At 71.2% G+C, this 56,289-nt stretch carries 55 protein-coding genes and 2 tRNA genes (1 of these 57 only partly in view); 20 read left to right on the plus strand and 37 right to left on the minus strand.

The window, feature by feature from the left end; genetic code table 11:
- Window positions 1-534 precede the first annotated feature (534 nt).
- Window positions 535-759: a hypothetical protein gene (locus ACFQGL_RS21955; RefSeq protein WP_377514152.1), complete on the plus strand. Its 225-nt coding sequence runs from the start codon at window positions 535-537 to the stop codon at window positions 757-759.
- A gap of 5 nt (window positions 760-764) precedes the next feature.
- Here ACFQGL_RS21955 and ACFQGL_RS21960 read toward each other — a convergent pair whose 3' ends face one another.
- Window positions 765-1,562, minus strand: a complete 798-nt coding sequence (locus ACFQGL_RS21960; protein WP_377514153.1) for a carbon-nitrogen hydrolase family protein — start codon at window positions 1,560-1,562, stop codon at window positions 765-767.
- 38 nt (window positions 1,563-1,600) lie between these two features.
- On the minus strand, window positions 1,601-2,434 hold the full coding sequence (locus ACFQGL_RS21965) for an EamA family transporter (protein WP_377514154.1): 834 nt from the start codon (window positions 2,432-2,434) through the stop codon (window positions 1,601-1,603).
- Window positions 2,435-2,475: 41 nt separating this feature from the next.
- Between ACFQGL_RS21965 and ACFQGL_RS21970 the strand changes: the two genes are divergently transcribed.
- Window positions 2,476-3,102: a helix-turn-helix domain-containing protein gene (locus tag ACFQGL_RS21970; protein WP_377514155.1), complete on the plus strand. Its 627-nt coding sequence runs from the start codon at window positions 2,476-2,478 to the stop codon at window positions 3,100-3,102.
- Window positions 3,103-3,126: 24 nt separating this feature from the next.
- Here the strand turns inward: ACFQGL_RS21970 and clpX are convergent, their stop codons facing one another.
- The 5 genes from clpX to ACFQGL_RS21995 all read right to left on the minus strand — a co-directional run bounded on the left by clpX (window position 3,127) and on the right by ACFQGL_RS21995 (window position 7,703).
- Window positions 3,127-4,422, minus strand: a complete 1,296-nt coding sequence (gene clpX, locus ACFQGL_RS21975) for an ATP-dependent Clp protease ATP-binding subunit ClpX (RefSeq protein WP_377514156.1) — start codon at window positions 4,420-4,422, stop codon at window positions 3,127-3,129.
- Window positions 4,423-4,632: 210 nt separating this feature from the next.
- Window positions 4,633-5,295, minus strand: a complete 663-nt coding sequence (locus ACFQGL_RS21980; RefSeq protein ID WP_130339200.1) for an ATP-dependent Clp protease proteolytic subunit — start codon at window positions 5,293-5,295, stop codon at window positions 4,633-4,635.
- 10 nt (window positions 5,296-5,305) lie between these two features.
- Window positions 5,306-5,947, minus strand: a complete 642-nt coding sequence (locus ACFQGL_RS21985; RefSeq protein ID WP_363760907.1) for an ATP-dependent Clp protease proteolytic subunit — start codon at window positions 5,945-5,947, stop codon at window positions 5,306-5,308.
- A 203-nt stretch (window positions 5,948-6,150) separates the two neighbouring features.
- Complete coding sequence (gene tig / locus ACFQGL_RS21990; RefSeq protein WP_377514158.1) at window positions 6,151-7,497, minus strand: trigger factor; 1,347 nt, start codon at window positions 7,495-7,497, stop codon at window positions 6,151-6,153.
- A 132-nt stretch (window positions 7,498-7,629) separates the two neighbouring features.
- Window positions 7,630-7,703, minus strand: a tRNA-Pro gene (locus ACFQGL_RS21995).
- 364 nt (window positions 7,704-8,067) lie between these two features.
- Between ACFQGL_RS21995 and ACFQGL_RS22000 the strand changes: the two genes are divergently transcribed.
- Window positions 8,068-8,138, plus strand: a tRNA-Gly gene (locus tag ACFQGL_RS22000).
- Between the two features lie 346 nt (window positions 8,139-8,484).
- Entirely contained in the window at window positions 8,485-10,638 is a 2,154-nt protein-coding gene (locus tag ACFQGL_RS22005; RefSeq protein ID WP_377514159.1) for a M14 family zinc carboxypeptidase, read from the plus strand.
- A gap of 99 nt (window positions 10,639-10,737) precedes the next feature.
- Here the strand turns inward: ACFQGL_RS22005 and ACFQGL_RS22010 are convergent, their stop codons facing one another.
- Entirely contained in the window at window positions 10,738-11,283 is a 546-nt protein-coding gene (locus tag ACFQGL_RS22010; protein WP_377514160.1) for a hypothetical protein, read from the minus strand.
- Window positions 11,284-11,409: 126 nt separating this feature from the next.
- Here ACFQGL_RS22010 and ACFQGL_RS22015 point away from each other — a divergent pair, with 126 nt between their 5' ends.
- Window positions 11,410-11,751 (plus strand): hypothetical protein, encoded by a 342-nt coding sequence (locus tag ACFQGL_RS22015; protein WP_377514162.1) that lies wholly within the window; start codon window positions 11,410-11,412, stop codon window positions 11,749-11,751.
- Between the two features lie 18 nt (window positions 11,752-11,769).
- Here ACFQGL_RS22015 and ACFQGL_RS22020 read toward each other — a convergent pair whose 3' ends face one another.
- The 4 genes from ACFQGL_RS22020 to ACFQGL_RS22035 form a co-directional block, all read right to left on the minus strand.
- The gene (locus tag ACFQGL_RS22020; protein WP_377514163.1) at window positions 11,770-12,237 is read right to left on the minus strand and encodes a ribose-5-phosphate isomerase; all 468 of its coding nucleotides are present in this window, start codon (window positions 12,235-12,237) and stop codon (window positions 11,770-11,772) included.
- 87 nt (window positions 12,238-12,324) lie between these two features.
- On the minus strand, window positions 12,325-13,524 hold the full coding sequence (locus tag ACFQGL_RS22025; protein ID WP_377514164.1) for a DUF1015 family protein: 1,200 nt from the start codon (window positions 13,522-13,524) through the stop codon (window positions 12,325-12,327).
- A gap of 89 nt (window positions 13,525-13,613) precedes the next feature.
- Entirely contained in the window at window positions 13,614-14,204 is a 591-nt protein-coding gene (locus ACFQGL_RS22030) for a hypothetical protein (protein WP_377514166.1), read from the minus strand.
- Between the two features lie 193 nt (window positions 14,205-14,397).
- Window positions 14,398-15,024 carry a mycothiol-dependent nitroreductase Rv2466c family protein gene (locus tag ACFQGL_RS22035; RefSeq protein ID WP_377514167.1) on the minus strand — a complete coding sequence of 209 codons (627 nt, stop codon included), beginning with the start codon at window positions 15,022-15,024 and terminating at the stop codon, window positions 14,398-14,400.
- Window positions 15,025-15,246: 222 nt separating this feature from the next.
- Between ACFQGL_RS22035 and pepN the strand changes: the two genes are divergently transcribed.
- Both pepN and ACFQGL_RS22045 read left to right on the plus strand, forming a co-directional pair.
- Entirely contained in the window at window positions 15,247-17,796 is a 2,550-nt protein-coding gene (pepN, locus tag ACFQGL_RS22040) for an aminopeptidase N (protein WP_377514168.1), read from the plus strand.
- Between the two features lie 84 nt (window positions 17,797-17,880).
- A complete protein-coding gene (locus tag ACFQGL_RS22045) occupies window positions 17,881-18,444 on the plus strand; it encodes a Uma2 family endonuclease (protein WP_377514170.1) in 564 nt (187 codons plus the stop codon).
- Window positions 18,445-18,511: 67 nt separating this feature from the next.
- Here ACFQGL_RS22045 and ACFQGL_RS22050 read toward each other — a convergent pair whose 3' ends face one another.
- The 14 genes from ACFQGL_RS22050 to ACFQGL_RS22115 form a co-directional block, all read right to left on the minus strand.
- A complete protein-coding gene (locus tag ACFQGL_RS22050; protein WP_377514171.1) occupies window positions 18,512-18,919 on the minus strand; it encodes a DUF5130 family protein in 408 nt (135 codons plus the stop codon).
- Entirely contained in the window at window positions 18,906-19,223 is a 318-nt protein-coding gene (gene ctaJ / locus ACFQGL_RS22055) for an aa3-type cytochrome oxidase subunit CtaJ (RefSeq protein WP_465263536.1), read from the minus strand. The genes ACFQGL_RS22050 and ctaJ overlap by 14 nt, the downstream gene beginning before the upstream one ends.
- 54 nt (window positions 19,224-19,277) lie before the next feature.
- Window positions 19,278-20,741: an amidase gene (locus tag ACFQGL_RS22060; RefSeq protein ID WP_377514173.1), complete on the minus strand. Its 1,464-nt coding sequence runs from the start codon at window positions 20,739-20,741 to the stop codon at window positions 19,278-19,280.
- A gap of 116 nt (window positions 20,742-20,857) precedes the next feature.
- Window positions 20,858-21,862, minus strand: coding sequence for an amidohydrolase family protein (locus ACFQGL_RS22065; RefSeq protein WP_377514174.1), 1,005 nt, complete (start codon window positions 21,860-21,862; stop codon window positions 20,858-20,860).
- Entirely contained in the window at window positions 21,862-22,386 is a 525-nt protein-coding gene (locus ACFQGL_RS22070) for a 3-hydroxyanthranilate 3,4-dioxygenase (RefSeq protein WP_377514175.1), read from the minus strand. The genes ACFQGL_RS22065 and ACFQGL_RS22070 overlap by 1 nt, the downstream gene beginning before the upstream one ends.
- The gene (locus tag ACFQGL_RS22075) at window positions 22,383-22,811 is read right to left on the minus strand and encodes a RidA family protein (protein WP_377514177.1); all 429 of its coding nucleotides are present in this window, start codon (window positions 22,809-22,811) and stop codon (window positions 22,383-22,385) included. The genes ACFQGL_RS22070 and ACFQGL_RS22075 overlap by 4 nt, the downstream gene beginning before the upstream one ends.
- Window positions 22,808-23,599 (minus strand): 2-keto-4-pentenoate hydratase, encoded by a 792-nt coding sequence (locus tag ACFQGL_RS22080; protein WP_377514178.1) that lies wholly within the window; start codon window positions 23,597-23,599, stop codon window positions 22,808-22,810. Before ACFQGL_RS22080 ends, ACFQGL_RS22075 begins: the two co-directional genes overlap by 4 nt.
- Window positions 23,596-24,663 carry a 4-hydroxy-2-oxovalerate aldolase gene (gene dmpG / locus ACFQGL_RS22085; RefSeq protein WP_377514179.1) on the minus strand — a complete coding sequence of 356 codons (1,068 nt, stop codon included), beginning with the start codon at window positions 24,661-24,663 and terminating at the stop codon, window positions 23,596-23,598. Before dmpG ends, ACFQGL_RS22080 begins: the two co-directional genes overlap by 4 nt.
- Window positions 24,660-25,616 carry an acetaldehyde dehydrogenase (acetylating) gene (locus ACFQGL_RS22090; RefSeq protein ID WP_377514181.1) on the minus strand — a complete coding sequence of 319 codons (957 nt, stop codon included), beginning with the start codon at window positions 25,614-25,616 and terminating at the stop codon, window positions 24,660-24,662. Before ACFQGL_RS22090 ends, dmpG begins: the two co-directional genes overlap by 4 nt.
- Entirely contained in the window at window positions 25,613-26,410 is a 798-nt protein-coding gene (locus ACFQGL_RS22095) for a 2-keto-4-pentenoate hydratase (RefSeq protein WP_377514182.1), read from the minus strand. The genes ACFQGL_RS22090 and ACFQGL_RS22095 overlap by 4 nt, the downstream gene beginning before the upstream one ends.
- Window positions 26,411-26,432: 22 nt before the next feature.
- Entirely contained in the window at window positions 26,433-27,914 is a 1,482-nt protein-coding gene (locus ACFQGL_RS22100) for a 2-hydroxymuconic semialdehyde dehydrogenase (protein WP_377514340.1), read from the minus strand.
- 23 nt (window positions 27,915-27,937) lie between these two features.
- A complete protein-coding gene (locus ACFQGL_RS22105; RefSeq protein WP_377514184.1) occupies window positions 27,938-29,275 on the minus strand; it encodes an FAD-dependent oxidoreductase in 1,338 nt (445 codons plus the stop codon).
- On the minus strand, window positions 29,272-30,594 hold the full coding sequence (kynU, locus tag ACFQGL_RS22110) for a kynureninase (protein ID WP_377514186.1): 1,323 nt from the start codon (window positions 30,592-30,594) through the stop codon (window positions 29,272-29,274). The genes ACFQGL_RS22105 and kynU overlap by 4 nt, the downstream gene beginning before the upstream one ends.
- A 20-nt stretch (window positions 30,595-30,614) precedes the next feature.
- Window positions 30,615-31,517 (minus strand): tryptophan 2,3-dioxygenase, encoded by a 903-nt coding sequence (locus ACFQGL_RS22115; RefSeq protein WP_377514342.1) that lies wholly within the window; start codon window positions 31,515-31,517, stop codon window positions 30,615-30,617.
- 147 nt (window positions 31,518-31,664) lie between these two features.
- Between ACFQGL_RS22115 and ACFQGL_RS22120 the strand changes: the two genes are divergently transcribed.
- The 3 genes from ACFQGL_RS22120 (at window position 31,665) to ACFQGL_RS22130 (ending at window position 33,608) form a co-directional block, all read left to right on the plus strand.
- Window positions 31,665-32,129 (plus strand): Lrp/AsnC family transcriptional regulator, encoded by a 465-nt coding sequence (locus ACFQGL_RS22120; protein ID WP_377514187.1) that lies wholly within the window; start codon window positions 31,665-31,667, stop codon window positions 32,127-32,129.
- 105 nt (window positions 32,130-32,234) lie between these two features.
- Complete coding sequence (locus ACFQGL_RS22125; protein WP_377514188.1) at window positions 32,235-32,756, plus strand: cupredoxin domain-containing protein; 522 nt, start codon at window positions 32,235-32,237, stop codon at window positions 32,754-32,756.
- A 12-nt stretch (window positions 32,757-32,768) separates the two neighbouring features.
- The gene (locus ACFQGL_RS22130) at window positions 32,769-33,608 is read left to right on the plus strand and encodes a class F sortase (RefSeq protein ID WP_377514189.1); all 840 of its coding nucleotides are present in this window, start codon (window positions 32,769-32,771) and stop codon (window positions 33,606-33,608) included.
- Between the two features lie 86 nt (window positions 33,609-33,694).
- On the opposite strand, the gene ACFQGL_RS22135 is transcribed toward ACFQGL_RS22130, so the two are convergent.
- Window positions 33,695-34,231: an HNH endonuclease gene (locus ACFQGL_RS22135; RefSeq protein WP_377514190.1), complete on the minus strand. Its 537-nt coding sequence runs from the start codon at window positions 34,229-34,231 to the stop codon at window positions 33,695-33,697.
- A 604-nt stretch (window positions 34,232-34,835) separates the two neighbouring features.
- Between ACFQGL_RS22135 and ACFQGL_RS22140 the strand changes: the two genes are divergently transcribed.
- Both ACFQGL_RS22140 and ACFQGL_RS22145 read left to right on the plus strand, forming a co-directional pair.
- Entirely contained in the window at window positions 34,836-35,597 is a 762-nt protein-coding gene (locus tag ACFQGL_RS22140) for a hypothetical protein (RefSeq protein WP_377514192.1), read from the plus strand.
- A 490-nt stretch (window positions 35,598-36,087) separates the two neighbouring features.
- Entirely contained in the window at window positions 36,088-36,576 is a 489-nt protein-coding gene (locus ACFQGL_RS22145) for a hypothetical protein (RefSeq protein ID WP_377514193.1), read from the plus strand.
- Between the two features lie 375 nt (window positions 36,577-36,951).
- On the opposite strand, the gene ACFQGL_RS22150 is transcribed toward ACFQGL_RS22145, so the two are convergent.
- The gene (locus ACFQGL_RS22150) at window positions 36,952-37,323 is read right to left on the minus strand and encodes a hypothetical protein (RefSeq protein ID WP_377514195.1); all 372 of its coding nucleotides are present in this window, start codon (window positions 37,321-37,323) and stop codon (window positions 36,952-36,954) included.
- A 206-nt stretch (window positions 37,324-37,529) separates the two neighbouring features.
- Between ACFQGL_RS22150 and ACFQGL_RS22155 the strand changes: the two genes are divergently transcribed.
- The 3 genes from ACFQGL_RS22155 to ACFQGL_RS22165 all read left to right on the plus strand — a co-directional run bounded on the left by ACFQGL_RS22155 (window position 37,530) and on the right by ACFQGL_RS22165 (window position 40,723).
- Window positions 37,530-38,591 (plus strand): mechanosensitive ion channel family protein, encoded by a 1,062-nt coding sequence (locus tag ACFQGL_RS22155; RefSeq protein ID WP_377514197.1) that lies wholly within the window; start codon window positions 37,530-37,532, stop codon window positions 38,589-38,591.
- A 236-nt stretch (window positions 38,592-38,827) separates the two neighbouring features.
- Entirely contained in the window at window positions 38,828-40,201 is a 1,374-nt protein-coding gene (locus ACFQGL_RS22160; protein ID WP_377514198.1) for an MFS transporter, read from the plus strand.
- Window positions 40,202-40,297: 96 nt separating this feature from the next.
- Entirely contained in the window at window positions 40,298-40,723 is a 426-nt protein-coding gene (locus ACFQGL_RS22165; protein WP_377514201.1) for a globin, read from the plus strand.
- Window positions 40,724-40,757: 34 nt separating this feature from the next.
- Here ACFQGL_RS22165 and ACFQGL_RS22170 read toward each other — a convergent pair whose 3' ends face one another.
- The 4 genes from ACFQGL_RS22170 to ettA all read right to left on the minus strand — a co-directional run bounded on the left by ACFQGL_RS22170 (window position 40,758) and on the right by ettA (window position 44,334).
- Window positions 40,758-41,342 (minus strand): type III secretion system chaperone family protein, encoded by a 585-nt coding sequence (locus tag ACFQGL_RS22170; protein WP_377514203.1) that lies wholly within the window; start codon window positions 41,340-41,342, stop codon window positions 40,758-40,760.
- Between the two features lie 131 nt (window positions 41,343-41,473).
- Complete coding sequence (locus tag ACFQGL_RS22175) at window positions 41,474-42,202, minus strand: DUF8185 domain-containing protein (RefSeq protein WP_377514205.1); 729 nt, start codon at window positions 42,200-42,202, stop codon at window positions 41,474-41,476.
- Window positions 42,199-42,645, minus strand: a complete 447-nt coding sequence (locus ACFQGL_RS22180; protein ID WP_377514206.1) for an acyl-CoA thioesterase — start codon at window positions 42,643-42,645, stop codon at window positions 42,199-42,201. The genes ACFQGL_RS22175 and ACFQGL_RS22180 overlap by 4 nt, the downstream gene beginning before the upstream one ends.
- Before the next feature lie 12 nt (window positions 42,646-42,657).
- A complete protein-coding gene (gene ettA, locus ACFQGL_RS22185) occupies window positions 42,658-44,334 on the minus strand; it encodes an energy-dependent translational throttle protein EttA (RefSeq protein WP_377514207.1) in 1,677 nt (558 codons plus the stop codon).
- A 211-nt stretch (window positions 44,335-44,545) separates the two neighbouring features.
- Between ettA and ACFQGL_RS22190 the strand changes: the two genes are divergently transcribed.
- From ACFQGL_RS22190 to otsB, 4 genes are all read left to right on the plus strand, one after another.
- A complete protein-coding gene (locus ACFQGL_RS22190; protein WP_377514208.1) occupies window positions 44,546-44,830 on the plus strand; it encodes a hypothetical protein in 285 nt (94 codons plus the stop codon).
- The gene (locus ACFQGL_RS22195) at window positions 44,823-45,209 is read left to right on the plus strand and encodes a hypothetical protein (protein ID WP_377514210.1); all 387 of its coding nucleotides are present in this window, start codon (window positions 44,823-44,825) and stop codon (window positions 45,207-45,209) included. The genes ACFQGL_RS22190 and ACFQGL_RS22195 overlap by 8 nt, the downstream gene beginning before the upstream one ends.
- A 142-nt stretch (window positions 45,210-45,351) precedes the next feature.
- The gene (locus ACFQGL_RS22200) at window positions 45,352-46,752 is read left to right on the plus strand and encodes an alpha,alpha-trehalose-phosphate synthase (UDP-forming) (protein ID WP_377514212.1); all 1,401 of its coding nucleotides are present in this window, start codon (window positions 45,352-45,354) and stop codon (window positions 46,750-46,752) included.
- A 41-nt stretch (window positions 46,753-46,793) separates the two neighbouring features.
- Window positions 46,794-49,355: a trehalose-phosphatase gene (gene otsB / locus ACFQGL_RS22205; protein ID WP_377514344.1), complete on the plus strand. Its 2,562-nt coding sequence runs from the start codon at window positions 46,794-46,796 to the stop codon at window positions 49,353-49,355.
- A gap of 191 nt (window positions 49,356-49,546) precedes the next feature.
- Here otsB and cobA read toward each other — a convergent pair whose 3' ends face one another.
- From cobA to cobC, 3 genes are read right to left on the minus strand one after another with little or no spacing between them, the layout of a single operon-like run.
- Complete coding sequence (gene cobA / locus ACFQGL_RS22210) at window positions 49,547-50,779, minus strand: uroporphyrinogen-III C-methyltransferase (RefSeq protein WP_377514213.1); 1,233 nt, start codon at window positions 50,777-50,779, stop codon at window positions 49,547-49,549.
- Window positions 50,780-50,819: 40 nt separating this feature from the next.
- Entirely contained in the window at window positions 50,820-51,914 is a 1,095-nt protein-coding gene (gene cobT, locus ACFQGL_RS22215; protein WP_377514214.1) for a nicotinate-nucleotide--dimethylbenzimidazole phosphoribosyltransferase, read from the minus strand.
- Window positions 51,911-53,014: an Rv2231c family pyridoxal phosphate-dependent protein CobC gene (gene cobC, locus ACFQGL_RS22220; protein WP_377514216.1), complete on the minus strand. Its 1,104-nt coding sequence runs from the start codon at window positions 53,012-53,014 to the stop codon at window positions 51,911-51,913. Before cobC ends, cobT begins: the two co-directional genes overlap by 4 nt.
- 121 nt (window positions 53,015-53,135) lie before the next feature.
- Here cobC and ACFQGL_RS22225 point away from each other — a divergent pair, with 121 nt between their 5' ends.
- Entirely contained in the window at window positions 53,136-55,268 is a 2,133-nt protein-coding gene (locus ACFQGL_RS22225) for a transglycosylase domain-containing protein (protein ID WP_377514217.1), read from the plus strand.
- A gap of 5 nt (window positions 55,269-55,273) precedes the next feature.
- Here ACFQGL_RS22225 and ACFQGL_RS22230 read toward each other — a convergent pair whose 3' ends face one another.
- Window positions 55,274-55,843 carry a GNAT family N-acetyltransferase gene (locus tag ACFQGL_RS22230; protein WP_377514218.1) on the minus strand — a complete coding sequence of 190 codons (570 nt, stop codon included), beginning with the start codon at window positions 55,841-55,843 and terminating at the stop codon, window positions 55,274-55,276.
- A protein-coding gene (locus ACFQGL_RS22235) for a cobyrinate a,c-diamide synthase (RefSeq protein WP_377514219.1) crosses the window boundary here: on the minus strand, window positions 55,840-56,289 show its end. 954 nt of this gene lie beyond the right edge of the window; 450 of the gene's 1,404 nt are visible here — the last part of the coding sequence; the start codon falls outside the window, past its right edge; it ends in the stop codon at window positions 55,840-55,842. Before ACFQGL_RS22235 ends, ACFQGL_RS22230 begins: the two co-directional genes overlap by 4 nt.

Here is a 56,289-nt window from a genome sequence, read left to right on the forward strand (position 1 = left end):
TGGCTTTACAAGCACCCTGTTGAGTTCTCAAAGAACAACCACACACCGACCAGAAGCCCCACACTCAGTGGAACCCCGTTTCGGGGCAACCGCTCAAACCTACTTGGTCGAACTTTCATTGTCAACCTCGTATCCGAGGTGATCAATGTTGTTCGTCCGAACCCCGCGATGACGCACGCCGTATCCGGCGGTCGTTACTGTCGTGGGAATCCCGCAGACCGGCCGATCGCCGCTCTGCGGCTCTCTGCCCGGCTCCTGCCGGCTTCAGAACTCTACCCGGTCGGCTTCGCGTCCGCAACCCCGTTTCCGGAGTGTTCCGCACCGCCCGAATCCTCAGTCTCGCTCGGCGTTCCCGCCACGAGCCTGGTGCTCGTTCTCGGCCGGTTTGTCCGGCCTCCCCCGTGCAGAGAGAAAGTTACGCGGACGGTCCGGAGAAGGCAAATCAGGGTTCATCACTGGTTCGGCTGGCCCCAGATCCGACGGTCCCGACGCAGGCGGCGACGCGGGACGCACCGGCGTGCCAGAGTGTCAGACATGGATGAATCCGGGCTCGGCGTCACGGTGTACGCCGAGGAGGCGCTACTCGGCCTCCTCCTGCCCATCTGGCAGCTGGTGATCGGCGCGTTCGTGCTGCTCGTCCTGGTGCTCTCGGTGGGTCGCCTGGCCCGGCGGGGCAGGTCCCGGATGACCACCGCTCTGCTCGTCACCGCCGCGGTCATCGTCGGCTTCACGGCGGTCGGCGTCCTGCTGCAGGGGTGAGCCCCTCAGAGTCGGCGGTTGGCCAGGCTGGGCAGCTCCGCCCGGATGGCAGCGAGGCGGTCGAGGTCCAGGTCGGCGATGGACACTCCCGGGCCGTCCGGCAACTGGGTCAGCACCGTCCCCCAGGGGTCGACCACCATGCTGCGCCCGAAGCAGGTGCGGCCGGGGTCGTGGTCGCCGGTCTGGGCTGCGGCTACCACGAAGCACTGGTTCTCGATCGCGCGGGCCCGCAGCAGGACCTCCCAGTGATCGCGCCCGGTGTGCAGCATGAACGCCGCTGGGACCACCAGCAGTTGGGCGCCGCCATCGGTGGCGAGCCGACGGTACAGCTCGGGAAAGCGCAGGTCGTAACAGATCGACAGGCCGACCCGCAGCCCTTCGACGTCCACCACCACCGGCTGGACACCCGGAGCGACGGTCGCCGACTCCAGATATGAGACCTTGCCGGGGATCTCCACGTCGTACAGATGAATCTTGCGGTAGCTCGCGGCCAGGCTGCCGGACCGGTCGAAGACCAGGGACGTGTTCCAGGTGTGCTCCGGGTCCGGGCCGGCCTCGTGGAACGAGCCGGCCACCAGCCAGATGCCGAGCCGCCGGGCGATCCCGGCGAAGAAGCCGCCCACCTCCCCGTCGACCGGCTCCGGCTCGGGAAGCCCGGCGGCGGGACCGAGGTAGTCGACGTACTCCGGCAGGACGGCGAGGTCCGCGCCGCCGGCGGCGGCGCGTTCCAGCAGGGCCTCCGCGGCGGCCAGGTTGGCCTTGCGGTCATCCCGGGCGTTGAGCTGGCAGACGGCGACACGCATGAGCCCAGGGTACGGCCGCAGCGCCGGCACGGACAGCGTCAGATGCTGGCCAGCACCAGGGCCCCGGCCGCGAAGCCGAGGCCGGCGACCTGGACCGGACGCAGACGCTCCCGGTCGACGACGAGCGCGAGCAGCACGGTGCTGGCCGGGTAGAGCGCGGCGATGGCCGCGATGATGCTCAGGTGGCCACGGGCCGCCGCCGCGAGGAAGAGCGCGTTGGCCGCGCTGTCCAGCAGACCGGCCGCCGCTGCCCAGCCCAGCACACGCGGACCGAGCCGGAGCCGTACGCCGGTGCCGGCGGCGAGCGCGAGGCCGAACGCGATCGAGCTGGCCCGTACCGCTGCCACCGGCCACATGCCCGCGCTCTCGTCGGCCTGGCCGAGCAGCGTGAAGAAGACGCCGAAGAGCGCCCCGGCGGCGAGGGCGAGCCCCACCAGTCGCGCGGGGACGCCCCGTCGGCCGCCGCCCTCGCCCAGGCTGACCAGTGCGATCGCCAGCACGGCGAGGCCGGCGCCGGTGAGTGCCAGGGCACCCGGGAAGGTCGCGGTGACCAGTCCGGCGACGATCGGCACCACCGCGGCGGTGATCGCGGTGATCGGCGCCACGACGGCCATCATGCCGCTGGCGAGCGCCCGGTAGAGCAACATGACCCCGGCCGCGCCGGCCACGCCGGCAACGAGTCCCCAGGCGATGTCGCCGGCGGTCGGGGTGCCGGGCACGACCAGCACCAGCACGACCAGCAGCGGGACGCTGAGCAGCTGGGAGACCACGGTCACCGCGATCGGGTCGGCCCGGCGGGACGCCTTCCCACCGGAGAAGTCGGCCGTACCGAAGGCGACCGCGGACACCGCTGCAAGGACAATGGGGAACATGCGACTGTCGTACCATAATAGTGACCGTGAAGGATAGTTTGATGACCGAGACCGGAGCCGGCCGGGTGGGTGCGGTCACCGCCGCGGTGGCCCGTCAGGTACGCGAGCTACGCGCCGCCCGGGGCTGGTCCTTCGAGGAACTCGCCGGCCGGTCCGGGGTGAGCAAGGGGATGCTCGTGCAGATCGAGGGCGCGCGCACCAACCCGAGCGTCGGCACGCTGTGCCGGGTCGCCGACGCGTTCGGCGTCAACATCGCCCGGCTGCTGGAGCCCGCCGAGGAACAGACCGTGAAGATCACCTCGGCCACCGAGGCGCCGGTGCTCTGGCACGGCGAGCACGGCGGCACCGCTCGTCTGCTGAGCGGGCTGGGCGAGCCAGACCTGGTCGAGCTGTGGGACTGGCGGCTGGAGGCCGGGGAGTCGCACCCCTCCCCCGATCACCCGCGCGGCACCCGGGAGGTGCTGCACGTGCTGACCGGGACGGTGCTGGTCCGGGTCGACGGGCAGGACCACCCCGTCCGGGCCGGGGAGACGATCGAGTTCCACGCCGACCGGGAGCACGGCTACCGCAACGACGGTACGGAGCCGGCCCGGCTGATGATGGTGGCGGTCACCCCGTCGGGCGAGTGGGACCGGCGGACCCGCTCACGCCGGCCGCGTCAGGACTGAGCGGCCGGCGCGTGCGCGATCGGATCAGGCCGACTTCTCCTCGCGGTCCCGCCGGGCCCGACGGCCGGTGAACTCGCGCGGCACGATGGTCGGGTTGACGTTCTCCAGGACCACCTCGCGGGTGATCAGCACCCGGGCGGCGTCGGGGTTGCTCGGCACCTCGTACATCGCGGAGAGCAGAACCTCCTCGATGATGGCCCGGAGGCCACGGGCACCGGTGCCGCGCAGCATGGCCTGGTCGGCGATCGCCTCCAGCGCCGGCTGGTCGAACTCCAACTCGACCCCGTCCAGCTCGAACAGGCGCTGGTATTGCCGGACCAGGGCGTTGCGCGGCTCGGTGAGGATCCGCACCAGGGCGCTGCGGTCCAGGCTGCGCACGTTGGTGATCACCGGCAGCCGGCCGACGAACTCGGGGATGAGCCCGAACTTGAGCATGTCTTCCGGCATGACCTGGCTGAAGATGTCGTCGGTCGACCGCTCGGAGACCGACCGGAGCCGGGCACCGAAGCCGGTGCCGCCCTGCCCGGTGCGGGACTCGATGATCTGATCCAGCCCGGCGAAGGCACCACCACAGATGAACAGCACGTTGGTGGTGTCGATCTGGATGAACTCCTGGTGCGGGTGCTTGCGGCCGCCCTGCGGCGGCACGTTGGCAACCGTGCCTTCGAGCATCTTGAGCAACGCCTGCTGGACGCCCTCGCCGGAGACGTCCCGCGTGATCGACGGATTCTCCGACTTGCGGGCGATCTTGTCGACCTCGTCGATGTAGATGATGCCGGTCTCGGCGCGCTTGATGTCGTAGTCGGCGGCCTGAATCAGCTTGAGGAGGATGTTCTCCACGTCCTCGCCGACGTAGCCCGCCTCGGTCAGCGCGGTGGCGTCGGCGATGGCGAACGGGACGTTGAGCATCCGGGCGAGGGTCTGCGCCAGGTGGGTCTTGCCGCACCCGGTCGGGCCGAGCAGCAGGATGTTGGACTTGGCCAGCTCGACGGCGTCACTGCCGGAGCCCGGCGCACCGGCCGCCTCGGCCTGGATCCGCTTGTAGTGGTTGTAGACCGCGACGGCGAGCGCCTTCTTGGCCTGGTCCTGCCCCACGACGTAGTTGTCGAGGAACTGGCAGATCTCCATCGGCTTGGGAAGCTCTTCCCACTTCACCTCGCCGGACTCGGCCAGCTCCTCTTCGATGATCTCGTTGCAGAGATCGATGCACTCGTCGCAGATGTAGACCCCAGGGCCCGCGATGAGTTTCTTGACCTGCTTCTGCGACTTGCCGCAGAAGGAGCATTTCAGTAGGTCGCCGCCGTCACCGATCCGTGCCACCTACGTTCTCCCTGCACTCATCGGCCGGAGACCCGGCCCTGACCTGCGGACGCTGCGCTTCGCCCGGCTCCGTTCACTGCGCCGGGTCAACCGGCGAAGCGGTACGGACCCGACGTTACCCGCTGGCGGGGCATTCTCCGACCCCCAAAACGGGTGTGTCAGAGGTCGGCCGGGAACGGAAAGCCCGGCCAACCTCTGACCCGGTAGTGCTCAGCTGGCGGCGTTGGCGGCCAGCAGACCCTTCTTGCGGCTGGTCAGGATCGTGTCGACCAGCCCGTACTCCTTGGACTCCTCGGCCGTCATGATCTTGTCACGGTCGATGTCCTTGCGAACCTGCTCGATCGGGCGGTTGCAGTGCCGGGAGAGCATGTCCTCCAGCTGCGTCCGCATCCGGAGGATCTCCCGGGCCTGGATCTCGATGTCCGAGCCCTGCCCGTAGCCGCCCTCGGTGGCCGGCTGGTGAATGATGATCCGCGAGTTCGGCAGGGCCATCCGCTTACCCGGGGTGCCCGCCGACAGCAGCACCGCCGCCGCACTGGCGGCCTGCCCGAGGCAGACCGTCTGGATGTCCGGGCGGACGTACTGCATGGTGTCGTAGATCGCCGTCATCGCGGTGAACGAGCCACCCGGCGAGTTGATGTACATGATGATGTCGCGGTCCGGGTCGGTGCCCTCGAGCGTCAGCAGCTGGGCCATCACGTCGTTGGCCGACGCGTCGTCCACCTGGACGCCGAGGAAGATGATCCGGTCCTCGAAGAGCTTGTTGTACGGGTTCGACTCCTTGACCCCGTACGACGTGCGCTCGACGAACGACGGCAGAACGTAGCGGTTGTGCACGGCCGCGAACTGGGGCGGCAGGCTCAGGTCGGTCATCGTCAGCTCCTCAGCTCAGGGTCCCGGCGCCATCCGGAACCTGGGCGGCCCCGATGATCACCTTGTCGATGAAGCCGTAGTCCATGGCCTCCTGGGCGGTGAACCAACGGTCCCGGTCCGAGTCCGCCTCGATCTGCCCCTGACTCTGGCCGGTGTGGTGCGCGACCCGCTCCTGGAACATCCGCTTCGTGTAGAGCATCTGCTCCGCCTGGATGGCGATGTCGGACGCCGTGCCGCCCAGACCACCGGACGGCTGGTGCATCATGATCCGGGCGTGCGGCAGGGCGTACCGCTTGCCCTTGGTGCCCGCGCAGAGCAGCAGCTGGCCCATGGAGGCCGCCATGCCCATCGCCACGGTCGACACGTCGTTGTCGATGAACTGCATGGTGTCGTAGATCGCCATGCCGGAGTAGACCGAGCCACCCGGCGAGTTGATCCACAGGTTGATGTCGCGGTCCGGGTCCTCCGCGGCGAGCAGCAGCAGCTGCGCGCAGATGCGGTTGGCGACCTGGTCGGTCACCTCACTGCCCAGGAAGATGATGCGTTCCTTGAGCAACCGGTTGTAGACCGAGTCGTCGAGGTTGCCAATGGAGTCGCCACCGCGCGCGTCAATCGCCCGGAGCGACTTCTTGGGGATGTGCATGTCGGTCATGGCAGCCCTTCGCTCTCCGTACCGTCTTTCCCGACACTAACCGCTGTGCGGGGCGGCAGAGTCCCGGTCGGGGCACTGTTCGCTCTCAGCGCAGCTGCGTCGGGCACACCCGCGGCGCGGGCTTCCGGGCGTACCGGCGTACCCCGGAAATGGATTCGGCCGCCGTCCACCGCACAGCGGCGGACGGCGGCCGCACCCGACGATCAGTGTTCGTGGTTGTGCTCGGCCTCGTTGGCGGCACGCAGCGCGTCGAGGGTGACCTCGTTGCCGGCGGAGTCCTTGATCGTGATCCGCTCCATCACGGCCGCGAGCGCCTTGCCGCGCCGCACGTCGCCGAAGACCGCGGCCGCCGCGCCGGAGCGCACCAGCTGGTCGTAGTACTGCTGCGGGGCCATCCCGGCGCGCTGCGCCCGGTGCACGATCTCGTGACCGAACTCGTCGTCCGAGACCTGCACGTCCTCGGCGTCGGCCAGGGTGTCGAGCAGCAGCTGCACCTTGACCCCCTCGGTCGCCGCCTCGGCCAGCTCGGCGTCGATCTGCTCCTCGGTCTTCTCCTCGGCGGCGAGGTATTCCTCCAGGGAGGCGCCGATCCGCTCGAGCTGGTCGACCATCGCCTGCTTGCGGCTCTCGACCTCCTCGCGGACGACACCCTCCGGCGCCGGCACCTCGGCGGCCTCGACCAGCTGGGCGAGCGCCTTGTCCCGGGCGGCGTAGATCTGCTCGACCTGCTTGCCCTGGGTGACCCGCCCCCGCAGGTCGCCGCGCAGCTCCTCGATCGTGTCGAACTCGCTCGCCATCTGGGCGAACTCGTCGTTCAGCTCGGGCAGCTCCTTCTCCTTGACCGTACGCACGGTCACCGCCACCTCGGCGTCCCGACCGGCGAAGTCGCCGCCGACCAGCTGGGTGGTGAAGGTGGTGCTCTCACCGGCGGCGAGGCCGACCACGGCCTCGTCCAGGCCCGGCAGGAGCTGCTTGCTGCCCACCTCGTGGGAGATGTTGCTCGCCGAGCCGCCCGGCACGTCCTCGCCGTCGACGGTGGCGTTCAGGTCGATCTGGACGTAGTCGCCCTCGGCGGCAGCCCGCTCCACGGTCTTGAGGGTGGCGAACCGCTCGCGCAGGTTCTTCACCTGCTCGTCGATCTCGCTGTCGTCGATCTGCAGCTCGTCGACGGTGACCTCGATGGTCGTCGCGTCGGGCAGGGTGATCTCCGGCCGGACGTCGACCTCGGCGGTGAAGTTCAGCGAGTCACCGTCGTTGAACTCGGTGATCTCGACCTCGGGACGGCCCAACGTCTTCAGGTCGTGCTCGCGCACCGCGGCGAGGATGTTCTCCGGGATGGCGTCCTGGACCGCCTCGTTGAGGACGGTGCCCCGGCCCACCCGCTGGTCGATCACCGCGGTCGGCACCTTGCCCCGGCGGAAGCCCGGGACCTGGACCTGCGAACCGATCTCCCGGTACGCCTTCTTGAGGCTCGGCTCGAGCTCGACGAACGGCACCTCGATGGCGAGCCGCACGCGCGTCGGGCTCAGAGTCTCGACGGTGCTCTTCACAGGCGTACTCCTTGACGGATCTCAGTTGAGTCTGGGCGTGATTCAGCCCATCGAGTGTAGGCGAGCCGGACTGACACTCCGGCAGCGCCCGGGGACCGCGCGCTGCCGGGACGACCCGGCGGCGGACGACAGTCGGGGTGGCGGGATTTGAACCCACGGCCCCTCGCTCCCAAAGCGAGTGCGCTACCAAGCTGCGCCACACCCCGTGGCGACGAGCAGTCTATGCCGTCGGCGCAGCCGGGACGTGCCGGGGCCGCCCCCACCCGGACAGATTCCCTCGAAAACCCCACTCGGGCACGCGCTCCGCCGCACGACGAGCGCTTGGCGCGCTCGGTGGCGCGCTCGGTGGCGCGCTCGGTGGCGCGCTCGGTGGCGCGCTCGGTGGCGCGCTCGGTGGCGCAAGATCCGCGCAACATCGGGGAAAGAGTGGCCTCCCGGCGCGCGCAGGCCACTACATCCCTGAAGTTGCGCGGAGCTTGCCGGGGCGGCGCCCACGACGGGTGGCTCGGCTGGAGGTTCGGCAGCGGCATTGGGTACGCTGTCTGCGCGTCCCGTTTCGGCGGGGTGCACGCGGGCGTAGCTCAATGGTAGAGCTTCAGTCTTCCAAACTGACTACGCGAGTTCGATTCTCGTCGCCCGCTCAGTGACAGTGGCCCAGGTCAGGGATGGTTTCCGACCTGGGCCATCTTGATGTCCACCTCTTGATCTCGCCGAGCGGGCCGCTGCGTGCCCGATCGCGGTCCTTGGTGACGCGGCGTACTGACAGCTCGCCCCTGGCCATGATGCTCCCATGATCGACAGTGCTGGCGGGTCAATCTAGCTGCCAGGGCCGGCCTCGACGGCGCGCGGGGACCCCACGCTCGAGTGCCGCCGCCGCCCGGACGAGTGCGGACCTTCCGGGCAGAAGCCACGCCACCATTCCTTGACAGTTGTCGATCTGTGCACTGGTGTGAGGACCAGTCACATCGACGTCCGTCAGGAGGGCACATGATCGTCCGACGACGGTGGACAGCTGCCGCCACCACAGCGATCCTGATCAGCGCAGTGCTGTCCCATCCCGGTCCCGGTGCCGCGGCACCCGCCGACCCGATCACCCTGGCCACCACCGCGACCGCCCTGGTCCGGGTGCAGCTCCGCGATCAGGCACAGCTCGACCGGCTGGTCGCCACCGGTGCGGACCTGGCCAACCGACCCCGGGCCCGGAACGGCCGGATCCTCGCCGACCTGGTGCTCACCGGCACCCAGCTCGCCGAGCTGACCGCGCAGGGCGCGCGAGCCGTACAGATCGTGCAGCGCGAGGGGGACGGCAGCCGGCGTTACGCCGACAGCGTGCGCGCGGCCCAGGAGCGCACCGCCGCCGGACTGCGCGCCCCGGATGCCGGCCGGTCCACGACCGCGGCACCGACGGCCGTGGACACCCTCCAGGTCCAGCAGGCGTACTGGTGGACGACGGGTGGGCAGACGTTCCTGCAGACTCAGGTCGCCACCACCGCAACCGACGACCCGGATGTGGAGATCACCGTCAGCTGGCGGGCGGCGGACGGGGCCACCGGGTCCTTCCCGCTGTACCGGTTCGAGGACTCCGGCGAGTACCAGTACCACTACGCACTCCCCCAGCCGGTGCCGAGCCGGCCGGTCCAGGTGACCGCCACCTCCAGCCTCGGCGGGGTCAGCCGGGTGATCACCCCGACGCTCTGGCCGAACGTCACCCCGCCGCCCCTGCCGGTCGGCTACCAGAGGGACTTCATCGACGCGTACCTGACACCGGTGGACATCCGGGCGCGGATCAAGCGGCTGGCGCGGCAGTACGACGACCTGGTGGACGTGATCGACCTGCCGAACCGGACCCAGGGATACCGGCGTACCGCCGCCGGATATCTGGGCGACCCCACCGTGGCGGCCGTGGTGGTCGAGACGGTGCGCTTCGGTGACCAGGGCATGAACGGCGTGCAGGTGCGGACGGTCGACCCAGGTCGGCCGAACCGGCCGCTGACCGTGGGCTACCGCGACCGCGTCCTGGTGGTCTCGCTGGCCACCGGCACCGCTGGCAAGACGGTGAGCACCACCGACGAGGTCGCCGCGGCCATCAACGCCCGCCAGCCGGACCGCTTCCGGGCCACCGTCGAGGAGGGCTCGGCGGAACTGCCGATGCCGATCGCCGGCCCCACCCGGCTCGACGACGGCCTGCAGGGCACCGAGGTGCCGGCACGGCCGTGGACGGTGCAGGCGTTGCGCCTCGGCGTACACCGGGACGGCTCCCGGGTCGGGGTGCTCGCCTACTCCCAGGAGCACGCCCGGGAATGGGCGACGCCGCTGGTGACGCTGGAGTTCGCCGAGCGGATGCTGGCCAACGCACGGACCGACCCGGCCACCCGTGAGCTGCTCGAGCAGGTCGACATCTTCGTCATCCCGACGGTCAACCCGGACGGGGCGAACTACTCGTTCAACGACTACAACATGCAGCGCAAGAACATGGTCAACCACTGCACCGGCACGTCCCGGGACCCGCGGTACCGCTCCTCGTGGGGCGTCGACCTCAACCGCAACTACACCGTCGGGTCCTACTTCGACGGGTACGTGGGCGCCAGCGCCAACTGCCTCTCCGGCACGTACGCGGGCACGGCCGAGCTGTCCGAGGCGGAGAGCGGCAACGTCGTCGCGCTCGCCCAGGCCCACCCGAACATCCGGTTCGCCATGAACGTGCACTCCTTCGGCGGGTACTTCATGTGGCCGCCCGGGGCGTACCGGGCCGACGGCAGGGTCACCCTGCCCCGACCGTCGATCGACGAATCGACGCTGTTCCTCACCAGCGCCCGGCGGATCGTCGGCGCCATCGCGCAGGAGCGCGGCACCGTCACCTGGCCGTCGCAGACCGGTCCGGTCGCCGACGTGCTCTATTCCGCCGCCGGGAACTCGGCCGACCAGCTCTACTACGAGCTGGGCATCTTCGCGTGGGACTTCGAGGTCGGCAACGACCGGTGGAACCCGGCCACCGGCGAGTGGGAGGGGGTCGGCTTCCAGCCGCCGTACGACGAGGCGCACGGCGAGTCCCAGGAGTACGCCGGCGGGCTGGTGGAACTCGTCCGGGTGGCCCGCGACTACGCCGCCGCGGCCACGGATGAACCGCAGCCTGCCGGGTAAGCAGCCGCCGGCCTGGTGGGGAGACGACCGGCGTCGCGGCGTACCGCGACCGGGCGCACGGGCGGGCGGCGCTGGCCGGCCCGCCCGGGCGTACCCGGATCAGTTCGAGGAGATCCAGTTCCAGGCCGAGACGACCCACTCGGTCTGCTGGAGCCAGGCGACACCGAGGCCGACGAGGAAGACCGCGGTCGCCAGGTGCGCACCCCACGCGCTACGCCGAACCCGTCCCATCTGCCGCTCCAGCACGACCCGGCCGACCAGCCGGGACAGCGCGAACAGACCGACCGCCACCAGCAGACTCAGCACCAGCACGAGGAGCGGGCCGGTCAGGTCACCTCCGCCGGAGAGCGCCCAGATCCCCCAGCAGACGAACGCGAACAGGCCCGCCCCCGTGCTCCACTCGCCGCCGCGCCGCAGTTGCGCCAGGTGCCAGCTCAGCGGCCGGCGCGGCACCGGCTCGTCCGGCCAGCCGGTGCCGGTCGGCTCCTGCTCGACGACCGGGAACGGCTCGGTGCGCGGAGCGCGCGGCTGACCCACCGGAGCCACGCCGCGGCGGAACCCGTCCCGCTGCGGCGGCACCCCGACGCCGGCCTGCGGCGGTACCTCCACGGTTCGTTCCGCCCACGGCTGCGACTGGTCTGCCATCTCGTCCTCCCCCTGACCGACGGCACCACCACCGCCTCGATCCGAGGGTAGCCAGCCGGCAAATCGGTCGCCGAGCCCGTCCGGCGCGGCCCGGCACGACGGAGCCGGGCAGGGTACCGTCGGCTGATGGGTGACCCGGATCGACGACGGCGGCGGCTGCGCCACCACACCGACCCGGACCCGGGCGTTCGCGGCGTCGACACCCCGACGGCCAGCACGGCCGGCGTGCACGACGCCGCTGAGCAGCCGTCCCGCCGGCGCGGCCCGACCGGCGACGAGCGCGACGGCGAGCGCGGGCTGCGCGGCCTAGTCGGCTCCGGTTCGTCGCAGGTGGGGCTGAGCGCCGCCCTGCGAGCCCGCGACGCGGCCCGGCCGACCGACGACGACCTCGCCGAGGCGGAGGCCCGGGTGGTGGTCGTCCGGCGCAACTGGGTGCCCCGCGAGGAGCTGCCCCGCTCGCCGCGCTGACCGTCGGCGCCGGCCGGGTCAGGGCAGGTCGGGCAACTGCCGGGTCTGCTCGTACTCGGCCACCTGCACGATCCGGCGGGCGTGCCGCTCGTTGCCGGAGAACGGCGTGTTCAGGAACGCCTCGACGATGGCGGTGGCCTCGTCCAGGGTGTGCTGGCGGGCGCCGACCGCGACCACGTTCGCGTCGTTGTGCTGGCGGGCCAGTTGGGCGGTCTCGATGCTCCAGGCCAACGCGGCGCGGACACCGGCGACCTTGTTCGCCGCGATCTGCTCACCGTTGCCGGAGCCGCCGATGACCACGCCGAGGCCGGTACCGTCGGCCACCACCTGGTCGCCGGTGTGCAGGCAGAACGCCGGGTAGTCGTCGTCCGGGTCGTAGCTGTGCGGGCCGACGTCGACCACTTCGTACCCCTGCTTGGCCAGGTGATTGGCCAGGTGCACCTTCAACTCGAAACCGGCGTGGTCGGATCCCAGGTAGACGCGCATACCGGGCAGTCTGTCAGGCCACGGTCGGGGACGCCGCAGGGGCGGCGTCCCCGAGCCGGGTTCGTCACACGGCCGTGTCCGCGGCGCTCAGCGCAGCAGCTCGGCGACCACCAGGCCGCCGCGCGCCTTCGGGGTGAACCAGGTGCTCTTGCGCGGCATCTTCTCCCGGGCCAGGTTCACCGCGACGAAGTCCGCCACGGTCACCGGCGCGATCAGGATCGCCAACTCGGCCCGGCCGGCGTCGACCTCGCCGGTGAGCCAGCTCGCCGGGTAGTCACCGCCGACGTAGGTGATCCGCTTGTCGCCCGGGTCCAGGCCCAGCGCGTCACGCAGCAGCAGCCGCTCCACCAGGGCGTGGTCCAGGTTCTCCAGGCGGTCCGCGGCGGTGGCGGGCAGGCGCACCGCGTACCCCTGGCCGGCCAACCGCAGGTGGACGGTGCCGCCCGTCGCCGGGACCTCGACCGGGCCGTCGATCGGGTCGACCTCCGCGCCCGCCGCGCGCAGCCGGTCGAGCAGCTCGGCCGGCGTGGTGGTCAGTTCGCTCACCAGCCGGTTGTACGGCTGAATCGCCACCGAGGCGGGGGTCGTCACGACGGCCAGGAAGCGCGGCAGCCGGCCGGTCTGGGCGGCCAGGCTGCGGTGGTTGCCGTCGGCGACGACCAGATCGCCGCCGCCGGCGAGGGCGGTCAGCGTGTCCTGCTCCGGCCCGGGGCCGAGCAGCCAGATGGCGTGCGTGCGCCCCGCCTGGTCGGTGTCGGTGGCGGCGGGAGCACCGGCCGCGTCGGTCGCCGCCGCGAGTGCGCCGTGCAGCTCGTCACCACGCCCGGTCTGCAGCAGGAGTACGGGCGAGAGCAGGTGGTTGAGCGCGTCGGCCAATCCCACCCGCTCGCGCACCTTGGCGATGAAGACGTCCTCGTTGCGGATGACCAGCCCCGGCTCGTCGGCCCGGGTGGAGATCTGGTCGGTGTCCACCATCGCGAACAGCCCGTACGCCGGCTCGTCGCCCGGCGCGCTGATCCGGTAGAGCACCACCACCTGCTCGGCGGGGGTGTAACTGCCGTCGGCCTTCGCCTCGGCGAGGCGGGCCACCGCGTCCGGCAGCGCGTCGAGGAAGGACTTCCCCAGGCTCTCCGGCGCCCGGTGCGGCATCTCGATGCCGAGGGCACTGTGCGGGTTCGCCTCGATGATCGCGGTGATCTCCGCGTCGTCGGCGAACTCGTCATAGTTCTGCGCGCCGGTGCCGCCAGTGGTGATCCAGGCCCGGGCGATCGGATGCACAACCGTCATGCCTGCTGACGCTACCGGCGACGGCGCCGGCACCGACGGGGACCCGCGCGGCGTCCACCAGATGAAAGTGCCGAGGTCGGACCGGCCGGTCAGCCGGCGCGGCCCGAGGTGCCGTTGGGCCGGCGGTGCCGACCGGTCGCGGCGTGCCCGCCGTTGCCCCGCCGGCCGGTCGTGCCCGGCCCGGTCGAGACGTTGCGGCGCGGCGACGACGGCGGCCCCGGCACGGGACGCGGCTCGGGTGGCGGCCCCGGCACGGGACGCGGGCTCAGCGGCGGTGTCGGCACCGGTCGCGGGGCGGTGGGCGCCGGCGGCGGCGGGGCGGGCTCGGCCGGCGCGGCCCCGGAGGGCGCGGCCGCGTCCGGCGGTACGACAGCTGGCGGTACGGCGTCCGGGGGTACGACAGCCGGCGGTACGACCGGCGCGGGGTCCGCGGCTGGCGTCCGGAGTTCGACCGGCACGGTGTCCTCGGACAGCATGGGCGGGGTCAGCCGCGAGGTGACCGGTACCCGGGCAACGCCGACCACGATGGGCGGGGCGAGCAGATTCACCAGGTCGGCCGGAAGATCGGGACGGACCACCGGCCAGCGGGAATCGTCGACCGACCAGTAGGCCGCGCCGGGAGTCTCGATCACCCCCTGCACGGTCAGCTGATCGTCACCGGACGCACGGTGCTTGGCCATCGGGATTGCCTCCACGAACTGTGGGTTGCGGCCCTGCGGGTCGCTCGGCGGACACCGGGGCCAACGAGGCCGCCCGCCCACCGGTGACGCGGAGATCGCGTTCGACCTCGGACGGGTTACCACCACCGCCCGACGCGACGCGCCCCCGCCCGGACAGCCGAGAGTGTCCGGACGGGGGCGCGGGTGGCGTGCATCAGTCGAAGATCGGGCCCAGCTCGCGGGAGCGCTTCAGCTCGTAGAAGCCGGGCGTGCCGGCGACCAGCAGCACGCCGTCCCAGAGCCGGGCGGCCGCCTCGCCCTTCGGTGCCGGCGTGATGACCGGCCCGAAGAACGCGACCGTGCTGCCGTCCGGGCCGGGCGCGTGGATCACCGGGGTGCCCACGTCCTGGCCGACCGGCCGCATGCCGGCCTCGTGGCTGGCCCGCAGAGCCTCGTCGTACTCGGTGCTCTCGGCCGCCTCGGCCAGGGCCGGGTCCAGGCCGGCGTCGGTCAGCGCGGCGACGTAGAGCTCCGGACCCCGCTCCTCCTTGCCGAGGTGGATGCGGGTGCCGAGCGCGGTGTAGAGCTTGCGCAGGACGTCCGAGCCGTAGCGCTGCTCGGCGGCGATGCAGATCCGTACCGGACCCCAGGCGGTGCTCAGGAACGACTTGTACTCCTCGGGCAGGTTCTCCCGGCCCTCGTTGAGCACCGCGAGGCTCATCACGTGGAAGCGGACGTCCACGTCCCGGACCTGCTCGACCTCCAGCAGCCAACGGGAGGTGAGCCACGCCCACGGGCAGGCCGGGTCGAACCACATGTCCACGGCGACGCGTTCGGTCACGGTGAGATCCCTTCGAGACAGGTGGCGCCGGCAGTCCGGCGTCTCACTCGAATCCTCACCCCGAAAGGCGTCGGCCGGCACCCAAAGGCGAGCGTGACCTCGGCCACCGCTGGCTACCGGTACATGGAAGACTCGGGTATGGGCCGACCGCCACGAGCGGTTGGCGGACGGGCGCCGCCGGGCGTACGGCGAAAAGTGGGATGGAGACGAACAGTGCCGGGAGTGCGTAACCTGACGCAGGTCGAGGCGACCGAGCGGGCCCGCCTGCTCGACGTGACCGGATACGACATCAGTCTGGACCTGTCGACCGCCGTGCTTGCGGCCGACGGCCGCACGTTCCGGTCGACGACCGAGGTCCGGTTCCGCTGCGCCGAGCCCGGCGCGAGCACCTTCATCGAGGTGGCCGCCGACTCGGTGCGCTCCGCCACGCTGAACGGTGAGCCGGTCGACCTGTCGACCTGGTCGGCCGAGAACGGCCTGACCCTCACCGGGCTGGGCAGCGACAACGTCCTGGTGGTGGACGCCGACTTCGGCTACTCCAACAGCGGGCAGGGGCTGCACCGCACGGTCGACCCGGTGGACGGCGAGACCTATCTCTACAGCCAGTTCGAGACGGCCGACGCGCAGCGGGTGTTCGCCTGCTTCGACCAGCCCGACCTGAAGAGCGTCTACACGTGGCACGCGCAGGTGCCGGCGCACTGGCGAGTGGTGTCCAACATGCCGGTGCAGCGCGAGGAGCCGGCGGGTGAGGGGCTCAAGACCCTCCACTTCGCCGAGTCGCCCCGGATGAGCACCTACATCACGGCACTCTGCGCCGGGCCGTACCACGAGGTGCGCGACACCCACGACGGCATCGACCTGGGTGCGTTCTGCCGGGCGTCGATGGCTCAGTACCTCGACTCGGACGACCTGTTCCTGATCACCAAGCAGGGCTTCGACTTCTTCCACGAGAAGTTCGGTGTGCGGTACCCGCTGCCCAAGTACGACCAGCTCTGGGTGCCCGACTTCAACGCCGGCGCGATGGAGAACTTCGGCTGCGTGACGCACGCCGAGTCGCACTACCTGTTCCGCTCGCAGGTCACCGACTTCGAGTACGAGCAGCGGGCCAACACGATCCTGCACGAGCTGGCCCACATGTGGTTCGGCGACCTGGTCACCATGCGCTGGTGGAACGACCTGTGGCTGAACGAGTCGTTCGCCGAGTGGGCCAGCCACTGGTGCAACACCAACGCCACCCGGTTCACCGAGGCCTGGACGACGTTCCTGTCCATCCGCAAGAACTGGGGTTACCGGCAGGACCAGCTCTCCTCCACCCACCCGGTCTACACCGAGATGCCGGACATGGAGGCCGTCGAGGTCAACTTCGACGGCATCACCTACGCCAAGGGCGCGAGCGTGCTCAAGCAGCTCGTCGCGTACGTGGGTGAGGAGCCGTTCGTGGCCGGCCTGCGGGCATACTTCGGCAAGCACGCCTGGGGCAACGCCACCTTCGACGACCTGCTCACCGAGCTGGAGGCGGCCTCCGGCCGGGAGCTGCGCAAGTTCGCCGCGCAGTGGCTGGAGACCGCGCAGGTCAACACGCTGCGTCCGGAGGTGACGATCGGCGCGGACGGCACCTACCAGCAGGTGGTGGTCCGGCAGGAGGCGCCGGCGGCGTACCCGACGCTGCGGACGCACCGGATCGGCGTGGGCCTGTACGACCTGACCGACGGGCGGCTCGTGCGCCGCGAGCGGTACGAGGTGGACGTGACCGGCGAGCGGACCGACCTCGCCGAGCTGCGCGGCGTCCGGGCGGCGGACGTGCTGCTGCTCAACGACGACGACCTGAGCTACACCAAGCTGCGCCTCGACGAGCGGTCGATGGCCACGGTGGTGCAGCACATCGGTGGCTTCGACTCGTCGCTGGCCCGGGCGCTGTGCTGGACCGCGGCGTGGGACATGATCCGCGACGCCGAACTGTCGGCCCGTGACTACGTGGCGCTGGTGCTGACCGGGCTGCCCGCCGAGACCGACATCAACCTGGTCACCGCGACCCTGCGTCAGGCGACCACGGCGATCACCCTCTACGCCGACCCGGCCTGGGCGCCGACCGGCTGGGCCGACCTGGCCCGTACGGCACGCGACGCGCTCGCCGCCGCCGAGCCGGGCAGCGGGTTCCAGCTGGCCTGGGCCCGGGCGTACACCTCGGCGACCCGCTCCGAGGAGGATCTGGCGATCCTGCGCGGCTGGCTGGACGGCTCCGGCGCACCGGCCGGGCTCACCGTGGACACCGAGCTGCGCTGGGCGGTGCTCGGCGCGCTGGTGGCCAACGGCGCGGCCGGAGCGGCCGAGGTCGAGGCGGAGCTGGCCAGCGACCGCACCGCCAGCGGCGAGCGGGAGGCCGCGTACGTGCACGCCCTGGTGCCGACCGCGGAGAACAAGGCGGCCGTGTGGGCGCTGCTGACCGGCCCGGACGCGCTGCCCAACTGGCGGCACCGGGCACTGCTGCAGGGCTTCACCCACCCGGCGCAGGTGGAGCTGGTCGCCCCGTACCGGGAGCGGTACTTCGAGGCGGTCGGTCAGGTGTGGGCCACCCGGGACAGCGAGCCGGCGCAGGAGTTCGCCCAGCTGGCGTACCCGGCCTACCTGGTGCAGGACGACACGGTGGCGGCCACCGACGCGTGGCTGGCCGGCGACGGGCACCCCGGCCCGCTGCGCCGGCTGGTCGCCGAGGGCCGCGACGGCGTGGTGCGGGCGCTCAAGGCCCGCGCGAAGGACGCCCAGAGCGCCTGATCGACAGCATTCGGCCCGGGGCCGGGCGTGGACGACAGTCCATGCCCGGCCCCGGGCGTTATCGTTCGGAAGGAGGTGGACGTGATGGCACAGCCGACGTACGAGTGGCGGCCACCCGAGCGGAGCTGGCGCGAGCAGGATCTGCTCGACCTTCCGGAGGACGGGAACCGCTACGAGATCATCGACGGGAGCCTGCACGTGACCCCACCGGCCGGGCCTGACCACCACGAGCTGGCGGACGACATCCGGATGACGGTTCGACAGGCGGCACCACCGGGCTGGCGGGTCATCCGTGAGATCGGGGTACGGGTGCCCGGTGGCAACCTGCTCCCGGATATCACCGTGCTGAAGCCCGGCGCCCCCCGAAGCCGCATGTGGGCCGAGCCGACGGACATCGCGCTCGTCGTCGAGGTGGAGTCACCAAACAGCCGGCGGCACGACCGGTTCACCAAGCCCGCGTTGTACGCCGAGGCTGGTATCCGGTCGTATTGGCGGGTGGAGCACGGTGACTTCGGCCCGGTGGCGTATCGCTACCAGCTCGGCAAGGGCGACCATTACGAGCTGTTGGGCACCGTGGGCCCGGATGACCCGGTTAGCGTGGATGAGCCCTGGCCGAGGCGGCTGGACCCGAGCGCCTGGCCGCGCTGAAGCAGCCCCAGACAGACCGAAGCCCGGCCCACACACGTGGGCCGGGCTTCGTCGTACGAGGAGGGGCTCAGCCCTTGCCGGCGTGGCTGGCCAGTTGGTCGAGGCCGTTGATGATGCCGCCGGCCAGGTCGCCGCCGCTGAACGCGCCGGCCATGGAGAGGGCGGCCAGCTTGGCGTACGTGTCGGGGATGCGCTTACGGGCGTGCCGCCCGGTGACGACCTCCAGCCGACGCTGGTTGGGGGACACCGCGATCAGCACCGACCTGTCGGGGTCGGCGAGCTGGCGGTGCAGCCGCTGGGCGTGCTCCCGGATCGGCTCGTCGAGGCCGCCGACGAAGACCGAGAAGACCAGGCCGGTGCCCTGGTCGGCCAGGCGCAGCGCCTCGTCGATGCGCAGCAGCTGGCGGGTCGAGAACGGCCCGTCCAGCACCTCGGGCGGATTGCCCTGCCCAGTCTGCTTCTCACCAACGGTCACTTGCGCCTCCGGTTCCACCGGCCGGCGCCTCGACGCTGGCCTGCTCAAGCTTGTGGCTGGTCAAGGCCGGCGCCTGCGCCCCTGCGGTCAGCGCGGTGCCGGCCGAGTCGGCCAGCTGCTCCGGGCGGCCCAGGAACCAGACCGGAGTGAAGTCAAAGGGTCGGCCCGGGCGGTACCGCTTGGTGCCACCGCCGTGGCCGGCACCAGCACTGCCGCGGCTACCGGCGTACGACAGGCCGGCGATCACCAGCACCGCGGCCGCCGGGATGCCGACGAAGACCAGCAACGTCTCGGTAACAGACAATCCCAACGCCCCCAGGCGGAAGAAGGACCTCGAACAATCGGGTCGGATGGACGATCATGATGCCGACCGCCCGGCTCCGTCGCCATTCACGTTAGCGGAGTCGACGGCCCGCCAGATTGCGGGGTGGCGATCCCATCCGTCACTGCAGTCTTCCAGTTGCGCAGCGGTCTCGATGAGCCGCGCGTCTTCGCCGTACCGGCCGGTGAGCAGCACCCCGACGGGCAGGCCCTCGGTGGTCACACCCACCGGCAGGGAGACCGAAGGATCGCCGGTGACGTTGAAGATGGCGCAGTAGGGCGAAAAGCGGCGTTGCCGGTCGAAGTCGGCCTCCGGATCGCCGTCGGCGGTGAACCAACCGACCGGCGCCTGCGGGGTCGCCAGCGTGGGACAGAGCAGCAGGTCGCAGTCGGCGGTGCGCCGAGCGCCGAGGCGGACCTGTGCCTGCAACTCGCCGAGGGTGGCGGCCAGGGTGCCGGCGGAGACCTCCGCGCCCCGGGCCCGCAGCAGCCGGGTCAGCGGCAGCAACTCGGCCTCCCGCTGCGCCGGTACCGGGGACAGCGCCAGCACGTACCAGAGGATCTCGAACAGCGGCCACGCCTGCGGCCCGAGCGGCGGTCGCACCTCGACCACCTCGTGGCCGGCGGCGGTGAGCAGCGCGGTGGCCCGGTCCACGGCGGCCACGCAGTCCGGGTGCACCAGTTCGTCGGCGAGCATCGGCGTGGTGAACCGGCCGATCCGCAATCGACCGGGCGCGCCCTGGCGGGCCACGGCCAGGTAGCCGCCGGGCGGCGCGGGTGGCGGCAGGTAGGGCTCGCCGGGCACCGGCACGGCCATGACGTCGAGCAGCGCGGCAACGTCGGTGACCGTCCGCCCGAGCGGCCCGCTGGTGGGCAGGCCGAACGCGCCCGAGCCGAGCGGGCCGCCGGAGACCACGCCACGACTGGGCTTGTAGCCGACCAGGCCGCAGAGCGATGCCGGGATGCGCAGCGAGCCGCCGCCGTCGGAGCCCTGGGCGACCGGGACCAGCCCGGCCGACACCGCCGCCGCCGCGCCGCCGCTGGAACCGCCGGCGGTGTACGCCGGCTGCCACGGATTGCGGGCCGGTGGCGCGACCCGACCCTCCGAATAGAGCGAACAGCCCAGCTCCGAGGTGGTCGTCTTGCCCAGGCTGACCAGGCCGGCGGCCTTGATGAACCGGACCACGTCGGCGTCGACCGGCGGGACGAAGTCCGCGAAGGCGGCCGAGCCGAAGGTGGTACGGACCCCGGCGGTGAGGGTGAGGTCCTTGATCGCGGTCGGCACGCCGTGCAGTGGGCCGCGTCGCTCGACGGGTACGGCGTCGGCGGCGCGGGCGGCCTCGCGGGCGAGCTCGGCGGTGACCGTGACGAACGCGCCCACGGTGTCGCCGAGCGCGTCCACCCGACGCAGGTGGTGCTCGACCAGCTCGGCGCTGGACAGCTCGCCGCGCGCGATGGCGGCGGCCTGCTCCAACGCGGTCAGGTCGTGCATTTCGGCCATGGTGTCATCCTGCCCGCTTCGGAGGGCCGTCGCCGCTCGACACGACCGGTCGCGGGCTCAGAGCAGTGTGCCGACCGGGGCCACCCGATCGCACCGCGGCCCACCGACCTCCCTGATCAACTCGAACCGAGGAAGCGCAGGGCGTTGGCGCGGAGCAGCTTGTCGCGCTGGTCGGCGGTGAGGAAGTCGGCCGCGTGCACCACCGCGCCGGCCGGGCGTTCACCCAGCGGGTACGGGTAGTCGCTGCCGACCAGCACCCGGTCCTCCCCCATGGTGTCGACCAGCAGCCGCAGCGCGGGTGGCGCGAAGACCACCGAGTCGACCAGGAACCGGTCGACGTAGCTGCTGGGCGGGCCGGAGGACGCGCCCCGGATCAGGTCGCCGCGGCGGTGCCAGGCGTTGTCGGCGCGGCCGAGCCAGAACGGGAAGCTCCCGCCGCCGTGCGCGAAGCAGATCCGCAGCGTCTCCGGAACCTGGTCGAAGACACCGCCCAGGATCATCGCCAAGACCGACAGGTGCGTCTCGGCCGGCATCCCGGTCAGCCAGCGGGCCATCCACCGGTCCAACCGGGGGCCGCCCGGCATGTCCCAGGGGTGGACGAACACCGGGGCGCCCACCTCGGCACAGTGCTGCAGGAAGGTGACCACGCCGGCGTCGTCCAGGTCACGGTCGCCGACGTGGTTACCGATCTCCACGCCGACGTGCCCGGCGGCCAGGCAGCGGTCCAGTTCGGCGCAGGCCGCGTCCGGGTCCTGGAGCGGCACCTGGCAGAACGGCACGAGCCGGTCACCACCGGCCGCCGTGACCTCCAGAGTCAGGTCGTTGAAGATCCGGGCAACCTTGACCGCCTGGTCGGCCGGCCGGTCGTAGCTGAAGAAGACCGGGGTCGGCGAGACCACCTGCACGTCCACGCCGTCGGCGTCCATGTCGGAGAGTCGGGTCGACGCGTCCCAACACTCGGCGCCGACCGGGCGGAACTCCGTCTCCCCCACCATGATCATGGCGGCCCGTTCGGAGTCGACCCGCAGCCAGGGCCAGCCGGACCCGCCGCACGCCGCGCCGAGGTCCGGCCATCCCTTCGGTACGACGTGCGTGTGCACGTCGACGACTCCTGCGGGCATCAGCCCTTGCCCGGGTGCAGCGTGCCGCAGTTGGCGCAGGTACGGGCGGCCTCGTCGGCGTAGAACGCCTGGAACACCGGGGGCAGGTCGGCGGCGATGTCCCGGACCTGCAACTCCACCTCGTGCACCTTGTGCCCGCACCCCGGGCAGTACCACTGGAACGTCTCCAGGGTGCCCTCCTCGCGGACCCGCTCGACCACCACACCGATCGAGCCGGCCTCGGGCCGCTGCGGCGAGTGCGGGGTGTCGCGCGGCAGCATCCACATCTGACCCTCGCGCACGTGCACCGTACGCGGCCCCTCGGGCGTCATCAGGTTGATGTGCATGTTGCCCTTGACCTGGTAGAAGAACTCCTCGTACGGGTCCACGTGGAAGTCGGTGCGCTGGTTGGGGCCGCCCACCACCATCACGATGAAGTCGTCCCCGCCGGGGAACATCTCCTTGTTGCCCACCGGGGGCTTCAACAGGTGCTGGTTGTCCGCGATCCATCCCGGGAAACTGAACGGCTCGGCGATCTCACTCACGACTGACCTCCGGAGGGAAGAAGGGCCACGGCCTGGATCTCGATGAGCAGGTGCGGGTGCGGCAACTGGTGCACCGCGACCGTCGTACGGGTTGGTCCGGACGTGTCGAAGAACTCCGCCCACACCTCGTTGTAACCACCGAAGTCATTCATGTTGACCAGGTACGACGTCACCTGGACGAGGTCGGTGAGGTCGGCGCCGACCGAGCGCAGCAGGTCCCGGACGTTCTCGATGACCGCCCGCGTCTGCACCCGGATGTCGAGGTCGGTCGTGCCCATCGCGTCCACCGACACACCCGCGAAGCTGTTGTCCGGTCGTCGGGACGACGTACCGGAGACGAAGACGAACCCACCCGCGACCTTGACGTGCGGGAACGCCCCCCGTGGCACGGCCTTGCCGGCCACCACCTTCGCCCCGTCGCTCACGACGAGGCCCGCAGTGCGGCGGTGCCGAGCTTCTCCACCACGGCCCGCACGTGCGCGCCGGGGCGCAGCGGTACGGCGGCGGTGGCGGCGCCGGCCAGGAAGACCCACCCGGACTGCATGCGCACCCCGTGCCGGCCAGCCAGCCGGATGCCCTCGTCGAGCGCCCGGCGCGGGTCGCCGAGAATCGCCGCCGTCGAGCCGACCTGCACCACCCGCCCGTCGACCTCCAGCAGCACGCCCAGGTTGTCCAGGCCGGCCGGTACCGGCGACCACGGCCCGATCACGAACGCGGCGGCCGAGGTGTTGTCGGCGATCACGTCCGGCAACGAGAAGCGGAAGTCGGCGTACCGGGAGTCGATCAGCTCGATGGCCGGGGCGACGGCGCGGACCGCGGTGGCGAAGTCGCCGACCGGCTCACCGGGCTCGGGCAGCCGGTCCAGCAGGAACGCCACCTCCGGCTCGACCCGGGGATGGATGTACGCGGCCGGGTCCACGACGCCGCCGTCGGGCACCCGCATGGCGTCGGTGAGCCGTCCCCAGATCACCTCGTCCACGCCGACCTGGGCCATCTTCGCCTTGCTGGTGAGACCCATCTTGAGCCCGACCAGCCGTTCGCCGCGCTCCAGCCGACGCTGCACCAGTGCCGCCTGCACCCCGTACGCGGTCGGCACGTCCAGCCCCACCTCGGCGGCGAGCTGCCCGATCGCGGTGGCGGTGTCGGCCGCCGTGCCCAGCTTCGCCGCGATGCCCACGGTGTCCACGGTGTCCACGGTGTCCACGCCGATCATCGAGCCTTCTCCCCCTCGGCGCGACCAGCCAGGTCCAGCGCCACGTCCACGATCATGTCCTCCTGGCCGCCGACCATCCGACGCCGGCCCAGCTCGACCAGGATCGACCGGACGTCGACGCCGTACTTCGCCGACGCCCGCTCGGCGTGCCGCAGGAAGCTGGAGTAGACCCCGGCGTATCCCAGCGAGAGCGTCTCCCGGTCCACCTGGACAGGCCGGTCCTGCAACGGGCGCACCAGGTCGTCGGCGGCGTCCATCAACGCGAACACGTCGCAGCCGTGCCGCCAACCGTGCAGCTCGGCGACCGCCACGAACACCTCCAGCGGCGCGTTGCCGGCACCGGCGCCCATGCCGGCGAGGGAAGCGTCGACGCGGACCGTCCGGCCGGATCCAGAGTCGAGCGGGCCGGACCCGAGGACCCGGCCGTGCTCCACCGCGAGCACGCTGTTGGCCACCCCGAGCGACAGGTTGTGGTGGGCGTGGATGCCGATCTGCGTCTCCGGTGCCAGCACCTGCCGGTACGCGTCGACCCGCTGCGCCACGTCGGACATCAGCAGCCGGCCCCCGGAGTCGGTGACGTAGACGCAGTGCGCCCCGTACGACTCCATGAGCCTGGCCTGCTCCGCCAGCCCGGCCGGGTCGTTCATGTGCGACATCATCAGGAAGCCGGCGACGTCCATGCCGTTCTCCCGGGCCCAGGAGATGTGCTGGGCGGAGATGTCCGCCTCGGTGCAGTGCGTGGCGATCCGGACGCTGGTCACGCCGAGCGCCTTCGCCGCCCTCAGATCGGCGATGGTGCCGATGCCCGGCAACAGCAGTGTGGTCAGCCTCGCCGAGGTCAGCACCTCGGCGGCGGCGGAGATCCACTCGGCGTCGGTCGCCGCGCCGTGGCCGTAGTTGACGCTGGAGCCGGCGAGCCCGTCGCCGTGCGCCACCTCGATCGCGGCCACCCCGGCGGCGTCCAGCGCGGCGGCGATGGTGCGTACCTGCTCGACCGTGTAGCGGTGGGCGATGGCGTGCATGCCGTCGCGCAGCGTCACGTCCTGGATGTACAGCTCGGTCACGCCGGCACTCCCGTGTCGTGGGTCGGCGCCGGGCGTCGGACGGCCCGCAGCGCCACCAGTCGCTCCGCGGTACGCAGCGCGGCGGAGGTCATGATGTCCAGGTTTCCGGCGTACGCCGGCAGGTAGTGCCCCGCGCCGGAGACCTCCAGGAACACCGACACCTGGAGGGCGGTGAGCTGCCGCCCGAGCGTCGGCAGGTACGCCTCGACCCGGTCGAACTGCACGTCCTGCTTGAGCCGGTAGCCGGGGACGTACTCCTGCACCGTCGCCACCATGTCCGCCACCGAGGCGGCGATGGCGGCGGTGTCGGCGTCCGCGTCCGGGCAGAGGCAGTAGACGGTGTCGCGCATCAACAGTGGCGGGTCCGCCGGGTTCAGCACGATGATCGCCTTGCCCCGTTCCGCGCCGCCGACCACCTCGATGGCCCGTGCCGTCGTCTCGGTGAACTCGTCGATGTTGGCCCGGGTGCCCGGCCCGGCCGAGCGGGACGCGATCGACGCGACGATCTCCCCGTACGCCACCGGGGTGACCCGGCGTACCGCGGCGACGATCGGCACCGTGGCCTGCCCGCCGCAGGTCACCATGTTCACGTTCGGCTCGTGCAGGTGCTCGTCCAGGTTGACCGGGGGCACCACGTACGGGCCGAGCGCGGCCGGGGTCAGGTCGACCACCGTACGGCCGTGCGCGCGCAGCACCTCGTCGTGGCGGCGGTGCGCACCGGCCGAGGTGGCGTCGAAGACCAGCTCGACGTCGGCGAACTCGGGCATCGCCACCAGGCCGTCCACCCCGTCGGCGGTGGTGGCCACGCCGAGCCGCCGGGCCCGGGCCAGGCCGTCGGAGGCCGGGTCGATGCCGGCCATCGCGACCATCCGCAGGCTGTCGCTCAGCCGCAACACCTTGATCATCAGGTCGGTGCCGATGTTTCCGGAACCGAGCACCGCGACACCGGTCACTGGTCGCCTCCCTTGCTGAAACAGGTCCGGACCGAGCCGAGCCCGGAGATCCGCGCCTCGTACGCGGCGCCCGGGGTGACCGGCACCATCGGGCCGAGCGCACCGGAGAGCACCACGTCCCCGGCGCGCAGCGGGTCGCCGGCCCGGGCCAACGTGCTGGCCAGCCATTGCAGGGCGTGCAGCGGGTTGCCCAGGCAGGCCGCGCCCGCGCCCACCGAGACCGGCTCCCCGGCGTGCTCCAGCACCATCCCGCACAGCCGCAGGTCGACGTCGGCGAGCCGACGCGGCGTGGTGCCGAGCACGAACAGGCCGCTGGAGGCGTTGTCGGCGACGGTGTCCACGATGGAGATGTCCCAGCCGGCGATCCGTGAGTCGACGATCTCGATGGCCGGCAGCAGGTGGTCGACGGCGCGGATCAGGTCGACCGTGGTGATCTGCGGGTCCGCCAGGTCCTTGGCGAGCACGAACGCGATCTCGGCCTCGACCCGCGGCTGGAGCAGCCGGTCGATGGGCACCTCGACCCCGTCGCCGACCGCCATGGCGTCGGTGAGCACGCCGAAGTCGGGTTGGAACACCCCGAAGGTCTCCTGCACCGCCCGGGAGGTCAGCCCGATCTTCGCGCCGACCCGACGCTCGCCGCGGCCCTGCCAGGCCCGCGCCTGGAGCTGCTGCACGCGGTACGCCGACTCGACGTCCCCCTCGGCCAGCAGTCGGCCGCGCAGCGGCGGGCACGGCTTGCCGCTGGTACGGGCGTCGGCCAGCTCCCGGTTGGCGGCCTCGATGTCAGCGTTCATGCCCGCTCCTCGCTGCGTCGGCTCACGAGAGGTCCACGCAGACGTTGGTGAGTTCGGAGTAGAAGTTCAGCGAGTGCACGCCGCCCTCGCGGCCGATGCCGGACGCCTTCACCCCGCCGAACGGGGTACGAAGATCGCGCAGGAACCAGGTGTTGACCCAGACGATGCCGGCGTCCAGCCGGGCACCGGCCCGGTGCGCGACGCCCACATCCCGCGTCCACACCGTCGCCGCCAGGCCGTACTCGGTGCCGTTGGCCAGCTCGTACGCCTCGTCCTCGGTGTCGAACGGTGCGACGTGCACCACCGGGCCGAAGATCTCCTCGCGGTTGGTACGGGTGGCCGGGCCGAGCCCGGTGAGCACCGTCGGCTGCACGTACGACCCGCCGTCGCGGGCGTCGCCGAAGGTGGGCGTGCCGCCGCCAGCGAGCACCTCGGTGCCCTCGGCGCGGGCCAGTTCGTAGGCACCGAGCACCTTGGCCCGGTGCTGGTGGGAGATCAGCGGCATGGTCGCGGTGGCCTCGTCGGTCGGCCAGCCGTACGCCAGCTCGCCGGCCCGCTTCGCCAGCCGCGCGGTGAACTCCTCGAAGACCGGGCGCTGCACGTAGAGGCGTTCGGTGCAGAGGCACACCTGCCCGCCGTTGGTGAAGCTCGATCGCACCGAGCCGGCCACCGCGGCGTCCAGGTCGGCGTCGGCGAAGACCAGGCCGGCGTTCTTGCCACCCAGCTCGAAGCTCACCGCCTTCACGCCGTCCGCGGCGGCCCGCATGATCGCGCCGCCGGTGGCCGACTCGCCGGTGAAGGTGATCGCGTCGACTCCGGGGTGGCGGGTGAGGAACTCCCCGGCCGAGTCCGGCCCGAACCCGTGCACCAGGTTGAACACTCCGGCCGGTACGCCGGCGGCGGCCATCACCTCGGCGAGCAGCGTCGCCGAGGCGGGCGTCTCCTCGCTGGGCTTGACCACCACGGCATTGCCGCAGGCCAGCGCCGGAGCCACCTTCCAGGTGAGCAGCAGCAGCGGCAGGTTCCACGGCACGATGACCGCGACCACGCCGACCGGCTTGCGGACCGCGTAGTTCAGCGCCCGGCCGCCGGTCGGCGTGACCGTGGTGAACGACTCGGTGGGCGCGGTCGCCGCGATCTCCGCGAACGCCCGGAAGTTCGCCGCGCCGCGCGGAATGTCCAGCGTACGGGCCTGGGAAATGGACTTGCCGGTGTCGGCGACCTCGGCGGTGACCAGGTCGTCGAAGCGGCGCTCCAACTCGTCGGCGACCCGGCGCAGCACCTCGGCGCGCTCCCGCTCACCCATCCGGCCCCACGGGCCGCGCAGCGCGGCCCGGGCGGCGGCCACCGCATCGTCCACCGTGGACTTCGACGCCTCGACCACCTCGAAGACCGGCTCCCCGGTCACCGGGCTGGCCTTGGTGAACGCCGACCCGCCGTCGACGAACTCGCCGCCGACGAAGTTGCGCAACCGCCCCGGCCCGGCCGGTGCCCGACCCGTCATCAGCCGTGGATCCCAGATGCCGGTCATTTGCGCCTCCCTCGGCTGAGTACCGCGCCGACCGCGCCGACCAGCAGCAGGGCGGCACCACCGGCGAGCGCGCCGAGCACCCGGTGCTGCCGGCGGACCCGACGGCGAACCTCGGCGTACGGGGTGGTGGAGAAGGACACCAGCTCGTACTGGGAAACGTACCGGCCGGGCAGCGCCCGTTCCAGTGCGTGCTCCACCCGCCGGCCGAGCTGGAAGACCGGGGAGGCGACCTTGTCCCGCATCTCCACGAAGTTGGTCAGCGCCATCTGGGCGATGGCCTCGGCGTTCTCCTGCCGCCGTCGCTGGAACAGCAGCAGCGTCGTGGCCCAGTCGTCGGCGCACTCGTCGAGGCAGCGGTCCAGCTCCACCACGTCCTCGAAGGCGCAGTTGGCGCCCTGGCCGTAGAACGGCACGATGGCGTGCGCCGCGTCGCCGAGCAGGCCGACCGTCCCGTTGACCTGCCACGGGGTGCACCGCACCGTGCCGAGTACGCCCACCGGGTTGTGCTGGTAGTCGTCCACCAGGTTCGGGGCGAGCCCGACAACGTCCGGGTAGTGCTGGGCGAAGTGCCCCTGGATCGCCGCCGGGCTGTCCAGTGCGGCGAAGCTGCCGGCGCCCTGGTTGGGCCAGAACAAGGTGCAGGTGAAGGAGCGGTCCGGGTTCGGCAACGCGATCATCATCGAGGTGCCGCGCGGCCAGATGTGCAGAGCGTCCGGGTCCAGGGCGAAGTCTCCGCCCAGCGCCGGGATGGTCAGCTCCTTGTAGCCGTAGTCGAGGAAGTCGACGCTCTCGGTGAGCAGCCCGTGTGCCAGCAACTGCCCGCGTACCACCGAACCGGCGCCGTCCGCGCCCAGCACCACGGACGCCTTGGCGCTGACCGGTCCCTGCGGGGTGTCGAAGCTGAGACCGCCGTCCGCCGGGTCCAGCCCGACCAGCCGGTGGTCGAAGACCACCCGCACACCGGGCAGCGCCTCGGCCGCGTCCAGCAGGGCGTTGTTCAGCGCACCCCGGCTGATCGAGTTGATCGCCCGATCACCGGCCGCGCTGTACGACTGGAACTGCGGCTCCCCCTCGACCGGGTGGATCATCCGGCCGCGCATCGGCAGCGCGTCCGCCATGACCTGCTCGGCCAGGTCGATCCGGCGCAGCGCGTCCAGCCCGCGCTCGGAGAGCGCCAGGTTGATCGAGCGCCCCCGCTCCACCGTGCCGGCGCGCGGGTCACCTCGGCGCTCGTAGAGGGCCACCGGGTAGCCGCGCCGGGCCAGGAAGCAGGCGGCCAGGCAACCGGCCAGCCCGGCGCCGATGATCGCGATCTCGTCGCGCCGCGCGGTCATGCGGAACCACCCTTCGTGGACTGACCGACCAGCGCGGCGAGCGCGGAGGCGGCCCGCCAGCAGTCGTGGTACGTGGAGTAGAGCGGCACCGGCGCGAACCGGACGACGTCCGGCTCCCGGGCGTCGGCGATCACGCCGTACTCGTGCCGCAGCCGCTTGGTCAGCTCGCCGGCGCTGCCCGCGCCGATCCGCACCGAGAGCTGGCAGCCCCGCCGGGCCGGGTCACGCGGGGTGACCACGCTCAGCGGCCGGTCGGCGGTGACCTCGTCGAGCAGCTGCTCCAACCAGCCAGTGAGCCGCAGGCTACGAGCGCGCAGCGCGGACATGCCGACCGCGTCGAACAGTTCCAGCGAGGTACGCACCGGACCCATCGCGAAGATCGGCGGGTTGGAGATCTGCCAGGCCTCCACTGTGGCCGGTGGGCGGGCCACCGGCGTCATCTCGAACCGGGTGGCCGCCGCGGTGCTCCACCAGCCCTCGAAGCGCGGCAGGTTCGGGTCGCCGAGGTGCCGCTCGTGCGCGAAGACACCCGCGAGCGCGCCCGGCCCGGAGTTCAGGTACTTGTAGGAGCACCAGGCGGCGAAGTCGACGTCCCAGTCGTGCAGGGCCAGCGGCACGTTACCGACCGCGTGCGCCAGGTCCCAGCCGACCACCGCGCCGGCGGCCCGACCGGCAGCCGTGATCGCCGGAATGTCCAGCAGCTCGCCGGTCAGGTAGTTGACCCCGCCGAGCAGCACCAGCGCCACCCGGTCGCCCTCGGCGGCCAGGTAGCCGGTCACGTCCTCGGTGCGCAGCGCGTCCTCGCCGGGTCGCGGGCGCAGCCGGACCACGGTGTCGTCCGGGTCCAGCCCGTGGAACCGGGCCTGGCTGCGTACCGCGTAGCTGTCCGAGGGGAACGCGGCGTCCTCGATGACGATGCGGGTGCGAGCGCCGGCCGGCCGGTAGAAGCTGACCATCAGCAGGTGCAGGTTGACCGTGAGGGAGTTCATCACCACGGTCTCCGCGGGCCGGCCGCCGACCAGTCGGGCGGCCGGCGCCGTCAACAGCTCGTGGTACGGCAGCCAGGCGCGTTCCGCCTCCAGGTGCCCCTCGACGCCGAGCCGACCCCAGGCGTCCAGGTCGGCGAGGAGTTCGTCGCGGGTGGCCCGGGGCTGCAGGCCGAGCGAGTTGCCGGCGAGGTACGCCGACTCGGAGTAGCTGCCGCCGTCGGCCGGCGGCACGTGGAACAGGTGCCGGTGGCTCGGGTCGCTCTCGTCGAGGCGACGCGCCTGCGCTTCGCCGGCCGCAAGGCTCGGCGAGTCTGCTGTGGGGGTGCTCATGGCTGGTTCTCGCTCTCCGCTCACATCGCCGTGCGGGCCGACCACAGCTCCGGGAAGACCACCCGGGCCATGCTGCGCTGCAACCACGCCAGCCCGGCCGAGCCGCCACTGCCGACCTTGGCGCCCATCGTCCGCTGGACCGCCTTGACGTGGTTCCACCGCCAGTCGCCGAACTCCTCGGCGATTGCGCTCAGCGCCTCACCGAGCATCCACAGGTGGTTGTCCGGGCCGGTCTCGGCATAGATCCGTACCCAGGCCGCCTCGACCACGGGCTGCGGATCGTGCTCGACCGCCACGTCCCGGTCGAGCAGTTCGGCGGGGAGCTCGAAGCCGCTCCGGGCGAGCAGCGCGAGCACGTCGTCCCAGAGACTCGGGGTGGCCAGCGCGGCGCTCAGGTCGGCATGCACCTCGGTCTGCCGGCGGAACGGTCGGATCAGCGCCGCGTCGCGCAGCCCGAACAGGAACTCCATCTGCCGGTACATGGCCGACTGGAAGCCGGACGCCTCGCCGAGCAGATTGCGGAAGCGGTTGAAGTCGGCCGGCGTCATCCAGCGCAGGCCCTGCCAGGCGGCGTTGAGCCCCTCCAGGTGCAGCTTCGCCCGGCGCAGTGGGGCCAGCGCGTCCCAGACCCGGTCGGCGCGCAGCAGCCGCTGGGTCTCCCGCAGCTCGTGGCAGGTCAGCCCGAAGTACAGCTCCATGATCTGGCTGACCATCAGGAAGGACATCTCGCCCGGATCGGCGCTGAGCGGATGCTGCATCTTGTGCAGGGCGGTGGCCTGCACGTACGCGTCGTAGGGCACCATCTCGGCGAACTCCAAGGTCGGTTCGCCACTGTTGCTCGCGGCACGCACGGCCCGCTGCTGCGGGGTCACCGGGCGCACCGTGGCGGCGCGGTTCGGCGCCCGCCGCTCCGTCTGATCCACCATTCGTCTCCCTCCCCCGGACTGGTCGTCGTCATGATCTCGCGGCCGGATCGGCCTGCGGAATGCTGAATCAACGGCACTGGGCCCGATGTTTCGACCAACCAACGGCAAGTGGGCGAATTCGGTTCACGAAAGTAAGGTCTGAGCGTGGACGACATGGACTGGGCGCTGCTGCGCGAGTTGCAGGCCGACGCCCGGCTCTCCTTCAGTGAGTTGTCCCGCCGGGTCCACCTGTCGCCGCCAGCGGTCGCCGACCGGGTCCGTCGGCTGGAGGAGGCCGGCGTGATCACCGGCTACCACGCCCACGTCGACCTGACCCGGGCCGGCCGCACCGTGGTCGCGCTGATCCGGATGTCCTGCTACGGCACGCGGTGCATCCTGCACGACCCCACGGTGGCCACCTGGCCGGAGATCCTGGAGATCCACCGGATCACCGGGGACGCGTGCAGCGTGCTCAAGGTGACCGCCGGGTCGATCGGGGAGTTCGAGGGGGTCATCGACCGACTCGCCCCGTACGGTCAGCCGTCGAGCACCATGGTCCTGTCCACCCCGCTGGCCTGGCAGCCGATCACCCCACTCCCGTCCAGCGGCAGCACCCCCCGCCGCCGCTGACCGGCCCACACCAGACCCGGCTGCGGGTTTGCCCCGGGGCCAGCGGGAAAGCAGCGCGAGTGCCCAGGGGAGGGTTCCGGCGGTAGTCGCCGGGAGGGGGAAATCATGCACGGAATTCGCACGATCAACCGCGCGCTCTCGGCCGTCCTGACACTCGTGGGTCTGGTCGGGGCGTTCGTCCTGTTGTCTGCCGCACCGGCACGAGCCGGTGACACCACCTCCGTCGAGGTGACGCCGAACAGCGCACCGGCCGGCACCCGGGTCACGATCCGGGCGAACTGCGACAACGACAACAACCGCCAGGCCAACGTGCACTCCGACGCGTTCGGGCACGTGGTGGTCAGACCGGACAAGGGCTTCCTGCGCGGCGAGGTGACCATCCCGGGCAACAAGCAGCCCGGCGACTACACGGTCGACCTGACCTGCCCGAACGATCAGCGGGCCACGACCACGTTGACCGTGCTGAACATGGCGTCGCCCAGCAAGGGGCCGGCGACCGGAGGCGGCGGCACCGCCGGCGGCCGGGGTACCGGCTCGCTGCTGGTGCTCGGCGGCGTGGCGCTGGTGGCCACCGCGGTCGCATTCGGCATGGCGGGCGGTCGGCGGCGGACCGGAGCCGGCTCCTGAGCCGGAGCCGCCATGACCCGCTCATCCGCGCGTGCGCGGCCGGACCGCGGTGCCCGGTCCCGGCCCGGTGCGGCGCTGCGCGCCTCCGCCCGGCTGGTCGCCCGCGCGTCCGGCCGGCTACGTCGGGTCGCCGGGCAGGCGGGTTCTGCCAGCGTCGCCACCACCGACCCGGCCGCCCGGCCGCTGCCGCCGCGCCGCCCGGCCGGGACGCCACTGGCGCGGCACCGGCTCGGCACCGGACCGGGGTTGCCGGCGTTGGCCATCGCCGCGCTGATGGTGCTGATCGTGGCGATGCTCGGCGTCGAGCAGGTGACCGGGATCAGCGTGCTGCCGGACGGGCTCAGCGCCGGCCTGCGTCCGCCGCCGAAGAAGTTTCCGGTGCTGCCGGCCAGCCGTCCGGTGGGCCTCACCATCGACACGCTCGACCTGCGGGCGCCGGTGCACGACGTCGGCATCGCCCCGGACGGCACGATCGCCGTACCGGACGTGGGCCGCGCCCAGGAAGCCGGCTGGTACGACCAGGGCCCCACACCCGGGCAGTACGGCCCGGCGGTGATCGTCGGACACGTCGACACCACCACCGGACCGGCGGTCTTCCACCAACTGCGGGAGCTGCGGTCCGGTGACCAGATCGAGGTCACCCGCACCGACCACAGCGTGGCGGTCTTCGAGGTGGACTCGGTGGAACGGTTCGACAAGGGGCAACTGCCGGTGGACGAGGTGTACGGGGACTTCAGCCGACCGAGCCTGCGGCTGATCACCTGCGGTGGCCGATGGGTCGGTGGCGAGACCGGCTACTCGGACAACGTGGTGGTGTTCGCTTCGTTGGTCAAGGCTCGGTCTGGTGGCTGAGGTGGGGGTTTGCGGCTCCCGCAAACCCCTCGTGGGGCCGACGGGTGCCTCGGCCAGCGGGCTCACGTGGCGGGGTCGGGGGTGGGTCAGGCGGCGGCTTCGGGTTCGCGGAGGTCCAGCCAGTCGGCCCAGCGGGGGTCGGGGGCGCGGTGCCCGAGCACCCGCCAGGCCGCGCCCTTCGGTGCGGCCGGCAACGCGTGCAGCCGCCACCCCATCTCGGCCGGGGTCTTGTCCCCCTTGGTGTGGTTGCACCGGGCACAGGCGGCGACCACGTTCTCCCAGGCGTGCCGGCCACCCCGGCTGCGCGGAAAAACGTGGTCGATGGTCTCGGCCGGGCCTCGGCAGTAAGCGCACCGCCAGCCGTCCCGGGCAAAGATCGCCCGGCGGGACAGCCCGACGTGGGTGCGGTAGGGCACGCGTACGAAGCGAGTCAACCGAACCACCGACGGCACCGGAAGCGCGTCGCGGGCGCTGTGCAGAATTCCGTCGCCGTCGGCGACGCAGACCGCCTTGGCGGTGAGGACGAGGATCGCGGCACGACGCACCGACACGACACACAGCGGCTCGTAGGTGGCGTTGAGGACCAACGCGCCGGAGCCCACCGTGGGTCGTATGTCAGGCATCGCGCTCACCCTCCCGGTTCAGCGGCTGCTGCGTACCGCCGCCGACCGGGGCCGGGCACGACGGCCCACACGGTCGACGTCGGCCGATCACCGACGTCCGTTGCGCCAATAGTCCCTGATCGGCCCCCGGATTGCACGCACTAATCTTGCTTCTGGTAAGCGGATCACCCGTACCGGGACGCAACGCTGCCCCAGCCTGGGCGAACTCTGCCGTTGCCTGACAGTGGTTGACAGCCCTTGCCGGCCGCAGTTGTGCCGGATCTGTGCCCGATGATCTTCGGGTCCGCCCCTTCCCCGTCTACAACTCCCAGCTCTCCTGACGCGTCGAGGTCCCGTCGGGGTTGCGCGCACCTTCAGCAAGCGGGATCACCGCAGATCGGTTGATCATTTCTGGATCGGAACCTTCCCCCAAGCAGTTTGGCGGGGTTCTGCGCTGCGCTACACCAAATCATCGACCGTGGCCCATCGCCTGTGTTCTTCCCACCGTGACGGCCGGAGGGACAACTTGAAGATCTTTATCTCTTGGAGCGGCGAACCCAGCCGCCAAATCGCTCGCGCTTTACGTGAGTGGCTCAGTGTCGTTGTTTAACACGTCGAACCTTGGATGTCCGACGAGGAGATTCAAAGCGGCGCAAGGTGGAACGAGTCGATAGCCCACTCGCTCGATGCAACGAACTTCGGAATCGTTTGCGTTACGCGAAGCAACCAAGCCGCACCATGGTTATTGTTTGAGGCAGGCGCACTCGCAAAAGGCTTGGAGCAAGCGCGCGTTGTTCCACTTTGCATAGATCTGGAACCATCAGATATCACTTCACCGTTGCACTCTTTCCAGGCTCGAAAACTCGACGGAGAGGGCATGCGACGCCTCGTTTATGAACTCAGCGAGCTGGCAGAGAATCCGAGACCACGTGATTCCATTGACACCTTGTTCGAGGCAATGTGGCCTCGACTTGAGATCGCAGTAGCAGAAGCACGCTCCGCGTCGGGACCGGCCACCGAACCGCGCCGAACCCTTGAAGACATGCTCGCCGAGCTGGTCACACGAGTCCGCAACATCGAACGCGAGATAGAGCAAAAAGAGTCGGACTCCCATCTAGAAGCAAAGTTCATAGTTGACCAACTTGCCCATACTCGACGAGCCTTGGAGGTGCAAGAGAGAGCAGCGGCGCACGCGGCAGCGAACGCCGAGGCAACCCATGCTTCCTATATCACCGCCAAAGCAAGAGCGGCTGAACTGGAAATGCGGCTGGCGGAGGTCAGGACTGCGACTGATACCATGCGGAGAAAACTTGCTGAATACGATCAACTTCAGCAGGAGGCGAAGAAAGCCAGAGAAAGATCAGGATCCCTGAGTGGCAGTTCGTAGGGAAGCGGACTCGCTCTGGCGCGCCCTCAAACCGGTGGGTGCCGTCCCACCTTCCGCCATCCCAGAGTGCCTGAGCGCCCCGCCGGAAACACGCCCTGGTCGTCGCCTTCAACATCGAAGCCCCGGATTTGCCAACACTCATGGCGGCCCGGGCTTCTTCGTATGTCGCGCTGCCGGCGGGGCTGCAACCGGTCGGGGTGCGCCCGTGCGCTTGCGCTAAGGGCGCGGGGTCCCCGATCGGCGACCGGTGTCGGTCGGCCCCTGGTCGGCGGCGCGAGCGGCCTGCGAAGCGGGCCGCCTTGATCTCGTACTGAAAGTTCTCACGGAGGTGCTACCCGTCTCATGTCCGGTCTCAGGACCTACGTGACAATCCGCCAAATGTTCGTGGGCCATCAGCCTCATCCGATCGTTACCACGCTCCGTGCACTGGCCGTCCGAACGGTGCGGCAGCGAGCATCCTATGTGGGCCGTTCTGCTCCATACTGTTTCCGTGCTAAGTATCGATCAGAGCGACGGCATCGAGGCGGACCAGGTCATCGATCTCGATCTGGGCTTCAGTCCTTCGCCAGCGGGTTCAGGCGAGATGTTGCTACACACCGACGGGCCGGACGCCATCCTCGCCCTCTTGGTGGTCGACCGGCAGTTTCAGCCGGTAGGTCCAGCCATTGTGACGTTCGTGCGCTGTTCCCAATCGGTTTTCGGGTACCCGAACGACGAGGCCGCGATGGGCGATCCGCGACTGCAAGACCGTGGTTACGGGTTCTACGAGGTACGCGACTCACCATGGACGCAGCGGCTGCGCGCCTACAACCGTCAAGCGTTTCCGAAGGAGACCTGGTCGCCATCCGGGACGCGTCACTTCCTGGTGAGCTGCCACGAGAGCACGGCACAGTTCCTGGCGGATGAGATTCGTATTGAGCCGCGACCCGGCCCGTTCGCAGCCGCCGTCCGGGAGGCATGCGAGCGGTTGGTCGATTAGCCGCTCAGCCACGGCTGGTGGGTTCGATCACGGCTGCGGACCGAGCCACCAATCCAGTCCAGGTCCCGCCCCTGGCTGCCGCAGACGTCGTAGCGGAGCAGGCCATGATCATCAGCCAGACGGGTCGCCCACGTCCCGAGCCTGGGTGAGGTATGAGGGGTCCCATTCGCGGACGAGCCGGCTGAAACGCCCGACCAATCACCAAGATCGGCAGGACACGCCTTAGTCGGCCAGCTCCTACGGAAGGCCAACGGCCAGCGGGCAGGGTCATCGGCCATCCAAGATCGAAGCTAAGTTGTGCCCTGGTTGTGCCCGATGATCTTCACGAAGCGTCCTCCCAGCTCAGCGCCGGCGGCCTGCAGTCCCGCGACCTGTTCAGCCGACCATTCGTATCGGCACGGCGACGAGCACGGCGGTAGCGATGATGGCCAGCAGAACGCGCAGCGTGCGGAACCCGCGCCACCACGGCACCAGCCAGAGCAGCAGCCACATCGCGCCGAAGAGCGCCAGGTGCAGGCCCCACATGCCGAGGATGGTCTCCTCGCACCGGTTGTCGGCCACCGCCGACGCGCAGAGCTCCGGTGGCCTGGGGCGGTCGTAGAAGAACAGTACGAGCACCCCGGCACTAGCCGCCGTCACTGGGGCCACCACGAGCGTGACCAGTGGCGTGAGCAGCCACCCAGCCACGTCACGACGCCGATCCAACCAACCGGCGCCGGCATGATCGACATTGGCAGATTCCGGCATGACGAGGACGGTACAAGCCCGGCGCATACTCCGCGGCCCCTCGATCGTCCGTGCTGGTAGGGACATCCGGGCGTCAAACACGTCTGGGACCGGGCCGGCGCTCAGTACTTCGACCAGAACGTCAGTCCGGTGCCGACGCGGAACTCGATGCGGCCCTCGGCGGCGGGTCACCCGGCCGGTGGGTCGGCGGTGGGCGGCACGGCCCCTTGCGGTACGAAGACAGGGTGAGTGCCACCAGCCTGATCCCCCTCGCCCTGTCCACCGCCGCGCCGCCGGACTGCCAGGGCAGCTCCACCTGCCTGTTCCTGTACAAGCTGACCAACTCGGCCTGGTTCGCCGAGGGCAGCTACTGGATCCTGCTCAAACCGCTGCGGGTGCTGTTGATAGTGGCGGTGGCGATGGTGGCCCGCTGGGCGCTGCACCGGACGATCAACCGGTTGGTCCGGACCACCACCGACGGCGCGGTGCCGACGATGCTCCGGCCGCTGCGCGAGCGGGTCCCCACCGGCCCGGTCGACCCGACCGAGTTCGTACCCGAGCGGCGTCGGCAGCGGGCCGAGGCGATCGGCTCGGTGCTGCGCAGCATGACCACCGCGTTCGTCTTCGGCATCGCGCTGCTGATGATCCTGCGTGAGTTCAGCTTCGACCTGGCCCCCCTGCTGGCCAGCGCCGGGATCGTCGGCGTCGCGCTGGGCTTCGGCGCCCAGAGCCTGGTCAAGGACCTGATCGCCGGGCTCTTCATGCTGATCGAGGACCAGTACGGCGTGGGCGACACGGTCGACCTGGGTGAGGCGACCGGTGTGGTCGAGTCGGTCGGGCTACGGGTCACCACCGTGCGCGACGGCCGCGGTGTGCTCTGGTACATCCGCAACGGCGAGATCATCCGGGTGGGCAACAAGAGCCAGGGCTGGGCCCTGGTCGTGGTGGACCTGCCGATCGGCTTCTCCGGCACCGAGGAGGCCACCGCCGTGCTGCGGACCGCGGCCGCCTCGATGTCGATGGATCCGGAGTTGTCGCCGGAGATCGTGGAGGCGCCGGAGGTGCTGGGCGTCGAGCAGATGACGGTGGACGGCGCGGTGATCCGTACCGTGGTCAAGACGACCGCCGACGGGCAGTTCGCGGTGGCCCGGGAACTGCGCCGACGGCTGGCGGAGGCCCTGGAGAATTCGGGGATCACCGCCCAGATCGCCGCCGCACGCCTCTTTCCCGGCCTGCCGAACCGGCCGCCGCTCGACGACGGCGAGACTGGTCAGGGTGGAGCGACCTGACCAGGCAAATCGTTGACCGACATCGTAGGGGTCGCCAGCCACCCGGCCCCTCGGGTATCGTCCGTTCGTTCAGTCGGGGATGCGACGAACGATCCGTTCGCCCTAGCTAGTTGTCAGATGATCGGGCAGAATCCGGAACACGCGTTCCCGCCGGAGCGTGGTCACATCCTCGCTGATCCGTAGATCTGACGAGAGTTCCCGGCAGGGCTGTCACGAGCAGCCACCCCCGGGGGCCGATGGAGGCGACGGTGCCCGACGAGCGACCTTCCACTGCGGAAGGCCCGGCCACTTTTCGCGAGGTGTTCGCCCAGAGCGAGTTCCGGGCTATCTTCGTGGCCGGCACGCTCTCCTGGATCGGCGACTATGTCGCCAAGGCCGCCGTCACGCTGCTGGTCTACCAGCAGACCAAGTCCGTCGCGCTCTCGGCCACCGCCTTCGCGGTGAGCTTCCTGCCCTGGCTGGTCGGCGGCCCGCTGCTCGCCGCGTTGGCCGAACGCTACCCGTACCGGCGGGTGATGGTCGTCTGCGACGTGATCCGGATGCTGTTGATGCTGGTGATCGCCCTTCCCAACCTGCCGACCAAGGCGGTGCTGGTCCTCATCTTCATCGCGACGCTGGCCAACCCGCCGGGCCAGGCGGCGAGATCGGCACTGATGCCGGTGATCCTCACCGGTGACCGGCTCGCGCTCGGGCTCTCCCTGAACAGCAGCGTCGGCCAGGCGGCCCAGGTCGTCGGCTATCTGTTCGGTGCCACCATCGCCGCGATCGACCCGGCCGTCGCGCTGCTGTTCAACTCGGCCACCTTCGCGCTCTCGGCGCTGCTGGTCCGCTTCGGCGTACGGGCCCGCCCGGCGCTGATGACCGCCGCGCACCGTAGCCACCTGCTGCGCGAGACCGGCCAGGGGTTCCGGATGGTGTTCGGCACGACGGTGCTGCGCGCGATCGCGGTACTGGTCTACAGCGCCATGTTCTTCTCGATCGTGCCGGAGGGGCTGGCCGCCGCCTGGGCCAACAAGAAGCCCATCGACCAGTTGGACCCGGAGATCGTCCAGGCGATCATCATGGCCGCCAATCCGGTCGGCTTCATCCTCGGCGGGCTACTGGTGAGTCGGCTGTTCGGCCCGACCCGCCGGCTGGCGCTCATGCGCCCACTGGCGGTGCTGGCCCCGCTGGTCCTGGTGCCCGCCCTGTTCGATCCACCGCCCCTGGTGGTGGCGGTGCTCGCCCTGCTCTGCGGGTTCGCGGTGGGCGGCATCATGCCGACGGCCAACGTGCTCTTCGTCCAGGCGCTGCCCGGCGCGTTCCGGGCCCGCGCCTTCGGCGTGATGGCCACCGGCATCCAGGTCATCCAGGGCGTGGCGGTGCTACTCACCGGCGTGCTCGCCCAACGGTTCGGCATCCCCCGGGTGGTGGGGGTGTGGAGTGCCGTCGGCGCGCTGCTCATGCTTCTGGTCGTGCTGCGCTGGCCGGACCGGCAGACGGTGGACTCCGCGATCACGACGGCGTCCGAGGCCAACGCCACGCCACCGGCCGGGCCGACAACCGACGACCCGGCGGTGGACTCCGACTCGTGGCCCGGTGACGGCCGCCGGCGGCACGCGGTCAGCTGACCCTCTCCGGCGAGCCGACGCGTGCGGGCCGTGGCGTGACCCGACCCACGGCGTCCGGGTCGGGCCGGCACCGCGCGCACCTGGCAGGATGGAACGGTGAATCCCGCAGGTGACTCCGACCGTCCCGGTGCGTCGACGACCCTCTTCGAGGCGGTCGGCGGCGAGCCCACCTTCCGCAAGCTGGTGGACGAGTTCTACGCCGGCGTGGCCACCGACCCCTTGCTGCGACCGATGTACCCGGAGGATCTGGGTCCGGCAGCGGATCGGATGACCCTGTTCCTGATGCAGTACTGGGGCGGGCCGAACACCTACTCCGCCCAGCGCGGGCACCCTCGGCTCCGGATGCGGCACGCCCCGTTCCGGATCGGCGAGGCCGAGCGGGACGCCTGGCTGCGGCAGATGCGCCGCGCGGTGGACCGGCTCGAACTGGAGCCGGAGGTCGCCGGCACACTCTGGGACTACCTGGAGCGGGCCGCGTACTTCATGGTCAACGCCACCGAGGACCCGGCCGCCGGCCACTGACGGCCCCGTGCCGGGCTCCCGGCCCGTCCCGGCGTCAGAGCAGCGCGCCCTCGTCGTGCAGCCAGTCCACGAAGCTGGTGGCCACCGCCGCGCCGCAGTCCAGCATCTCGACCAGCAGTGCGTCGTGGGTGCCGGCGCCGAGCGGCACCTGAAGCTCGGCGTAGATTGGCAGCTGACCGCGCTCGGTCGGATCGCCGATGTACGCCTTGCAGAACCGCCGGGTGTGGTTCCACTCGTTGACCACCCGGTAGGCCCGGTCGGCCCAGTCCGGCGGCACCGTGGCGTGCGGACGGGCCCGCATCACCAGGATCTCGTCCTCCGGCCCTTCGAGAGTGACCAGTACGGCGTGCCGCTCCCACATGGCCAGCAGGTTGCCGTCGCCGTCGGCCAGATATCGCACGTCGAGCAGATCGAGTGCGTCACAGACCCGGCGCAGGCTCACCGGCTCGATGGTGGCGGGCATCTCGGTCAGCACGGGCCGCTCGTTGGCCGCGCAGTCGTCCCCCGGTTGACGGGGGCTGGGTGGCCCGACCCGGACCGCGCTCTCCACTGTGATCCCGCTTCGGGCTTCCGGCTCGCCACCCTCGGTGGGACCCGGGCGCCATGACCACCACGGCATCGCTCGTGCACCTCACTCCCCAGCGGATCCAGCCGCCTACGGTGCGTTGGATCCGAGGATGGACGGTACCCGGACAGCCGGGTTGAAGCATCCCCCCAACGACCGCCCCGGGCCAGAAGAATGAGCCGGGGTCATCCGTTCGGACGAGTAGCCAGGGGTGTCACGGCAAGATCGGTGGCCTTCTGCGACCAGGCCGCTCCGTATGGTCCCACCAGGCCAACCCACCGGCTGGCGACCCGCACCTGGACGGCGGCCTCGGTGGTAGCGCCTGCGGGGCTCTCGGTCGGGCCGAGGAAGCCCATCCGGACCAGTCCCTGCACCAGCCGCTGAGACACCTCCACCGGCGGCCCGGGCGGATCGTCCGGTGTGACCAGCACGGCCACGTGGTCGAGCAGCGCGTCGCGCAGTACCCGCTGGCCCACCGCACGACCGGCCACGCCCTGCTCGCTGGCGGTACGCAGGGTGCCGGCCGCCGCGTCCGCGATCCGCCGCAGCTCGGCCACCGGCAGCGCCTCCACCGGGCGGCTGCGCACCGGCGGCAGTGGCCACCGCCACTGCGCGTCCCGGCGCGACGGCAGCGCCCCGCCACCGCGTTCCAGCTCCGCCAGCAGCTCTGCGGCGGCCACCGTGACGTCCCCTGCGGCACCGTCGGCGGGTCCGCCGGCGACCGTCCGCACCACCAGCACCTGCCACGGCAGCCGGGCCCACAGGGCGACCCGGCCGGGGGCACCGGCTGGCCGCAGCCGGACCGGTGCGACCGGATCCAGCCGGACCAGCCGGGCCAGGAACGCCCCCGCGTCGGTCACTCCGGTCAGGCCGTGCTCGGGCGTCGACGCCGCCACCCGATCCGGCCGGGTCACGCCCCGCCGCCCTGCGGGGCGTACGTGAGCAGGAACTCCCGCTCCTCGGGCGTGATCCGCCGGGGCACCTGACGGGACAGGTCGAACGGCACCAGCACCGAGCGGGCCTGGCTGGCCAGAACCTCGCCGTCGTACAGCTCGTAGGCGACGGTGAACCGGGAGGCCCGGATCTCCTCCACCCACAGCTCGATCCGGACGGTGGGCGCCGCCTCGGCGGTGGCCCGGCCCAGCGCGTAGTCGACCGGGCGCAGGTAGTCGACCTCGTGCCGACGGATCACGACCCCGTCGGCGAACGAGCCGACCCCCCACGCCCGGCCGCCGGCGAACATCAACGCCACCCGCGCCTCCTCGTACAGGGTGAGGAAGCGCGAGTTGTTGATGTGGCCGTACGCGTCCAGGTCGGACCAGCGCAGCGTGCAGTGGTAGACGAACCGGTCAGACACCTTGTCGGCCGGTCAGTCGCGGGTCAGCTTGCGGTACGTCACCCGGTGCGGCCGGGCGGCCTCCGCGCCGAGACGGTCGACTTTGTTCTTCTCGTACGCCTCGAAGTTGCCCTCGAACCAGAACCACTTGGCCGGGTTCTGGTCGTCGCCCTCCCAGGCCAGGATGTGCGTGGCGACCCGGTCCAGGAACATCCGGTCGTGCGAGATGACCACGGCGCAGCCGGGGAACTCCAGCAGCGCGTTCTCCAGGCTGGACAGGGTCTCCACGTCCAGGTCGTTGGTCGGCTCGTCGAGCAGGATGACGTTGCCGCCGATCTTCAGGGTCAGCGCCAGGTTGAGCCGGTTGCGCTCGCCACCGGAGAGGACCTTGGTCGGCTTCTGCTGGTCCGGGCCCTTGAAGCCGAACGCGGCGATGTACGCCCGCGACGGCATCTCGACCTTGCCCACCATCAGGTAGTCGAGCCCGTCGGACACGACCTCCCAGACGGTCTTGTCGCCGTTGAGGCCCTCACGGTTCTGGTCGACGTACGACAGCGAGACCGTCTCACCGACCCGGACCGAGCCGTCGGTCGGCTGCTCCAGCCCGACGATGGTCTTGAACAGCGTGGTCTTGCCGACGCCGTTGGGGCCGATGATGCCGACGATGCCGTTGCGCGGCAGCGAGAACGACAGGTCGTCGATCAGCACCCGGTCGCCGAAGCCCTTGGTGAGGTGGGACGCCTCGATGACCGTGCTGCCCAGGCGCGGGCCCGGCGGGATCTGGATCTCCTCGAAGTCCAGCTTGCGGGTCTTCTCCGCCTCGGTGGCCATCTCGTCGTACCGGTCCAGGCGGGCCTTGGACTTGGTCTGCCGGGCCTTGGCGTTGGAGCGGACCCACTCCAGCTCCTCGGTGAGGCGCTTCTTCATCTTGGCGTCGCGGCGGCCCTCGACGGCCAGCCGGGCGGCCTTCTTCTCCAGGTAGGTGGAGTAGTTGCCCTCGTACGGGTACGTCCGGCCGCGGTCCAGCTCCAGGATCCAGTTGGCCACGTTGTCCAGGAAGTACCGGTCGTGGGTGATCGCCATGACGGTGCCGGCGTACTTGGCCAGGTGCTGCTCCAGCCAGGAGACGCTCTCCGCGTCCAGGTGGTTGGTGGGCTCGTCGAGCAGCAGCAGGTCGGGCGCCTCCAGCAGCAGCTTGCAGAGCGCGACCCGGCGGCGCTCACCACCGGAGAGCTGGGTCACGTCGGCGTCCGGCGGGGGGCAGCGCAGCGCGTCCATGGCCAGTTCGAGCTTGGAGTCGACGTCCCAGGCGTCGAGGTGGTCCAGCTCCTCCTGGAGCTTGCCCATCTCCTCCATCAGCTCGTCGGAGTAGTCGGTGGCCATCTGCTCGGCGATCTTGTTGAACCGCTCCAGCTTGGCCTTGGTCTCGGCGACCGCCTCCTCGACGTTGCCGAGCACGGTCTTGGAGTCGTTGAGCGGAGGCTCCTGGGCGAGCATGCCGACGGTGTAGCCGGGCATCAGCCGGGCCTCGCCGTTGCTCGGCTTGTCCAGCCCTGCCATGATCTTGAGCAGGCTGGACTTGCCGGCGCCGTTCGGACCGAGCACACCGATCTTGGCCCCCGGCAGGAAGCTCAACGTCACGTTGTCGAGCACGACCTTGTCGCCGTGCGCCTTGCGCGCCTTTTCCAGGACGTAGATGTACTGGGCCACGGTGCGGGCTACCTCCGTCGGTTGCTGTCGCCTGAGCGGCGGCGCGGCGCGGGCTCCGATCTTCGCCCGCCGCCGCCGGCCGGGGGCCGGCCGCACGCACGCCATCGTCAATCCTGACAGGTACGGCACGCTTCGCCCACATCACCCCGCCCCGGGAGTACGCCGGCGAGGCGCATTGGCGAGCGAGGTATCACCAGCTAACGTTTCTGGTATGACCAAGAAGATCGCGATCAGCGTGCCCGACGACGTGGCGGAGCGACTCGCGGAGGAACCCAACGTTTCCGCCTTCATCACCGACAGCGTTCGTCAGCGGATGGCTGGCGAGCGCACACGGCGGGCACTTCGACAGGTGGGCTTCCAGCTCACCGACGAAGGTCTCGCCGAGGCGGGCAGGAAACTCGACGAGGCACACGCGAAGATCACTCCGGAGTTGCGCGCGCAGGCAGCCGCCCTGCTGAGCGAGGCATCTCGCGGACGGATGACGATTCGTGACTGACGCCGGTCTCGTCCTCGACACCGCATGTCTTCTCGCCTACTCCGAAGGCGTGGAAGCAGTCGGGGAGCAGATCGCGAAGGTCGCGGACAAGCGACAGTCCGTGATCGTCCCGGCGCTCTGCCTGGCCGCCGCGTACCGCCAGGTGGCCCACGACGGCTGGCCCCTGCTCGACATCGTCGGCGACCTGGACCAGGTCGTTGTGACACCGGTGGAGCACGACATGTGCGCGATCCTGGGCGGTTGGTCGCGGAGCCTTGGCGGCATGGATCTGGCCCAGGCCGCGATGGAGGCCGCGAGGGCGACCACACCGATCATGACGGATCAACGAGAGCTGCTCGGCGAGGTGTTGCCCAAGGCGTGGCCGATCATCGACCTCTGAGCGGAGACTGTCGACAAGATCACCTCTAGGATACGGCGAACACGAGGGCGGGTAGGGAACTCCGGCACGGGGCACCAGACGCCGCAGCTACGCTCAGTACGCTCATCGCGATGGACCCGTCAGTACCCGGAGGTGGCCGATCGTGACCGTCCGTAGCTCCTTTGTCGTAGTGGCGAACCGCCTGCCGGTCGACGAGGTGAGCACACCCGAGGGACGGCAGTGGCGACGCAGCCCGGGCGGGCTCGTCACCGCACTGCATCCCGTGTTGGCCGAGCACCAGGGCACCTGGGTCGGCTGGGCCGGCGGCACCGGTGCCGCCCCCGAGCCGTTCGACCTGGAGGGCATCCGGCTGCACCCGGTCCCGCTGAGCGCCGAGGAGCTGGAGCGCTACTACGAGGGCCAGTCCAACGCGACGATCTGGCCGCTCTACCACGACGCCGTGGAGACGCCGGCCTACAAGCGGCGCTGGCGTGAGGCGTACCGGCTGGTCAACGCACGGTTCGCGGAGGCCGCGGCGGACGTCGCGGCCGAGGGCGCGACGGTCTGGGTGCAGGACTACCAGCTCCAGTTGGTGCCGGCGATGCTCCGGGAGCTTCGGCCGGACCTGCGGATCGGTTTCTTCCTGCACATCCCGTTTCCGCCGATCGAGCTGTTCATGCAGATGCCGTTCCGCACCGAGATCCTGCGGGGTCTGCTCGGCGCCGACCTGGTCGGCTTCCAGCAGCGCCTCGCCGCGCAGAACTTCGTCCGGCTGGCCCGGCACCTGCTCGGGCTGCGCTACGAGGGGCAGATGATCCAGGTCGACGGGCGGCAGGTGAAGGCCGGCGCCTTCCCCATCTCGATCGACACCCACGAGATGGAGCGGATGGCCGCCGACCCGGCGGTGCAGGCGCGGGCCAAGCAGATCCGCGCCGAACTGGGCGACCCGAAGACGATAATCCTGGGCGTGGACCGGCTGGATTACACCAAGGGCATCGAGTTGCGGCTCAAGGCCTTCCGCGAACTGCTGGCTGACGGAAAGTTGACAGTTCCGGACGCCGTGATGGTGCAGGTGGCCACGCCGAGCCGGGAACGCGTCGAGCACTACCAGGCACTTCGGGTCAAGGTGGAGCGCGAGGTAGGCCGGATTAATGGCGAATTTGGCCGGGTCGGCGTGCCGGCGGTGCACTACCTGCATCAGTCGTACAGTCGCAGTGAACTGGCCGCGATGTACGTCGCTGCCGACGTGATGATGGTGACCCCGCTGCGAGACGGAATGAATCTGGTAGCCAAGGAGTACGTCGCATCGCGCGCCGACCAGGGTGGCGCGCTCGTGCTCAGCGAATTTGCCGGCGCAGCCACCGAGCTGCGTCAGGCCTTTCTGTGTAACCCGCACGACCCGGACGCGGTCAAGGACGCCCTGCTCCGGGCAGTGCACGTGGAGAAAACCGAGGCGCGCCGCCGGATGCGGACAATGCAACGTCACCTGCGTACCCACGACGTGGGGCACTGGGCCAAGTCTTTCCTCTCCGAGCTTGGAGTATCCGAGGCGGAGGCCGCGTGAACGCGCCCGTCACCGACGGAGCAGCGATCGCCACCGGGGTGATGGACCCCGAGTTGCGCTCCGCCATCGGTCGGATCGCCCGGGTCCCCCAGCTCCTGATCGCCTGCGACTACGACGGCACACTCGCGCCGATCGTGGAGGACCCGAGTACGGCCGTACCGCTGCCCGAGTCGGTGGCGGCGGTCCGCGCGCTCGCCGCGCTGCCGCAGTCCACCGTGGCGGTGGTCTCCGGCCGGGCGCTGCGTGACCTGGCCGCGCTCTCCCGGCTGCCCAGCGAGGTACACCTCGTCGGCAGCCACGGCTCCGAGTTCGACATCGGCTTCGTCGAGCGGCTCTCCCCCGAGCTGATCGCGGTGCGCACCCGGGTTCGGGACGCGCTGCGCGAGATCGCCGGCCAGCACCCGGGCATCCGGCTGGAACGCAAGCCGGCCAGCGTCGCGGTGCACACGCGCGGGGTCGACCCGCAGATCGCCGCCGCGGCCATCGAGGCCGTCCGCATCGGCCCCGCGACCTGGGACGGCGTCACGGTCACCCAGGGCAAGGAGGTCATCGAGCTCTCCGTGGTGGCCACCCACAAGGGCACCGCGGTCGACCAGTTGCGGACCCAGCTCGCGGCCAGCGCGGTGCTCTTCATCGGCGACGACGTGACCGACGAGAACGCGTTCGGCAACCTGCACGGCCCGGACCTGGGCATCAAGATCGGCCCCGGCGACACCCAGGCCGACTACCGGGTGGCCGATCCGCTGGAGGCGGCCCGGGCGCTCGGTCTGCTGCTGGAGACCCGCCGGCACTGGCTGTTCGGCGAGCGGGCGGTGCCCATCGAGCGGCACTCGATGCTGTCCAACGGACGCACCGTCGCGCTGCTCACCCCGGAAGCCAAGATCAGCTGGCTCTGCCACCCCAAGCCGGACTCGGCGGCGATCTTCGCCGACCTGGTCGGCGGCAGCCCGGCCGGTCACTTCAGCATCACCCCGGAACGCGGCGGCATCCCGCTGGGCCAGCGCTACCGCTCCGGGACGATGACCGTGGAGACCCGGTGGTCCGGGCTCACCGTCACCGACTGGCTGGACAAGCCGGCCCGGGAGACCACCCCGGACGGCCCCGCGGTGGTCACCGGCGACTCGACCCTGGTGCGGGTGCTCACCGGCAGCGGCAAGACCCGGCTGGAGTTCGCGCCACGGCCCGAGTTCGGCCAGGTCGCCGTGCAGTTGCAGCCGCTGCGCGACGGCCTGCTGGTGCTCGGCTCCAACGAACCGATCGCCCTCTACTCCCCCGGCGTGCAGTGGCAGGTCGGCAACGACGGCGGGTACGAGACCGCCAAGGCGGTCGTCGACCTCAACGCCGCCGGCGGGCAGGTCGTGTTGGAACTGCGCTTCGGTACGCACAGCCTGGAGCACCACCGGGTGCCGATCCAGGACCGGCAGGCCGCCGCCGAGCAGCCGTGGAAGGACTGGGTGGCCTCGCTGCGGCTGCCGAGCACCGCCCGCGACCTGGTCGCCCGCAGCGCGCTCACCCTGCGGGGGCTGTGCCACGAGGCGACCGGCTCGATCCTGGCCGCGGCGACCACCTCGCTCCCCGAGGAACTGGGCGGCGTCCGCAACTGGGACTACCGCTACTGCTGGCTGCGCGACGCGGCACTGACCGCCCGCGCACTGGTCGACCTGGGTTCCGTCGAAGAGGCCGAGGCACTGCTGCGCTGGGTGGACGGCTGCATCGAGCGCACCGGTGGTCACCCGGAGCGGCTGCACCCGCTCTACACGATCGACGGATACGAGCTGGGCGCCGAGGCGGTCATCGACACGCTGCCCGGCTACGCCGGCTCCCGGCCGGTCCGGGTCGGCAACCTCGCCAACCACCAGCTCCAGCTGGACGTCTTCGGCCCGATCGCCGACCTGATCGCGGCCGTCGCCGACGCGCGCGGCTCGGTCCGTGAGGACGAGTGGCGGGTGCTGGAGAACATGGTCGAGGCGGTCCGCCGCCGCTGGCACGAGCCCGACCACGGCATCTGGGAGGCCCGGCTGCCACCTCGGCACCACGTGTTCTCCAAGGTGATGTGCTGGATGACCGTCGACCGGGCGCTGCACGTGATGCGCCAGCACGGCGGCGAGGACCGGCCCGAGTGGGTGGAGCTGCGCGACCGGATCGGCGCCAACGTGCTGGAGCACGGGTGGCACGAGGACGTCGAGGCGTACAGCGTCGCGTACGGCGACGAGGACATGGACGCCTCCTCGCTCTGGATCGGGCTCTCCGGCCTGCTCCCGGGCGACGACCCGCGCTTCCTGTCCACGGTGCTCCGGATCGAGGCGGACCTGCGCAGCGGCCCGGTCGTCTACCGCTACCACTGGGACGACGGCCTGCCCGGCCGCGAGGGCGGCTTCCACATCTGCACGGCGTGGCTGATCGAGGCGTACCTGCGCACCGGCCGCCGCACCGACGCCGAGGAGCTGTTCGCGCAGATGGTGCTCACCGCCGGCCCGACCGGCCTGCTCCCCGAGCAGTACGACCCGCTCGCCGAGCGCGGGCTGGGCAACCACCCGCAGGCGTACAGCCACCTCGGGCTGATCCGCTGTGCTCTGCTGCTGGACAACATGCTCAAGCAGTAGTCCACGCCCCCCACTCCGCCGCCCGTCTCTGTCCCGCCCGCCAAGATCACTTTGTCCTGAGTAGTTGCAGAGGCCCCGCCACAACTACTCAGGACAAAGTGATCAACGCGGCCGGGCGGGGTGCCGGGAGGCGGAGTGGCGGCCGGCGGAGTGGCGGGGGCGCGGAGTGGTGGGGCGGCAGACGCCCCTCCTCAGACGTCCAGGGTGCCCACGACGTCGCCCACCACGACCACCGCCGGCGGGCGTAGGTTCGCCGCTACGGCGTCGGCGGCCACCGCGCCGAGGGTGGACCGCAGCGAGCGTTGGGCGCCCGTGGTGGCCTCCTGGACGACAGCGGTCGGCGTCTGCGGCGACCTCCCGTGGGCGATCAGGGTGGCCGTGATGGCGGCCAGGTTCTTCAGTCCCATCAGGATCACCAGCGTCCCGCGCAGACCCGCGAGGGCTTCCCAGCGCACCAGCGAGGCCGGCGCGTCGGGCGCGAGGTGTCCGGAGACCACGGTGAACTCGTGCGCCACCGACCGGTGGGTCACCGGGATGCCCGCTGCCGCCGGTGCCGCGATCGAGCTGGTCACACCGGGGACCACGGTCACCGGTACGCCGGCCGCCGCGCAGGCCAGCAGCTCCTCGCCGCCCCGGCCGAAGACGTACGGGTCGCCACCCTTGAGTCGGACCACGAAGGCACCGGCAAGTGCCCGGTCGACCAGGATCCGGTTGATCTCCTCCTGGGCTCGGGACGGGCCGTACGGGATCTTCGAGGCGTCCACCAGCTCGACGTCGGCGCGTAGTTCGTCCAGCAGCAGGCCGGGCACCAACCGGTCGGCCACCACCACGTCGGCCTCGGTGAGCAGCCGCCAGCCCTTCACGGTGATCAGTTCCGGGTCACCCGGCCCCGCTCCGACCAGCGCGACCCGCCCACCCGGTTGAGCGTTAGGAAGGGACCCTTCCTCTACCGCAGGCGTTAACAAGGTGCCCTTCCTTGCACCGAGGAGGTCGCGGATTGCGTCGCGGACGGTCATCGCGCGGCGGGGGTCACCGCCGCCGAGCACCGCTACGGTGACCGGGCCGTGCCGGGTCACCGCCGGGGTCCAGGCGGTTGCGGCCGTACGGTCGTCGGCGCGGACGCAGAAGACCCTGCGCTGGGCGGCGGCGACGCTCACCGACTCGGCGGCGAGCGGGTCGTCGACGGCCACCTGGACCAGCCAGGCGCCGTCCAGGTCGTCGGGTGCGAACCGGCGCGGCACCCAGCGCAGCCGCCCGGCGTCCGCCTGCGCGCGCAGCGCCGGGGTCAGCTCCGGTGCCACCAGCAGGACGTCCGCGCCGGCGTCCAGCAGCGCCGGCACCCGCCGGGTCGCCACCGCGCCACCGCCCACCACGACCACCCGCCGCCCTTCCAGGCGCAGACCAAGGGGGTACGGATTGCTCACGCCGCCGCCTCGCTGCGCTGCCGCCGGATGGGTTGCTCGCTCACTTCTCGGCCACACCGGCGGCGTCGAAGGTGGCCACCTCGTGCAGTACCCGGACCGCGCCGGTGACCACCGGCAGCGCCAGCAGCGCTCCGGTGCCCTCGCCGAGGCGCAGCCCCAGGTCGATCAGCGGGTCGAGGCCGAGGTGGCGCAGCGCCACCGTCGCGCCCGGCTCGGCCGAACGGTGACCGGCGACCATGGCGCTGACCGCGTCCGGGGCGAACGCGGCGGCGGCGAGCGCGGCGGAGACCGCGATCACGCCGTCCAGCAGCACCGGTGTGCGGCGGGCCGCGGCGCCCAGGATCAGTCCGGCCAGCGCGGCGTGCTCCAGGCCGCCGACGGCGGCCAGCACACCCAGCGGATTGGCCGGGTCGGGCTGGTGCCGGGCCAGGGCGGCCCGCACCACCGCCACCTTCCGGGTGTACGTCGGATCGTCGACCCCGGTGCCCCGGCCGGTGGCGTCGGCCGGATCGGCGCCGGTGAACGCGGCGACCAGGGCGGCGGCCGGTGTGGTGTTGCCGATGCCCATGTCACCGGTGAGCAGGATGCCGGCCCCGGCGTCGATCAGTTCGTCGGCGATCCGGATCCCGGTCTGCACCGCCGCCCGCGCCTCGTCCCGGGTGAGCGCGGCGGTGACCGCGAGGTCCCGGGTGCCCCGGCGGATGGTCGCGGCGACCAGCCGGGGCGTGGACGGGTCGAGGACGGCCGGACCGGACGCGTCGGCGGCTCCGGCGGGCAGCGGGGTGGCCACGCCGACGTCGACCACGGTCACCGAGGCGCCGGCCTGCCGGGCGAACGCGTTGACCACCGCGCCGCCGGCCAGGAAGTTGCCGATCATCTGCCCGGTGACCTCCTGCGGCCACGGGGTCACCCCCTGGGCGTGCACCCCGTGGTCACCGGCGAAGATCGCCACCGCGGCCGGCTCGGGTAGGGGCGGAGGGCAGGCCGCGGCCAGGCCGGCGAGGCGTACCGACAGCTCTTCCAGCGCGCCCAGCGAGCCCGCCGGCTTGGTCAGCCGGCCGTGCAGCTCGCGGGCGGCGGCCATGGCCGACGCGTCCGGCGGGCGGATCGCCGCGATCGTGGTCTCCAACGTCATGCCTCCATGATCTCGCGCAGCACGCCGATGAACGTGTCGGTGGTGGACGGGTCGCGCACCGCCACCCGCAGCCAGTCCGGGCCGAGACCGGGAAAGGTGTCGCCCCGGCGTACCGCCCAGCCCCGATCGCGCAGGGCCGCCCGCACCCGCATCGCTCCGGGCCGGTGCAGCAGCACGAATGCGCTGGCCGGGCGGCCGACGACGCGTACACCGGGCAGGTCGGCCAGGCGGGCGACCAGGTGGTCGCGGTCGGCGGCGAGTTCGGCGGCGATCGCGCGTTCGGCCTGGACCGCGACGGGGGTGGCGCAGGCCGACGCGGCGGCCAGCGCGGGAGTGGAGACGGCCCAGAGCGGTTGGACGGCGGCGAGCCGGGACAGCAGCTCCGGAGCGCCGAGCAGGTAGCCGATCCGTAGCCCGGCCAGGCCCCAGGTCTTGGTGAGGCTGCGCACCACGAGCAGCCCGGGCAGGTCGCGGCGGTCGGCCAACGACGCCGGCTCGCCGGGCAGCCCGGGGGCGGCGGTGGTGTCGGCGAACGCCTCGTCGACGACCAGCACCCGGCCCGGGCGGGCCAGCGCGGCCACGGTCTGTGCGGGGTGCAGCACCGAGGTGGGGTTCGTCGGGTTGCCGATCATCACGAGGTCGGCGTCTGCGGGTACCCGGGCCGGGTCGAGCCGGAAGTCCTCGGCGGGATCCAGCAGAACCCGCTCCACCGGGTGCCCGGCGGCTCGCAGCGCCGCCTCCGGCTCGGTGAACTGGGGGTGCACCACCACCGGCCGGCGGACGCCGCGCAGGGCCTGGGCGATCAACACGAAGCCCTCGGCCGCGCCGGCGGTGAGCAGTACCTCGTCCGGGTGACGCCGGTGTCGGGCGGCGACTGCGGCCCGGGCCGACGACGGGTCCGGATAGCGGGCCAGGTCGGTGAGGGTGGCGGCGATCGGACCGGCCAGCCAGGGCGGCAGCGGTGCCTGGCGGACGTTCACGGCGAGGTCGACCAGACCCGCGCCCACCTCCGCGTCGCCGTGGTGTGCGAGGTCCGGCTCGGGGACGGCCGGCAGTTCGGCCCCGACGGCCGGTGCCGCCTCGCTCTGGTGACCACGCATGCTCGCGATCCTGCCGGGAAGGCCGCCGGTGGGACAGCTGATCTCGGGGTAAGTCGCGTCACCCACCGCCGATTTATGAGTTCTTCTCATGTATGAATCGGAAATGTCATAACTTGACCACGTGAGCAACCGACCCCTTGCTGCCGCTGGTCGACTCGTCCCTCTCCTTCGCGCCGGGCTGATCGCCGGCATCGTGGTCGCTGCCGCCGCGTACCCGCTGGTCGCCCTCACCGGGCTCGGCGCGAAGGCCACCGCGCACGCCGTGGAGCACAAGACCAAGCTGCTGACCACCGCCCTGCCCGCCGAGACCTCCTACGTGTACGCCCCGGACGGCAAGACCGTGCTGACCATGTTCTACGAGGAGTACCGGCAGTACACCAAGCTGTCGGACATGTCGCCGAACATCCAGCAGGCGATCGTCGCCGCCGAGGACTCCCGCTTCTACCAGCACCACGGCGTCGACCCCAAGGGCGTCGCCCGCGCCTTCGTGGCCAACGCCAACTCCAGCGGGGTCTCCCAGGGCGCCTCCACGCTGACCATGCAGTACGTGCGGATGGCGCTGCGGGACAGCGCGACCACGCCCAAGGAGGTCCAGGAGGCCACCCAGCAGACCAGCCTGCGCAAGGTCAAGGAGATGCGGATGGCGCTGGACCTGGAGAAGGAGCTGAGCAAGGAGCAGATCCTGGAGCGCTACCTCAACTCGGCGTACTTCGGGCACCGGGCGTACGGCATCTACGCGGCCAGCGAGATCTTCTTCTCCAAGACCCCGAAGGACCTCACTCCGGTCGAAGCGGCCACCCTGGCCGGGCTGGTCAAGTCACCCTCGGAGTACGACCCGGCCGACTCCGACCAGAAGGAGGCCACCGGGCGACGCAACTACGTGCTGGACCGGATGAGCCAGCTCGGCTACCTCTCCCCCGACTCGGCCACCGCCGCGAAGAGCGAACCGATCCGGCTGAAGCTGACCGACCCGCCGAACGACTGCGCCTCGGTGCCGGAGAAGTACAACAGCTGGGGCTTCGCCTGCGACTACCTGAAGAACTGGTGGAGCACGCAGCCCGCGTTCGGGGCGAACCGGCTGGAACGGATGGACAAGCTGCGCCGGGGCGGCTACCGGATCGTGCTCAGCATCGATCCGAAGGTCCAGGCCGCGGCCGAGAAGAACGTCGGCAGCAAGGAGAACACCGGCAGCCCGTTCGCCAACGGCATCGTGGTCTCCGAACCGGGCACCGGACGGGTGAAGGCGATGGCGGTGAACCGGACGTACTCGCTGGACCTGGCCGAGAACCCGCAGAGCTCCAACCCCGAGGCCGGGCCGAAGGTGAAGGCGAACTATCCGAACACCGTGGCCCCGCTGCTCGGTGGTGGCGACCTGCCGGGTTACCAGGCCGGATCGACGTTCAAGATGTTCCCGATGCTGGCCGCGCTGGACTCCGGCATGACGCTCTCCACCTCGTTCAACGCCCCGTACCGGTACAAGTCCTCGGTCTACGACGGTTGGGCCCCGTCCAACGCCAGCGGCGCGATGACCGGTCAGCAGACCATGTGGTCCGGCTTCGGCAAGTCGGTCAACACGTACTTCGTGTGGCTGGAGGAGAGGGTGGGCGCGGACCGGGCGGTCCGGCTGGCCGAACAGCTCGGGCTGCGCTGGCGCACCGACGTCGACCGGGAACAGGCGTCACCGACCAACGCGAAGAAGTGGGGGGCGTTCACCCTGGGCGTCTCCGACGCCACCCCGCTGGAGATGGCGAACGCGTACGCCGCCGTCGCGGCCGACGGCCGCTACTGCGAGGCGATCCCGGTTTCGGCGATCATGAACCGGGACGGTACGCCGGCCACGTACACCACCGCCGGTGGCATCCAGCGCGAGGTGGCCAAGCCACGCTGCCGGCAGGTGGTCAGTGCGGACGCCGCCCGGGCGGCCACCGACGCCGCCCGCTGCCCGACCGGGGACACCCCGGCCCGCGGCGGCTGCGGCGGCTGGTCCACCGCCGACAGCGTCCGGGGTACGGTCGGCCGCCCGGTTGCCGGCAAGACCGGCACCACCGACAGCACCCGGTCCGCCTGGTTCGTCGGCTACACGCCGGAACTGGCGGCGGCGAGCTTCATCTCCGACCCGGACAACCCGTTCAACGCGGTCGGCGACGGGCAGTCCCAGATTCCGATCGCGGCGGTCTCCGAGACCCTGCGCGACGCCCTCAAGGGTCAACCCGCCCGCCAGTTCACCCCGCCCTCCGACGCCATCGTCGGCTGACCGGGTCAGCGCAGGTCGGCCGCCACGAACGACCAGAGTTCGAGGTCCACCCGGCCACCGCGGACGAAGCCGGCGTTGCGCAGCAGGCCCTCGTAGCTGAACCCGGCCTTCTCCGCGACCCGGCGGGACGCCAGGTTGCCGGGTGCCACCCGCAGCTCGACCCGCTGGAAGCCATGCTCCAGGATCAGCGCGATGGCCACCGCGTCCACCGCCTCGGCGGCCAGGCCGAAGCCGCGCGCGTGCGGGGCCATCGCGTACGAGACCTCGGTGAGCCGGGCGCCCCAGTCGGTACGCCGGGTCCACAGCGAGCCCACCACCTGCTCGTCCTCGCGGCGCAGGACGGCGTAGTGGTCGCCCTCGCCACTGTCGCGCCGCTGTCGGGCCAGATCCGTGCACCAGGCGTGCCCGTCGATCGGGCCGGAGTCGTCGGCCAGCGGCAGCCAGCGCCGGGTCAGCTTGTCGGCGAAGATCTCCCCGGCCGCCTCCGCGTCCGCCGCGGTGAGCTGTCGCACCTCGGTACGCGGGGTGGAGACGGTCAACGCCGGGAAGCGGCGTACCGCCACCTGACCGATCACGCGGGCACCCCGCCGGGCTCGGCCGGCACCGCCTCGTCCACCGGGTCGGTCGCCGCGGCGGCGACCAGCCGGGCGGCCGCCGCCGGATGGCCGGCCCAGTGCAGGGTGAGCTGCGAGGCGTGCACGTTGCGCCAGACGAAGCCCTCCGGCGAGCCGCCGTCCCAGCTCCACGCCGGGCGCTGGCCGGCCCGCGGGGTGAGCACCGCCCGGTGCTCCTTGTGCCCGACCACCACCGTGCCCTGCGCGGCGAGCACGCTGTCGGTCTGCGCGGTCGCCTCCCGGTAACCCACCACCAGGCCCTCCCGGCTGGCACCGACCGCGTCCAGCACGCCGCACATCGGCAGCCCGTCGAGCTCACGGGCCAGCCAGAGCAGACCGGCGCCCTCGGCGACCACCGGACGCCCGGTACGCGCCAACTCGGCCACCGCGATGCAGAGCCGCCGGTT

The sequence above is a fragment of the Micromonospora vulcania genome, assembly GCF_042658605.1.
GTDB classification, from domain to species: Bacteria; Actinomycetota; Actinomycetes; order Mycobacteriales; family Micromonosporaceae; genus Micromonospora; species Micromonospora vulcania.

Excerpts from the sequence above, each read along its gene's own strand:
- ACFQGL_RS22135 (WP_377514190.1), bottom strand. The coding sequence starts at position 34,231 with ATGCCTGACATACGACCCACGGTGGGCTCCGGCGCGTTGGTCCTCAAC.
- ACFQGL_RS22030 (WP_377514166.1), bottom strand. The coding sequence starts at position 14,204 with ATGGCCAAGCACCGTGCGTCCGGTGACGATCAGCTGACCGTGCAGGGG.
- ACFQGL_RS22015 (WP_377514162.1), top strand. The coding sequence starts at position 11,410 with ATGGGTGACCCGGATCGACGACGGCGGCGGCTGCGCCACCACACCGAC.
- ACFQGL_RS22170 (WP_377514203.1), bottom strand. The coding sequence starts at position 41,342 with ATGCCGTGGTGGTCATGGCGCCCGGGTCCCACCGAGGGTGGCGAGCCG.
- ACFQGL_RS21985 (WP_363760907.1), bottom strand. The coding sequence starts at position 5,947 with ATGACCGACATGCACATCCCCAAGAAGTCGCTCCGGGCGATTGACGCG.
- ACFQGL_RS22160 (WP_377514198.1), top strand. The coding sequence starts at position 38,828 with ATGGAGGCGACGGTGCCCGACGAGCGACCTTCCACTGCGGAAGGCCCG.
- ACFQGL_RS21965 (WP_377514154.1), bottom strand. The coding sequence starts at position 2,434 with ATGTTCCCCATTGTCCTTGCAGCGGTGTCCGCGGTCGCCTTCGGTACG.
- ACFQGL_RS22080 (WP_377514178.1), bottom strand. The coding sequence starts at position 23,599 with ATGATCGGCGTGGACACCGTGGACACCGTGGACACCGTGGGCATCGCG.
- ACFQGL_RS22100 (WP_377514340.1), bottom strand. The coding sequence starts at position 27,914 with ATGACGGGTCGGGCACCGGCCGGGCCGGGGCGGTTGCGCAACTTCGTC.
- ACFQGL_RS22125 (WP_377514188.1), top strand. The coding sequence starts at position 32,235 with ATGCACGGAATTCGCACGATCAACCGCGCGCTCTCGGCCGTCCTGACA.
- ACFQGL_RS22005 (WP_377514159.1), top strand. The coding sequence starts at position 8,485 with ATGATCGTCCGACGACGGTGGACAGCTGCCGCCACCACAGCGATCCTG.
- ACFQGL_RS22010 (WP_377514160.1), bottom strand. The coding sequence starts at position 11,283 with ATGGCAGACCAGTCGCAGCCGTGGGCGGAACGAACCGTGGAGGTACCG.
- ACFQGL_RS21955 (WP_377514152.1), top strand. The coding sequence starts at position 535 with ATGGATGAATCCGGGCTCGGCGTCACGGTGTACGCCGAGGAGGCGCTA.
- ACFQGL_RS22045 (WP_377514170.1), top strand. The coding sequence starts at position 17,881 with ATGGCACAGCCGACGTACGAGTGGCGGCCACCCGAGCGGAGCTGGCGC.
- ACFQGL_RS22105 (WP_377514184.1), bottom strand. The coding sequence starts at position 29,275 with ATGACCGCGCGGCGCGACGAGATCGCGATCATCGGCGCCGGGCTGGCC.
- ACFQGL_RS22065 (WP_377514174.1), bottom strand. The coding sequence starts at position 21,862 with ATGCCCGCAGGAGTCGTCGACGTGCACACGCACGTCGTACCGAAGGGA.
- ACFQGL_RS22025 (WP_377514164.1), bottom strand. The coding sequence starts at position 13,524 with ATGACGGTTGTGCATCCGATCGCCCGGGCCTGGATCACCACTGGCGGC.
- cobC (WP_377514216.1), bottom strand. The coding sequence starts at position 53,014 with ATGCGTGGTCACCAGAGCGAGGCGGCACCGGCCGTCGGGGCCGAACTG.
- ACFQGL_RS21970 (WP_377514155.1), top strand. The coding sequence starts at position 2,476 with ATGACCGAGACCGGAGCCGGCCGGGTGGGTGCGGTCACCGCCGCGGTG.
- otsB (WP_377514344.1), top strand. The coding sequence starts at position 46,794 with ATGGACCCCGAGTTGCGCTCCGCCATCGGTCGGATCGCCCGGGTCCCC.
- kynU (WP_377514186.1), bottom strand. The coding sequence starts at position 30,594 with ATGAGCACCCCCACAGCAGACTCGCCGAGCCTTGCGGCCGGCGAAGCG.
- ACFQGL_RS22130 (WP_377514189.1), top strand. The coding sequence starts at position 32,769 with ATGACCCGCTCATCCGCGCGTGCGCGGCCGGACCGCGGTGCCCGGTCC.
- ACFQGL_RS22095 (WP_377514182.1), bottom strand. The coding sequence starts at position 26,410 with ATGAACGCTGACATCGAGGCCGCCAACCGGGAGCTGGCCGACGCCCGT.
- ACFQGL_RS22020 (WP_377514163.1), bottom strand. The coding sequence starts at position 12,237 with ATGCGCGTCTACCTGGGATCCGACCACGCCGGTTTCGAGTTGAAGGTG.
- ACFQGL_RS22190 (WP_377514208.1), top strand. The coding sequence starts at position 44,546 with ATGACCAAGAAGATCGCGATCAGCGTGCCCGACGACGTGGCGGAGCGA.
- ACFQGL_RS22140 (WP_377514192.1), top strand. The coding sequence starts at position 34,836 with ATGTCCGACGAGGAGATTCAAAGCGGCGCAAGGTGGAACGAGTCGATA.
- ACFQGL_RS21960 (WP_377514153.1), bottom strand. The coding sequence starts at position 1,562 with ATGCGTGTCGCCGTCTGCCAGCTCAACGCCCGGGATGACCGCAAGGCC.
- ACFQGL_RS22150 (WP_377514195.1), bottom strand. The coding sequence starts at position 37,323 with ATGCCGGAATCTGCCAATGTCGATCATGCCGGCGCCGGTTGGTTGGAT.
- ACFQGL_RS22060 (WP_377514173.1), bottom strand. The coding sequence starts at position 20,741 with ATGGCCGAAATGCACGACCTGACCGCGTTGGAGCAGGCCGCCGCCATC.
- cobT (WP_377514214.1), bottom strand. The coding sequence starts at position 51,914 with ATGACGTTGGAGACCACGATCGCGGCGATCCGCCCGCCGGACGCGTCG.
- ACFQGL_RS21980 (WP_130339200.1), bottom strand. The coding sequence starts at position 5,295 with ATGACCGACCTGAGCCTGCCGCCCCAGTTCGCGGCCGTGCACAACCGC.